The sequence below is a fragment of the Microbulbifer mixtoriginis (SeqCode) genome, from assembly GCF_052466695.1.
Genome location: NZ_CP174285.1, coordinates 1,384,559 through 1,442,229 on the forward strand (window position 1 = coordinate 1,384,559; position 57,671 = coordinate 1,442,229).

The 57,671-nt window shown below is 48.7% G+C and carries 45 protein-coding genes and 1 pseudogene (1 of these 46 cut by a window edge); 17 read left to right on the forward strand and 29 right to left on the reverse strand.

The genetic code is table 11. From position 1 onward, the window contains the following. Together cmoB and ACJJI0_RS06040 are read left to right on the forward strand one after the other, a co-directional pair. Window positions 1-60: the 3' end of a tRNA 5-methoxyuridine(34)/uridine 5-oxyacetic acid(34) synthase CmoB gene (gene cmoB, locus ACJJI0_RS06035; RefSeq protein WP_444885115.1), read on the forward strand. The gene continues 918 nt to the left of window position 1, outside the view; only the last 60 of its 978 coding nucleotides appear in the window; its start codon lies off the left edge, out of view; its stop codon occupies window positions 58-60. Between the two features lie 187 nt (window positions 61-247). Next, window positions 248-1,633: an L-serine ammonia-lyase gene (locus ACJJI0_RS06040; RefSeq protein ID WP_444885116.1), complete on the forward strand. Its 1,386-nt coding sequence runs from the start codon at window positions 248-250 to the stop codon at window positions 1,631-1,633. Between the two features lie 265 nt (window positions 1,634-1,898). On the opposite strand, the gene ACJJI0_RS06045 is transcribed toward ACJJI0_RS06040, so the two are convergent. Then, on the reverse strand, window positions 1,899-2,366 hold the full coding sequence (locus ACJJI0_RS06045) for a hypothetical protein (RefSeq protein ID WP_444885117.1): 468 nt from the start codon (window positions 2,364-2,366) through the stop codon (window positions 1,899-1,901). A gap of 128 nt (window positions 2,367-2,494) precedes the next feature. Between ACJJI0_RS06045 and ACJJI0_RS06050 the strand changes: the two genes are divergently transcribed. Next, window positions 2,495-3,679: a serine hydrolase domain-containing protein gene (locus ACJJI0_RS06050; protein ID WP_444885118.1), complete on the forward strand. Its 1,185-nt coding sequence runs from the start codon at window positions 2,495-2,497 to the stop codon at window positions 3,677-3,679. 125 nt (window positions 3,680-3,804) lie between these two features. On the opposite strand, the gene ACJJI0_RS06055 is transcribed toward ACJJI0_RS06050, so the two are convergent. The 3 genes from ACJJI0_RS06055 to ACJJI0_RS06065 form a co-directional block, all read right to left on the reverse strand. Beyond that, on the reverse strand, window positions 3,805-5,763 hold the full coding sequence (locus tag ACJJI0_RS06055; RefSeq protein WP_444885119.1) for a hypothetical protein: 1,959 nt from the start codon (window positions 5,761-5,763) through the stop codon (window positions 3,805-3,807). A 403-nt stretch (window positions 5,764-6,166) separates the two neighbouring features. Continuing rightward, a complete protein-coding gene (locus tag ACJJI0_RS06060; protein ID WP_444885120.1) occupies window positions 6,167-9,286 on the reverse strand; it encodes an efflux RND transporter permease subunit in 3,120 nt (1,039 codons plus the stop codon). Window positions 9,287-9,295: 9 nt separating this feature from the next. Next, window positions 9,296-10,408, reverse strand: coding sequence for an efflux RND transporter periplasmic adaptor subunit (locus ACJJI0_RS06065; RefSeq protein ID WP_444885121.1), 1,113 nt, complete (start codon window positions 10,406-10,408; stop codon window positions 9,296-9,298). Window positions 10,409-10,512: 104 nt separating this feature from the next. Here ACJJI0_RS06065 and ACJJI0_RS06070 point away from each other — a divergent pair, with 104 nt between their 5' ends. Continuing rightward, on the forward strand, window positions 10,513-11,079 hold the full coding sequence (locus ACJJI0_RS06070) for a TetR/AcrR family transcriptional regulator (protein WP_444885122.1): 567 nt from the start codon (window positions 10,513-10,515) through the stop codon (window positions 11,077-11,079). Between the two features lie 19 nt (window positions 11,080-11,098). After that, complete coding sequence (locus ACJJI0_RS06075; protein WP_444885123.1) at window positions 11,099-11,998, forward strand: ABC transporter six-transmembrane domain-containing protein; 900 nt, start codon at window positions 11,099-11,101, stop codon at window positions 11,996-11,998. Between the two features lie 1,064 nt (window positions 11,999-13,062). Here ACJJI0_RS06075 and ACJJI0_RS06080 read toward each other — a convergent pair. Continuing rightward, on the reverse strand, window positions 13,063-13,548 hold the full coding sequence (locus ACJJI0_RS06080) for a hypothetical protein (protein WP_444885124.1): 486 nt from the start codon (window positions 13,546-13,548) through the stop codon (window positions 13,063-13,065). 459 nt (window positions 13,549-14,007) lie between these two features. Between ACJJI0_RS06080 and ACJJI0_RS06085 the strand changes: the two are divergent. Further along, window positions 14,008-16,248 (forward strand): annotated as a pseudogene (locus ACJJI0_RS06085) (ribonucleoside triphosphate reductase). Between the two features lie 2 nt (window positions 16,249-16,250). Then, window positions 16,251-16,877 carry an anaerobic ribonucleoside-triphosphate reductase activating protein gene (locus ACJJI0_RS06090; RefSeq protein WP_444885125.1) on the forward strand — a complete coding sequence of 209 codons (627 nt, stop codon included), beginning with the start codon at window positions 16,251-16,253 and terminating at the stop codon, window positions 16,875-16,877. Window positions 16,878-17,030: 153 nt separating this feature from the next. On the opposite strand, the gene ACJJI0_RS06095 is transcribed toward ACJJI0_RS06090, so the two are convergent. Beyond that, window positions 17,031-17,792 (reverse strand): FMN-dependent NADH-azoreductase, encoded by a 762-nt coding sequence (locus ACJJI0_RS06095; RefSeq protein WP_444885126.1) that lies wholly within the window; start codon window positions 17,790-17,792, stop codon window positions 17,031-17,033. Between the two features lie 121 nt (window positions 17,793-17,913). Between ACJJI0_RS06095 and ACJJI0_RS06100 the strand changes: the two genes are divergently transcribed. After that, window positions 17,914-18,789, forward strand: a complete 876-nt coding sequence (locus ACJJI0_RS06100) for a LysR family transcriptional regulator (RefSeq protein ID WP_444885127.1) — start codon at window positions 17,914-17,916, stop codon at window positions 18,787-18,789. 93 nt (window positions 18,790-18,882) lie between these two features. Here the strand turns inward: ACJJI0_RS06100 and ACJJI0_RS06105 are convergent, their stop codons facing one another. From ACJJI0_RS06105 to ACJJI0_RS06120, 4 genes are all read right to left on the reverse strand, one after another. Next, a complete protein-coding gene (locus tag ACJJI0_RS06105) occupies window positions 18,883-19,092 on the reverse strand; it encodes a cold-shock protein (protein ID WP_020412807.1) in 210 nt (69 codons plus the stop codon). A gap of 315 nt (window positions 19,093-19,407) precedes the next feature. After that, a complete protein-coding gene (locus ACJJI0_RS06110) occupies window positions 19,408-20,235 on the reverse strand; it encodes an SDR family NAD(P)-dependent oxidoreductase (RefSeq protein WP_444885128.1) in 828 nt (275 codons plus the stop codon). Between the two features lies 1 nt (window position 20,236). Beyond that, on the reverse strand, window positions 20,237-21,205 hold the full coding sequence (locus ACJJI0_RS06115) for an SDR family oxidoreductase (RefSeq protein WP_444885129.1): 969 nt from the start codon (window positions 21,203-21,205) through the stop codon (window positions 20,237-20,239). A gap of 13 nt (window positions 21,206-21,218) precedes the next feature. Further along, window positions 21,219-22,562: a flavin-containing monooxygenase gene (locus ACJJI0_RS06120; protein WP_444885130.1), complete on the reverse strand. Its 1,344-nt coding sequence runs from the start codon at window positions 22,560-22,562 to the stop codon at window positions 21,219-21,221. Window positions 22,563-22,679: 117 nt separating this feature from the next. Here ACJJI0_RS06120 and ACJJI0_RS06125 point away from each other — a divergent pair, with 117 nt between their 5' ends. Then, window positions 22,680-23,681 (forward strand): AraC family transcriptional regulator, encoded by a 1,002-nt coding sequence (locus ACJJI0_RS06125; protein ID WP_444885131.1) that lies wholly within the window; start codon window positions 22,680-22,682, stop codon window positions 23,679-23,681. Window positions 23,682-23,787: 106 nt separating this feature from the next. Here the strand turns inward: ACJJI0_RS06125 and ACJJI0_RS06130 are convergent, their stop codons facing one another. The 16 genes from ACJJI0_RS06130 to ACJJI0_RS06205 form a co-directional block, all read right to left on the reverse strand. Further along, window positions 23,788-24,111 carry a hypothetical protein gene (locus ACJJI0_RS06130; protein WP_444885132.1) on the reverse strand — a complete coding sequence of 108 codons (324 nt, stop codon included), beginning with the start codon at window positions 24,109-24,111 and terminating at the stop codon, window positions 23,788-23,790. A 94-nt stretch (window positions 24,112-24,205) separates the two neighbouring features. Further along, window positions 24,206-24,523, reverse strand: coding sequence for a hypothetical protein (locus ACJJI0_RS06135; RefSeq protein ID WP_444885133.1), 318 nt, complete (start codon window positions 24,521-24,523; stop codon window positions 24,206-24,208). Window positions 24,524-24,685: 162 nt separating this feature from the next. After that, the gene (locus tag ACJJI0_RS06140; protein WP_444885134.1) at window positions 24,686-25,024 is read right to left on the reverse strand and encodes a hypothetical protein; all 339 of its coding nucleotides are present in this window, start codon (window positions 25,022-25,024) and stop codon (window positions 24,686-24,688) included. Window positions 25,025-25,596: 572 nt separating this feature from the next. After that, window positions 25,597-26,109, reverse strand: coding sequence for a hypothetical protein (locus tag ACJJI0_RS06145; RefSeq protein WP_444885135.1), 513 nt, complete (start codon window positions 26,107-26,109; stop codon window positions 25,597-25,599). Window positions 26,110-26,365: 256 nt separating this feature from the next. Further along, a complete protein-coding gene (locus tag ACJJI0_RS06150) occupies window positions 26,366-26,725 on the reverse strand; it encodes a hypothetical protein (RefSeq protein WP_444885136.1) in 360 nt (119 codons plus the stop codon). A 47-nt stretch (window positions 26,726-26,772) separates the two neighbouring features. Continuing rightward, a complete protein-coding gene (locus tag ACJJI0_RS06155) occupies window positions 26,773-33,885 on the reverse strand; it encodes an FG-GAP-like repeat-containing protein (RefSeq protein ID WP_444885137.1) in 7,113 nt (2,370 codons plus the stop codon). 693 nt (window positions 33,886-34,578) lie between these two features. Next, complete coding sequence (locus ACJJI0_RS06160) at window positions 34,579-35,475, reverse strand: SMP-30/gluconolactonase/LRE family protein (protein WP_444885138.1); 897 nt, start codon at window positions 35,473-35,475, stop codon at window positions 34,579-34,581. A gap of 116 nt (window positions 35,476-35,591) precedes the next feature. After that, window positions 35,592-36,965, reverse strand: coding sequence for a glutamate decarboxylase (gene gad, locus ACJJI0_RS06165; protein ID WP_444885139.1), 1,374 nt, complete (start codon window positions 36,963-36,965; stop codon window positions 35,592-35,594). A 14-nt stretch (window positions 36,966-36,979) separates the two neighbouring features. Further along, window positions 36,980-38,497 (reverse strand): amino acid permease, encoded by a 1,518-nt coding sequence (locus ACJJI0_RS06170; RefSeq protein ID WP_444885140.1) that lies wholly within the window; start codon window positions 38,495-38,497, stop codon window positions 36,980-36,982. Between the two features lie 135 nt (window positions 38,498-38,632). After that, the gene (locus ACJJI0_RS06175) at window positions 38,633-39,436 is read right to left on the reverse strand and encodes a class I SAM-dependent methyltransferase (RefSeq protein WP_444885141.1); all 804 of its coding nucleotides are present in this window, start codon (window positions 39,434-39,436) and stop codon (window positions 38,633-38,635) included. Window positions 39,437-39,471: 35 nt separating this feature from the next. Then, the gene (locus tag ACJJI0_RS06180) at window positions 39,472-39,840 is read right to left on the reverse strand and encodes a SpoIIAA family protein (protein ID WP_252085700.1); all 369 of its coding nucleotides are present in this window, start codon (window positions 39,838-39,840) and stop codon (window positions 39,472-39,474) included. A 77-nt stretch (window positions 39,841-39,917) separates the two neighbouring features. Continuing rightward, window positions 39,918-40,478: a hypothetical protein gene (locus ACJJI0_RS06185; protein ID WP_252085699.1), complete on the reverse strand. Its 561-nt coding sequence runs from the start codon at window positions 40,476-40,478 to the stop codon at window positions 39,918-39,920. A 291-nt stretch (window positions 40,479-40,769) separates the two neighbouring features. Next, on the reverse strand, window positions 40,770-41,225 hold the full coding sequence (locus tag ACJJI0_RS06190) for a hypothetical protein (protein ID WP_444885142.1): 456 nt from the start codon (window positions 41,223-41,225) through the stop codon (window positions 40,770-40,772). A gap of 340 nt (window positions 41,226-41,565) precedes the next feature. Continuing rightward, window positions 41,566-42,213, reverse strand: a complete 648-nt coding sequence (locus tag ACJJI0_RS06195) for a YiaD family glycine zipper/OmpA-like lipoprotein (protein ID WP_252085697.1) — start codon at window positions 42,211-42,213, stop codon at window positions 41,566-41,568. Between the two features lie 675 nt (window positions 42,214-42,888). Beyond that, window positions 42,889-43,116 carry a SlyX family protein gene (locus ACJJI0_RS06200; protein ID WP_444885143.1) on the reverse strand — a complete coding sequence of 76 codons (228 nt, stop codon included), beginning with the start codon at window positions 43,114-43,116 and terminating at the stop codon, window positions 42,889-42,891. Continuing rightward, window positions 43,113-44,258 carry a serine hydrolase domain-containing protein gene (locus ACJJI0_RS06205; RefSeq protein WP_444885144.1) on the reverse strand — a complete coding sequence of 382 codons (1,146 nt, stop codon included), beginning with the start codon at window positions 44,256-44,258 and terminating at the stop codon, window positions 43,113-43,115. The genes ACJJI0_RS06200 and ACJJI0_RS06205 overlap by 4 nt, the downstream gene beginning before the upstream one ends. A gap of 109 nt (window positions 44,259-44,367) precedes the next feature. Between ACJJI0_RS06205 and ACJJI0_RS06210 the strand changes: the two genes are divergently transcribed. Next, window positions 44,368-44,832, forward strand: a complete 465-nt coding sequence (locus tag ACJJI0_RS06210; RefSeq protein WP_252085694.1) for a PaaI family thioesterase — start codon at window positions 44,368-44,370, stop codon at window positions 44,830-44,832. Window positions 44,833-44,883: 51 nt separating this feature from the next. Here ACJJI0_RS06210 and ACJJI0_RS06215 read toward each other — a convergent pair whose 3' ends face one another. Next, complete coding sequence (locus ACJJI0_RS06215; protein WP_252085693.1) at window positions 44,884-45,717, reverse strand: ion transporter; 834 nt, start codon at window positions 45,715-45,717, stop codon at window positions 44,884-44,886. A gap of 186 nt (window positions 45,718-45,903) precedes the next feature. Here ACJJI0_RS06215 and yciH point away from each other — a divergent pair, with 186 nt between their 5' ends. Beyond that, a complete protein-coding gene (yciH, locus tag ACJJI0_RS06220; protein ID WP_252085692.1) occupies window positions 45,904-46,227 on the forward strand; it encodes a stress response translation initiation inhibitor YciH in 324 nt (107 codons plus the stop codon). Between the two features lie 34 nt (window positions 46,228-46,261). Here yciH and ACJJI0_RS06225 read toward each other — a convergent pair whose 3' ends face one another. Then, window positions 46,262-48,802, reverse strand: a complete 2,541-nt coding sequence (locus tag ACJJI0_RS06225) for a hypothetical protein (protein WP_444885145.1) — start codon at window positions 48,800-48,802, stop codon at window positions 46,262-46,264. Window positions 48,803-48,991: 189 nt separating this feature from the next. Next, the gene (locus ACJJI0_RS06230) at window positions 48,992-49,642 is read right to left on the reverse strand and encodes a TetR/AcrR family transcriptional regulator (RefSeq protein WP_444885146.1); all 651 of its coding nucleotides are present in this window, start codon (window positions 49,640-49,642) and stop codon (window positions 48,992-48,994) included. 215 nt (window positions 49,643-49,857) lie between these two features. Here ACJJI0_RS06230 and ACJJI0_RS06235 point away from each other — a divergent pair, with 215 nt between their 5' ends. The 6 genes from ACJJI0_RS06235 (at window position 49,858) to ACJJI0_RS06260 (ending at window position 57,620) form a co-directional block, all read left to right on the forward strand. Continuing rightward, the gene (locus ACJJI0_RS06235; protein ID WP_444885147.1) at window positions 49,858-50,751 is read left to right on the forward strand and encodes an SDR family oxidoreductase; all 894 of its coding nucleotides are present in this window, start codon (window positions 49,858-49,860) and stop codon (window positions 50,749-50,751) included. Then, on the forward strand, window positions 50,751-52,358 hold the full coding sequence (locus ACJJI0_RS06240; RefSeq protein WP_444885148.1) for an acyl-CoA carboxylase subunit beta: 1,608 nt from the start codon (window positions 50,751-50,753) through the stop codon (window positions 52,356-52,358). Before ACJJI0_RS06235 ends, ACJJI0_RS06240 begins: the two co-directional genes overlap by 1 nt. An 83-nt stretch (window positions 52,359-52,441) precedes the next feature. Next, window positions 52,442-53,608 (forward strand): acyl-CoA dehydrogenase family protein, encoded by a 1,167-nt coding sequence (locus ACJJI0_RS06245; protein ID WP_444885149.1) that lies wholly within the window; start codon window positions 52,442-52,444, stop codon window positions 53,606-53,608. Between the two features lie 9 nt (window positions 53,609-53,617). Beyond that, window positions 53,618-54,421, forward strand: a complete 804-nt coding sequence (locus ACJJI0_RS06250) for an enoyl-CoA hydratase/isomerase family protein (protein WP_444885150.1) — start codon at window positions 53,618-53,620, stop codon at window positions 54,419-54,421. Further along, window positions 54,421-56,445: an acetyl/propionyl/methylcrotonyl-CoA carboxylase subunit alpha gene (locus tag ACJJI0_RS06255; RefSeq protein WP_444885151.1), complete on the forward strand. Its 2,025-nt coding sequence runs from the start codon at window positions 54,421-54,423 to the stop codon at window positions 56,443-56,445. Before ACJJI0_RS06250 ends, ACJJI0_RS06255 begins: the two co-directional genes overlap by 1 nt. An 11-nt stretch (window positions 56,446-56,456) precedes the next feature. Further along, complete coding sequence (locus tag ACJJI0_RS06260; protein WP_444885152.1) at window positions 56,457-57,620, forward strand: acyl-CoA dehydrogenase family protein; 1,164 nt, start codon at window positions 56,457-56,459, stop codon at window positions 57,618-57,620. The last annotated feature ends 51 nt before the right edge of the window (window positions 57,621-57,671 follow it).

A 57,671-nucleotide genomic window follows, 5' to 3' on the forward strand; every position in this document is an offset into this window, starting at 1 on the left:
AAAACAGTAGAAGGTCACCCCGCGCCCAAACGGGCTGTTTTGGTCGCGGAAGCGCCATAGCTTGTTTCACAGCCACAATCTGGAAACTCATAAATTCCGCAAAAGCCGTAACAAATAGAATTTTGTACGGAATAGCGACTGCCATCTTGATTGTTGCGCCTTGTAGGGCAAAGTGCGCCCCCAAATGGTGCAACTATATCCTTAAGGGAAGGCCGCGACTATCTGCGGCCCAGCGCAGAGAATTTATATGAGTATTAGCGTATTTGAACTGTTTAAAATTGGCGTAGGCCCCTCCAGCTCCCATACGGTGGGCCCAATGGTCGCCGCCCGCCAATTTGTTCAGGACCTGCGCGACCGCGACCAACTCGCAAAAACCGACCGCATTCAAGTACACCTTTACGGTTCCCTGGCCCTGACCGGTATCGGCCACGGCACCGATATGGCGGTACTGATGGGACTGCTTGGCCAAACCCCCGATACCATCAATGTCGATAGTATCGATGAGAAGATGGCCGCCATTCACAGCGAAAAAGCGCTGACACTTAATGGTGACCACAAAATAGAATTTGTTCGCGATCGCGACCTGCTCTTCCATATGGAAGAGTTCCTACCGCAACACTCCAACGGCATGACCTGCCAAGCCTATTGCGGCGAAGAACTACTATTCGAGCGCAGTTATTTTTCCATCGGCGGCGGCTTTGTTCTCTCAGAGGAAGACTTCGCTCACAAAGAAGAAATTGCCACGCTGCTGCCCTACGATTTCAGTAGTGCCGAACAGCTGATGAAGATCTGCGATCAGCACGACTGGACCATTGCCCAGTTGGCCATGGAAAACGAAAAAGCATTTCGCAGCGAGCAGGAAGTCAAGGACCGCCTGTGGAATATCTGGAAAGTGATGAAAGCCTCCATAGAGCGGGGCTGCCAACAAAAAGGGATTCTGCCCGGCGGCCTGAAGGTACGCCGCCGAGCCGCCGAGCTCTATCAGGAGTTGAGCAAACAAACAGCGGAAGAGCGCAATCGCGGCCTCGCCATCCTCGACTGGGTGAGTTTGTTCGCGCTTGCCGTCAATGAAGAAAATGCTGCTCGGGGACGTATCGTTACCGCCCCAACCAATGGGGCCGCCGGTGTTATTCCCGCAGTGATCGCCTATTACGTGGAATTTGTGCACGACCCGAAAGTGCACGGAGAACTCAAAGAGCAGGTGGTGAAATTCATGCTCACTGCCGGCGCCATCGGCATGCTTTTTAAGAAAAATGCTTCTATCTCCGCCGCCGAAGTGGGCTGCCAGGGTGAGATCGGCGTAGCCTGCTCAATGGCCTCCGCAGGCCTAGCCGCCGTGGAAGGCGGCAGTAATCAGCAAATCGAAAACGCTGCAGAGATTGGCATGGAGCACAACCTGGGCCTCACCTGCGATCCCATCGGCGGCCTGGTGCAAGTGCCCTGTATCGAACGCAACACCATGGGCGCGGTAAAAGCCATCAACGGCGCACGCCTGGCCCTACGCGGTGACGGCTCCCATATCGTACCGCTAGATAGCGTGATCGAAACCATGCGCCAGACCGGTATCGATATGCAGAGCAAATACAAAGAGACTTCTCTGGGCGGGTTGGCCGTTAACGCCGTTAACTGCTGATGGGTTTCTTTATGCCGGGGCTGGGTTTGGCCTCGGCAAGCTTGCCCTTTCAAAAATGCACACCCTAAACATGCTCATCTCTTGTCATTAAGGCAGGATCACTATCGAGAACTATTCAATTGGAACCTTAGAACCACGGTATTGTTGGAATGTCTCATGTCCTCTATCAATTGTTTACTCCGCACTCTCTTAGTAGCTTCATAAACCATGAACATTATTGAGAAAAGGTGTTATTACTCCATAATTCACCTTCCTCAAAGGCAAATTATTGTTTAATAGAATGCTCGCCATCTGAATGAAGTGGAACTTCAGTAAGTGCCCGTTTTATTTCCTCGAGCTTTTCGGGAAGGCTGAACCCCAGATGTTTATTGAGCCTATCCAGTGAACGCTCTAACTCCTGAAATGTTTCAAGTATTTTCTCTACCTGCAGCTTTCCTTTATCTGTCAGAAAGAAAAGCCTCCTTCGCTTATCACTTGAGTCATCTTCATGCTTAATGAGTGAGAGCTTAAGTAACTTCGGAAGTTTCTGCTTAATAAGCTGAGGGGAGGAGTCTGTCTCACGAGCAATTTCATTCAATGACAATCCATCCAATCGATGCAAAGTCACGATGATTGAGCAAGATTTAACCGGAACTTGCACACCATTTCTCGTGAGAATTATCTCGCACTGCTTGGTGATAAGAGTAGAGATAGTCTCCGCAGTCTTGCCAATAAAGTAATTCTCAGGGCTCATAAAAGACAACTCTCATCCATCTTTCAAATTAATTTGGGGCTCATCAGCAGAGTATTGATGCTTGATTCTACCATAACCTTCAAATATATTTATAAATATGTTTATAAATATATTTATGGAGGATAGCAATGCGGACAAAATGGATCATCTTCACTCTTTTCTTACAGTCTTGGGGAGCGCTAGCTCAAACAAACTGCTCTGTTCAGTTACAAGACCTTTCAAAGGATATTGAAGCTCTTAGAGTTGAGGCCGATATACCGGGGATAGCGATAGGAGCAGCGTTAGACGGAGAATTGGTGTATGAAGAAGGTTTTGGCTTTGCTGACAAGTTACACAAAACACCGGTTACTCCCTCCACTATTTTCCAGATTGCCTCAGTAACCAAGCCAATCACAGCTTTGGCGGTAATGGAGATTGCTGATAAGCACTTGGTCGAACTAGAAAGTTCTGTGACTCTTGAACCAGGCTCTCTCCTAGTGAACCCCCATCACCCCTCAAAGGAAATCACCCTACTCCAACTGCTTACACATACATCCAGCATACAGGATGGTATGTATTATGAGGTGGATTTCAGAACACCCGGGCAAGATTCAGCAATGAAGCTTTCCGAGCTGCTGGAAGATATCCTTCTAGAGAATGGCAAATATTATTCAGCTGATAAGTCTTTCCTGAAATCCCCGCCCGGGGAGCAATGGAGCTACAGCAATATGGGCTATAACTTGTTGGGCAACTGGGCCGAGCAACAATCTGGATTGAATTTAAAAGATTGGACTCAGAAAAACTTCTTTGAGCCATTGGGAATGGATCATACCTTCTGGACTATAGCAGATACGTCTGGGTTAGAAGTCGCAACGCCTTATCAAACCCTTTCTGATGGCCAGCTAGTCGCAGTTGCACAAAGTAGTACTCCCGGATATCCGGCAGGAATGTTGCGCTCAACAGTATCAGATTTGACAAAATTCTTTGGTGCGGTTGCTAATTCAGGTGTATTTATGAGGGAGACTATTTCCTCCCAAAAGGTGCTTCATGAGATGTTTTCTGAGCGCTCCATGAGTGGCATTCCAGACCATCTGGAAAGTCAACTTGTTGCATGGAATAGCTATAACTACAAAAAGCGCTCCTATTTAAGCCATTGGGGTGGCAATATTGGGGTATACACGGCCGCTTATGTTGCTCCTGAAACAGGGCTTGCACTTGTCATTCTCACCAACAGGAATGCAGAAAGACCTCAGATTAATATGCTTAAAGAGCTATCTAAAAAAATCTATGATGTAGTTGAAAGATGTAATACTAAGACTGCAGTGGAAAGTTAAAATCACATTGAATAGATAAGGCTTGAGCCTTTAATTATTTTAAACTCACTAAAGCGGTGCAAATATGAGCATCAGAAATTGCGAGGGTAGGCAAGCCTACCCCCGTATAAAGATGAATAGCTGGATTAGTTCACACTTTTAGAGTGGTAAACAATCGCTTGCCACACGTTTTGCTGACCGCCGATATAATTCTCAAAGGTAGGATTCTTGATATAGTTCCAGGCCACTTTGCCGTTACCTAGATACATCGGCTCATCCAATCCACCCCATCCATAATCGGTGAGCTTTACTGGCCCTTCAAGTACATTGAGGTCTGCGTCAATCTCCATCACATAGTAGGCTTTAGGCACCAACATACGCAAAGCCTCACCCTTCTTGTTGGAGCTGCGGTTGTATGGAAGGTTATCGGAAATACACTGGAACTGTGCATAACCAAACAAGTAGCGGCCATTCTTCAAGTCGACGAGCTGGGGGTCACTAATTTGGCAGTCGGAATCTTCCGCCAACCAATTGATCCCATTTCCCTCTATATCGCCTCGGCCATCAACTTTTGCAATGCCTACGCGAGTTAAGGATGATTTATCCAAGGCGCCGCCAGAATAGAGCCCTTGCCTAGCAATCAGCGGGTAATCGCCACCATAGTAGTTATCTTCAAGATATGCAAAGAAGCAATTTTTATAATCTTCAGCCGCACATTGGTCATCAAAGGGGCCATCGCCACTAGTATCTATACCAAGTACATCCTGTAAGAACATATTCATATTCTCATCTTCGATGTACTTCGGCGAAACAACCACTGAGAGATTCGTGTTCGCATCCACTGGAACAACTGTGTGCCCTCCCCCATTGGAGATCATCGCACTTGTAGTAGGGACTACGTGATTATAAGTACCCTCAAAAGAGTCGCTATCTTCCATTTTAATAGCGATCGCTTTCAAACCAGGTGAGGGATGGTATTTATTTCCGTCACTGGTACAAAGCGCTCCAAACATTTCATTCCCAGGATTATAGAAAGCCCGGATATTAAGCACATGCCCATGTCCACATGCCCAGTCCCAACCCCTATTATCACTTCCGGACATGTTCAAAGACCAATCATCTCGCTCAATAACAGTCAGTCCAGCTGAATAGTGAGAGCCACTGACAAGTACTCGTGCAGTGACTGAGAATGCATAATTTGTACGCCCTTTACTATCATTTTCAACATACAGTAGCTCTTGAGCACCTAAGTGAGTGCCACCGTGCATTTTATTAACTACGTAAGCATCAGGCTTCTCAGATAAGGGCTTATTATCCCACTCCATTAACCAAATCTGATCATTGTACTTTTTCTCATTATCAGTACCAGCAACAGCGTCGAGATTGTCCTCAATCTTCATCCAAGTAGTACCATACTCCTCTACAAGGTCTTTCTGAACATCGTAACGCTCACTTGCTTTATATTCGGTGTTGCATAAAACAGCGACTCTAGAGCAGTCTGCACTTGCAGTAATACCATGGGTTTCATAGCACTGCTTAAGGATCGTGGTATTACCCGTTTGATCGAAACTTGAGGTTTCAGGGTTATACTGCAGCTCGTAAACAGAACCGTATGTTGGATCAGAAGCTTTTAACCCTTCTGATAATGTAGTGGACACGAACATCCGCGGCTTATCAGTATCCGTAGCGCAAGTTGCCGTATAGCTACGAATAGGGATGTCGATATTTTCTTCATCTTGCTCACTATCTGTTCGGCCAATATAGTGTGCAAGCTGGTAAACTTCTTGGGCGTTTACCATTGCATCAGGCAGGGTGATATCTGTAGCAGTTATAGTGGCAAACCCCAGATCGGAAGTAGAAACATCTCCAACCGTTACCGTTGAGGGATCATTATCGGGAAGGGGCGTATCGCTCCCAGTATCGCCGGAACCACTATCACCTCCTTGGTTATCGCCACCCTGATCACCACCATTATTACTGCCACCATCACCCACAGCTGGTGTCTCAGGTTCAGAGTCTGAAGAACCGCCCCCTCCGCCGCTACACGCAGCCAAAGCTGCAGTTAATGCCAGCACCAGTAAATTTTTGCTAAATAACTTGTCCATAATCGCCTGAAATCTTATTTTTTGATTTGTGTGTTAGGTAAGGATTAAGAGTTAAGTTCCAATGAGTCACGAAATGAAAATACGAAAATAATTTTATTTTTTCGTGAATAATTTTCTGTGTCGCATTTAAAAAAATGAAGAAACTAAAGCCTGCCTATATCGGTGCCTTTCTGACGTAATTTGTCACCTATATACAAATTACGTTAGAAGCGTTCTCTACACTCATAAAGCTCTATTAAAAATGGGGGATATTATTCAGTATGAGCACTCACGAATTGCTTCTTGATGACAGCCGAGCGCCTGTTTCCGCAAAAGTACTGCAGGCTTTAGCAGCAAATAAATGAACGTCTAGCCGGTGCTCGCTCCTAAACGTTCACTCATCAGCTTAACTTTACAGCTTAAGTCACCTAAGCGAGACTTGCCCAGGATAAGAAGCACTATCGCTTTTCAAAGCAATTTTGCTCTGCTTAAAAGAAAGTAACAAAGGGATCAGGATTAGAGTAATCGGTGTAGCAAATAGCTCCCCGAACACTAAGGATATAGCCGCTGGCTTTAAATATTGGGCTTGCTCGCTGGTTTCGGCTAATAAGGGTAGCAACCCACAGATAGTAGTCACCGTAGTTAAGAAAATTGCCCTTACGCGACTTTTCCCAGCTTGAAGTAGCGCTGTTTTTACTGGCACACCCTGCGCGTAGAGCTGATTAAATCGGCTCATTAATACTAGGGAATCGTTAATCACTACCCCAGTCATTGCCATCATTCCAAATAAGGATAATAAGCTTACTGGGAAGCCCAGTAGGCCGTGTCCAATAATTGCCCCCGCAAAGCCCATTGGAATCACCGACATAATAATCACTGGTTGCCAATAGGATTTTAATGGTATCGCCAACAAAACATAGATAAGTAAAAGCGTCAGCAACATGGACTTTTTAAATCCAGCCTGTACTTCTACTATTTCGGCAAATTCACCAACGGCTTTAATTTGGACACCCGGGTAAAGGCGCTCCAGTTCTGGCACCAGCTCTTCCTTTAGCAGCTCCCAGTTTTTTTCCGGTGAACTGACAGAACGATTCTGACGCCAGTAGATGCTGACCACTTCATCGCGATCTCGCCGATAAATTACCTCCGGTTCCCGCTCATACTTCAGCTGCGCTATTTCACCTAAGCTTACGTAGCTGTTGTTGCCCAGGTTAATAGGAGTGGCTTTTAACTGCTCGATTGTTTTAGTCTGCATTTGAGGTAAGCGAGCCAATACCAATGTCTCTTCCCCTTTATCCAACAGCCTGTGTATCTCAATCTGGCCGAATGCACCTCCAATCACAGAAGCCAGATGACTTTGATCAATTCCCAGACTGGCTCCCCGCTCATTGACCATAATTTTCAGCTGTCTTTTGGCTAGTTGGCTATCATCGTAGACATCGTTCACGCCAGGTAACTCTGCCAGTGAAGCCTTGAGGCGGTCGGCCACTTGTTTCGCCTGATCCCGATTGCTGGCAGAAACCGCAATGACAGTATCGCCCGCCGGCTCTTCGGTAAGGCTAAACTTCACTGCATAGCTCCCCTCCAAAATACCTGTTTGCAGCTGTAGCTCCTGCAAAAAGCGGTTGCTCTCTACTCTAGCCAAGGCGTCATGTGTTAATTCCGCTGTCAACTCTATGGTCTTAGCATCTTCCTTTGACACGATATACTTGCTAACAGGTGACTCCGGAAGTTCATACTCCTGTTGCAATCTATTTGCGGTGCGCTTGATGGCCTGTTCAAGTTGATCGGTATTACGTTCCGCTAAAGTATTTGCAACTCCATGCTGCATAGTGACTTTAACCGTGGCATAGCGTCCTGGAATTTCGGGAAAGAATACTGAAGCGATATGTCCCTTGAACATAGCGCCATAGGCCAGCAGCAAAAAGGTGACAAATAGACTGATACTTGTTTTCCGGTTTGCCAGGCTCAATGACAAAAGCGGAGTATATATCTTATCCGAAAATTGATTTAATAAACGGTTACATTTCTCTCTGGCAATCTCAATCCATCGTTTTATTGTGCCACTAGTTTGAGTATGCGTTTTTGGATAGCTTAAATGCACGGGTAATATAAATTTGCTCTCAATTAATGAAAATATCAATGCAAATATCACTACAGCAGAGAATCCTGATAAGACTTTTGCCAATTCATTTTCAATCCATAACATCGGTGAGAAGGCCGCAATTGTAGTCAATACGCCAAAAACTGTGGGCACGGCTACGGCTTCAACCCCTTTCCAGGCAGCCTCTTTCGTGTCAGTTGTATTTTGTCTCGCCTGGTGAATACTTTCACCGACCACAACGGCATCATCTACCAATATCCCCAGTACCAAAATCATACCGAATATAGTGATATCGTTGATGCTGTAATCCAGGGAAGGAAAACCCATCAATGTAATCGCACCAGCCAGGGATATGGGAATACCTAAGGCAACCCAAAAGGCCAGCCGCGTATCTAAAAAAAGCACCAATAGCAATAAGACGATTAATAATCCCTGCAAGGCGTTGGAACTTAGCAAGTCTAATTGCTCGGAAATATAGGGAGACATATCAGCCATTACATCCAACTGCAGGTTCTTGGGTAATGTCGATTCCAATGATTCTAATACTGATTGTGTGGCTTCATGGATATGAAACAGGTTGTCTTTTTGGCTGGTGGATACCATCAGTGCGATTGCTGGTTGCCCCTGATATCGAACAATACTGTCGGTTTGCTCATAATCTCGCTTAACCGTAGCGATATCACTGAGTCTCACTCGTGCCGTCGATTTAGTGATAATGGGAATATTCCTAAGCTCCGCCAAGTTGTCAGCCAGGGAACTGCCCTGCAGCACAATATTGCCATTGGCCGTTCTTAATTCACCACTGCGATATTCCACTGACCACTGGCGAATACGTTCCGTTAGGTTTTCAAGAGATAAACCGTAGCGTTGAAGTTTCCTGGGGTCTGGCTCTATAGCCAATAGCTGCTTTCTTTTACCCAGGTTTGTCACTTTGGAAATAGCAGGATATTTCTTAAGCGCTCGCTCCACTCGTGAGGATACCTGCTGAAGCGAATCATTATTGTCACCACCGTAGACCATGACAAACGCCGCAAGATTCGTATATTCACTGCGATAAATACGCGGCCGCTCCGCCAATGCGGGAAAGCCTTCGATACTTTCAACTTGATTGCGAATATCTTCAATCAAATGGTCCAGGTTCACATTAGTATTTTTTTTCACTACCAATAAAGCGTAACCTTGGCTTGATTGGCTGGTTATGCGCTTTATTCCTGCAACACCACTAATAGCCTCCTCAATATGCTGTGTAATGCTCTCATCGACCTGGCGGGCAGTGCCGCCGGGGTAGACAACGGAGATTTCGACTTCCGTAGGTGGAATTTGTGGAAAGCTTTCCACCCGCAGATTTTGAAAGGTCAGCGTGCCTGCAACCAGAATGAACGCCATGAGAAGGTTAGCGGCAACTGGGTTATCCAGCAACCAGCGTGAGAGTGTTTTCATATGCAGGCCTTAGTGGATAGTCATTGCAACCGCTTGACCTTCTAAAAAGTTGGTCAAAGGAAAGCGAACAAGCTGACGATTCTGGTGGGGCCGATTCTTGTAACGAAATAGAACCGAATCCGGCCGCATATCCAGTAGCTCTATCTCTTCCAAAAGTAGGGATTGTTCAGAAACGCTCCATACTTTCCCATCTTCTGTAAGAACCGATGCTGGTGCACTGACAACATAGCTCTGAGTGTTGCCTGCAAACACTACATCTACCTGTTGATCACCAAGCAAAGGGGTCTCGCGCTGAAAGGGGCTAGCCACCTGCAACATAAGGCTGCGCTGGCGGGTGGCCGCATCCATGATTGGGCTTAGGTAACGGACCGAGGCCTTCCATTGTTGTCCATCAGGCGCCTCTATTGTGATTTTGTAGGGGCCTTGCTGAAGGCCGTTTAAGCGCTGCCAAGTCTGCTCGGAAAGCTCAACTTTGACATCCAGGTAGTCACTGGCTGCTACTCGAAAGAGTACATCCCCCTCATTTATCCATTGGCCAGGATGGATTAATTCGGCAATAACCACCGAGTCAAAAGGTGCTTTAATTTGTGTATCAGCCAGCCTCTGCTGGGAGGAGGCGAGAGCTCCCCTCGCCGCTTCTCGATTTGCCTCTGCGGCTTTGACATGCGGCTCTAGTCGGCCAAATGATGACTTCGCTTTATCCCCGCGTTTTGCCACGTATTGACGCATGAGTATTTCGGCCAAGTTGAGTTCAGCCTCTGACACTCTGGCTTGAGCAGCACGGATTTCAGCCTGGTAAAAAGTATCCTGTAGAGACGCCAGTATTTCTCCCTTCCTAATGAGACTGCCCGGTATTGCGTGGTTAGCAATATGGGTGACACGCCCGCTCACTGATGCGATAACCTCAGTAGCCCAGCGGGGTTGTGTTATGCCTGTTGTTTTGACTTCAAGCTGAGCATCCGTCGGTACTGCCTCCACGACAGTAACAGTAAGGCCAGACTCTTTGGGCTTCTCCACCATGGCTGTAGGCTGCTGCTCATCCATAAGCCACAGCCCTACCAAGACCAGCAAGCTGGTGGCAACAATACCTGCAGCCCGCCGCTTTAACCAGATTCCCGCCATTTTCATCATGCCTAGGCAACTTACATTTTATGGAACACACTTGAACCATAACTAATAGCAGATTATGATACAAGTATGTTCCATAAAGTTCAGGTAATAATTCCATGGCTGATCACCTAGATGCGCGTATTCAGAAGTCACAAACTGCGATCATGAAGGCGGGTATGGAACTCCTTAGCAAAAATAGGGAGGCATCCTTTAGCGATATTGCCCGGGCGGCCGGAGTTGGGCGCACTACCCTTTACCGTCTTTATGACACGAGAGAAAAGCTGATTAAGGCGGTTGCGATTCACTGCCTGGAGGCATTTGATAAAGCCACCGAACACTTGGAAAGCGAGGCTGAATCGGCTCTGCAAGCCTTCCACCTGATGTTTAAAGCGATTTTTCCGCTGTCGGCCGAAATGGAGTTTTTAATGAAGTTGGGAGACTTTGATGAAGATGACCCAGAGCTCACCGCTATCTATGAGAAACAAGAGAGTGAAATCGCGACATTGGTGGAATACGCAAAATCTGAAGGCAGCCTGTCCAAGAAACTTCCTACTTCCTGGGTGGTAAACCTGGTAGAGGGCTTGCTGTATACATCCTGGCTAACAAAAAATGCAGAATCCATAGATCACGATACGCTGGCCGATTTAGCGTTTCACACATTTTGCAATGGCGTTGCTCGTTAAGCATTGAGAGAGTTGTTAAATGACTCAGCCAGTTACCACTGTTTCAAAATCAACAGATGATGATTATACGAAAGGCAAGCACAAACATTCTTTACTTTCGATTTTTACCCGATTTAAGTGGCGAGTATCCTTGACCCTATCGCTAGTCGTTATTGAAACACTCCTCGAACTACTTTTTCCACTTGCCATCGGCTGGGCTATCAATAGTCTATTAGAACAGTCCTACAATGGCATCTATCTTTTGGCAACCTTAGGTAGCATTTCTATTCTTATAGGAAGCGCCCGAAGATTTTACGATACCAGAGTCTACGCACATATTTATCAAGTAGTTACTTCGGAAATGGTAGCCCGTGAAAAAGCAAAGAAACAGTCTGTATCGACTATTACTGCGCGCTCCAGTTTGTTAACTGAAATTGTCGAGTTTTTTGAAAACAGCCTACCGGAAATTATTACCGTTACTATTGGCACGGTGGGGTTACTCATTATTATTAGCGCCATCAACTTCAATATCTTTCTCGCTTGCCTGGCTCTCCTAGCTTTGATTACCCTGATCTATTGCGTAATCGGAAATACCAATTACCAGCTGAATGAATCTTATAATAATGAGCTGGAATATCAGGTTGATGCCCTTAAACAACCTAATGTTGAGCATGCAAAAGCACACTTCCGGCGTCTTATGCGATGGAATATTGAATTGAGCGACCTGGAAACAGGCACCTACTTTATATTGTGGGCTGGCATAGTCGCTTTGTTTGTTTACGCTCCCATAGCAGCAATCGATGGGGGCCTGGTTAACTATGGATTGATCGTTGCCCTGTTAATGTACGTCTTCGACTTTATTGGGAAGGTATCTGCATTGCCACTCTATGTTCAGCAGGTTATTCGTTTGAAGGAAATTTCAAATCGGATTGGCTCATAAGGGAAAGGAGACAATTGGCCTCCTCTTTCTCCTCACGATCGGTTCCATGAAGGCATATGCAAAAATCTGATTGAATTTCTACTCTCCAATCACTGGGCATCCAAAAATGAACCTAATGTAAAGGGATTTACCTTTGGATATTAACTCTTTCTCAGCAGTGAAATCTGCCTTAGACAGCTACTGGGGTTAACGAAGGTGATGGCTTTGATCTGTTTGTGAGTTTACATACGTCAGGGGTGGTATTGGCTGTATCCTTATCGAGGCTTTCTTTTTTGCCTTTTGCTTTCTAGCTAGGGTTGGTCAGTTGATACTGGGTGTTTTTTGATCGTTTTTAAATACGGTTCAATTTTGGTTACTGGCCATCATTCCTGTTTACTTTTCTATTTACTATCAGTAACAGAAAAGAGATATCCAATAGAGCCGGAGTAAGATCTTTTTTGTTGGAATTCATCATTTTGGAGTTAGAGGGCCAGGGTGGCCGGTATTTGGGGCTCGGAAGGTGAGGTTTTATTGCCGAAGCCACCTCCCCTATTCTATAAGGCTGAGCGACTCACCCAAAGACTGGTTTTATCTCAGGCGAAAATTTAAAAGTCGCTTTAAAGGCTTGGAGGAGTAAGCGGCGGCTGTACGACATACCTGTTTCCAACTCGACAAACGCTGGGTGCACGGCATAAGCGACTGTCGACACTACCTTTCTGCCACACCCTGCTAGTTCCCACCCATTCTCTCGATACTACCTTCCACTTTTTCTCCAAAGTCACAGTTTTCTAAGCCCAAGCATAGATATTCATAATTTCACTTCCCCTTAACTATAAAGTAGAAAGAAATCGTACCGAAACTAGCGCCAGTAACGCTGGATATCGCCTCTTTCTCATCTATGGATGTCCCAGATTGAGGACCTTGAGCCTGTACCGCTCTCTGTCAACACTTAACGTTGGCCGTTTCCGAACAACGCCCATAACTCGGGTTCCCAGCGGCTTGCTAAACCTTACCGGACAGAGGGCTTTCACCTCCAATCTTTTATCGATTTAGCTCGGCGTACTGCGCGTCCAGATTTAATTTTATTAATACATGCCGGCAAGAAATGCACAAAAGAAAACATACCAAATAGCTAAAAGCCCCGAAAAAAATCTATCAATAGTTGTTACCAATCCAGGAGAAAACATCCATCTAAATACAGCTAATGAAACCAACCAATAGATCAATTTTTCTCCCAAATCCAAGTCATCATATAAAATCCTAAGCTTCTTATCTGCCTTCTGAATAAAGCTATCAAGCACCCTAACAATACCCATAAATACAACTAGCAGAAAAAGCCAGAGCCATCTCTCCACAGGATTAGATATATCCTGGGACATAAAATAAAGCACGGGCTGGAGAAGCAACCAAATTAATGGGGAAAGTACAATTGAGGCTGAAAGCAAAAGCGCCCCCCAAAACAATGAGGTAAATGTGAAATCGATACGATCTCCATACCAAACACTTTCGGGTAACTGTTTTTCTCGAATGAAGGCTAAAGCCACACGTCTAACCGCATCACCAAATTTCACTGACACTCCCCAAATCACAACCAGGCATATCTACTACCCCCTCCAAGAAAACTCGCATAATTATCATATTTGGTTTTTGAAAAAATGAAGCCAAATAAAATATTGACATAAAAATAACATCCTTAAAGCCCCTCAGAAAGAGCAAGGGCTCTGCATTCTAATCATTTTCTAATAGTGCCAATCACTTGATATGAAAATATCAATGACATATTGATATCTGGCGCAAAGTACTAAATAGATTATTTCTTATACGAAGTACCTGAAAATCCTATGCTCCTACCCCCATTACCCCTGTGCCGACATCTTGAAAGCTCAATATTTTTCAGCTAGACACTCCAGCCAATAGATACAATATAGTGTGCCAAAAGTTATCGACCAGCACTATATATAGTGATCCAGATCAAGTGCTTCTACCTTGCTCTTTTATAATCTTCCCGCACAATCTGTGAAGGAAGGCCCATGACAAATACCTCTACTCCAGAAATTGACAGTGCCACATCTCCTGCTCAAGACCTAGGCAGCTTACTGGTACGAAAGCGGGATGGTCGCGCTGTGGCTTTTGATCCTCAACGTATTACTTCGGCACTTGTGCGGGCCGGGCAGGCTACTGGTGAATTTGGTGAGGATGAAGTTGATTGGCTAACCCAGGGCATCCTGAAAGTGATTAATCATCGCTTTGATGCTGTGACACCAGTCGATATTGAGGAAATCCAAAATATCGCCGAGCAAATATTAATCAATTGCGATTACATAGATACAGCACGGGCCTACATCGCCTATCGGGAGCGACATGCGCGCATACGTAGTGATCGCCAAACACTGGTAGATGTTGGGGCTTCCATTGAAGAATATCTGGAGCAGGCGGACTGGCGTGTCGCTGCCAATGCCAACCAGGGCTACTCTCTTGGCGGCCTGATTTTAAATAGTGCCGGTAAAATGATTGCCAATTACTGGCTAAATCATGTCTATTCCCCGGAGATTGGTGCAGCCCACCGGGATGGTGATTTACACATCCATGACCTGGATATGTTGGCCGGCTATTGCGCCGGTTGGTCACTGCGTACCTTACTGCACGAAGGGCTGAATGGGGTTCCCGGCAAGGTTGAGTCGGCACCGCCCGCCCACTTGACCAGCGCAGTTGGGCAGATCGTTAACTTTCTTGGCACATTGCAAAACGAATGGGCTGGAGCCCAGGCATTTAGCTCCTTCGATACTTATCTCGCACCCTTTGTACGAAAGGATCAGCTGGATTACGCCAGTGTGCGCCAGTGCATGCAAGAGCTGATTTTTAACCTGAACGTGCCATCCCGCTGGGGCACCCAGACTCCCTTTACCAACCTCACTTTCGATTGGGTTTGCCCTCAAGACTTGCAAGACCAGGTGCCGGTGATTGCCGGCAAAGAAATGCCATTCACTTATGGTGACTTGCAGGTGGAAATGGACCTGATTAACCGCGCCTATATTGAGGTGATGAGTAAAGGGGACGCGCGCGGCAGAGTCTTTACTTTCCCAATTCCAACTTACAATATCAGTGAGGACTTTCCCTGGGAGAGCGAAAATGCCGAGCGGCTATTTGCCATGACTGCCCGCTATGGACTGCCCTACTTCCAAAACTTTATTAACTCAGACCTCAGTCCAAACATGGTGCGCTCCATGTGCTGCCGCCTACAACTGGACCTTCGAGAGCTGCTTAAACGTGGCAATGGATTATTTGGCTCCGCGGAACAGACCGGCTCTCTCGGTGTAGTAACGATCAACTGTGCACGTCTGGGCTATTTGTATAAGGGGGACTGGGACCTCCTGCTCGCCCAGTTAGATAAACTACTGCTACTTGCACGGGATTCCCTGGAAGTGAAACGCAAAGTGATTCAGCGGCATATGGACGCCGGCCTGTTTCCCTACACGCGTCGATATCTTGGCACTCTGCGTAACCACTTCTCTACCATTGGCGTTAACGGCATTAATGAAATGCTACGAAACTTTAGCGACGACCGTGAAAGTATCGTCACAGAGCCTGGTAAACAACTGGCCGAGCAGTTGCTCGACCATATTCGTTTGCGAATGACAGAGTTCCAGGAACAAACTGGCCACCTGTATAATCTCGAAGCCACACCGGCTGAGGGAACTACTTACCGTTTTGCCCGCGAAGACCAAAAGCGCTATGAAGATATTATTCAGGCTGGCAGCACGGAAGCACCTTACTATACCAACTCATCCCAGCTACCAGTCGGCTTTACCGATGACCCTTTCGAAGCGTTGGCCCGGCAGGAATCCCTACAATCCCGTTATACGGGCGGCACTGTGCTGCACCTATACCTGGGTGAACAACTACCAGATGCCGATAGCTGCCGCCGCTTATTACAGCGCGCCCTGAAAAATTATCGGCTGCCCTATATCACAGTAACTCCCAGCTTTTCTATATGCCCAGTACACGGCTACCTGAGCGGCGAACACGAATTCTGTCCCCGCTGCGATGAGGCTCTGCTCGCTCGTGAGCAATCTTGCTGCAGCGATTAAAACCAACCACCAAGGAGAGACATCATGAATAAACCAACCTCACCACTCAAAAATGAAGACCGTACCCGCTGTGAAGTCTGGAGCCGGGTGATGGGCTATCACCGCCCTGTCTCCTTCTGGAATCCAGGCAAACAATCGGAACACAGGGAGCGCCGCTTTTTTGTTGCAGGTAATGGCAAATAGCTATGGCTGAAAAGCTGCGCATTGGCGGTTTTACACCATTTACCGCTATCGACTTCCCTGGTGAATTGGCCGCGGTGGTCTTTTGCCAGGGATGCCCCTGGCGTTGCCGCTACTGCCATAATGGTGATCTGTTGCCGGCCCGCGCGCCCAGTGCCTACGACTGGGGCCAGATATTGGGGTTCCTCGCCAGCCGGCAAGGACTGCTGGATGCGGTGGTATTTTCTGGCGGAGAGCCAACTGCCCAGGGGGCACTGGAAGCAGCCATTGCCCAAGCCCGGAGCCTGGGGTTTAAGATAGGTTTACATACTGCCGGGATCTACCCTCGGAAACTGAGTCGCTTGATCCCCAGTTTGGACTGGGTTGGGCTGGATATAAAAGCGTTGCCGGAAAATTACCCTGCCATTACCGGGGTAGATGGTAGCGGTACAGCACCCTGGCAATGTGTAGAGCTACTCGTCGAGGCGGGAACATCTCTGCAAGTACGCCTTACCAGGCATCCTCGCCTCACCAGCGATGAGGAGCTAGTTCAAATTCAGGAGAAGCTTCGCAATTGCGGTGTTCATCATTTAGAGGTGCAGCGTTGTAATACTGAGCAAGCGATCGACCAAACTCTGAAGTTTATTTCATAGAGCTAAAAAGTTTGGGGGACGAAATAGAATCGATGGTCGGCCAAGGACATCTTCTTTTTATGACTCTTCTGATGGCGGGCTTAAAGGTCAGTAAAGAGGCCTAGCTTGGCCTCTTCCCGATAGGACACCAGCGCCAGCAGTTCAATCTTGCATTTAAGCAATACTTTGCTTTCTTAGGGCGAGCGCTTTGGGCTGAGTTGAATGAGAGTGAGTAAGTTGGCTTTTAAGTTTAGTAGCAAGCTCTTCGGCCAATGACTGACTTTGCAATAAAGCCTGGTTTACCGAATTTCGATGCCGTTCATCCGCAAATTCCTGGAATTCCGCATTGATTTCATATACTTGATCGACCCCCAGGTAATGGCTCAATGTCCTGATATGAGGACCCAAGTGATTCATGTTCTCGCGTATTCCCCCCTCTGCAAAGCCAAACTCTCCAGCAGAAGTAATTAGCACCAGAACCTTCCCTGACATAATGGGCTCAAGCGGATAGTCTCCACGGGCCAAGTCAAAGGTAAAGGTCTTGTTGATGCGTATCACCTGGTCGAACCAGGCTTTTAAAGCCGCCGGCATACCGTAGTTGTACATTGGGGAAGACATGACTATGACATCCGCCTGATCAAGCTCATTAATCAAAGTATCCGATAATGTAACCAACAATTTTTGCTCTTCACTACGCTGATCCTCTGGAGTGAATACAGAGGCAATCCAATCCTGGGTAATGAATCCTGGCGGGGTCTGGCCAACATCCCTATAGATGAGTTTATCTTTTTGTCTAAGCCCAAACCAACGCTTCACAAAACTTGCGGCAACGGCCTTGGAGATAGAGGAGTATTTTGGTATGTCCCTATACTCCTCCGGTACCTGAATAGTCCCGAAAATCTGGGCGCTGGCTTCAATATGAAGAAGGGTTTTCATTTACTAGACCTCGAAAAATTCATCATTTGGTCCAGCGATAGTGCAGTCTATAAGCATTCTTGACAAATGAGATATTTTTCCTTATAGATGAATTAATTTCATCTATAAGGAAGAGTAGCCCATGTATCCAAACCTACCCTCCCTCAATTCCTTAAAGGTTTTTGATGCAGCTGCGAGGCTCGGTAGCTTCAAGAAAGCTGCAGAGGAACTCTTTATCACTCCTACAGCAGTATCCCACCAGATAAAAAGCCTGGAAGAAACGCTAGGCAGCCAGCTGTTTGAGCGTAAAACCCGCGCAATACAATTAACAGAAGAAGGAAGGCTACTCGCAGAAACAACTTCACGAGTTTTTCAGCAACTTGCCGCAGCAATAGGTGAAATCGCTAACTCAAATCGTGTGATTGCTGTCAGTACAACTTCATCTTTTGCTGCACTGTGGCTGGTTCCCCACCTGGAATGCTTTTATCAGAAGCATCCTGGTATCGAGGTATCCATTTCGACCGGTGAACAGGTAGATGATATTGAGCGCGACCGACACATTGATATAGCTATTCGCTACGGTGAATTTGATCCAAAAGCCAAAAATACCACAAAACTTATTACTGAATCAGTGGGTATGTATGCTACGCGGAACTACTTATCAAACATAACCAATCTCGAGCAGGCGCAGCTATTAGAAACCAAGTGGATCAACCGATCTTTAACCCCTTTCAGCTGGAAATCCTTACTTGGCGACTTCAATAAAAACCTTACCATTCGTCAATATGATCAGGAGTATCATGTCATACAAGCCGCACTAGCGAGCCAGGGGATTGCATTAGTCAGCTCCCTACTGATTCAGAATGCCTTACAGAACGAATGGTTGGTGCCGTATAAAAGCGCAGCTATAAAGCAAAAGGCTGAAGGGCTTTCATACTACGCAGTAATCCCAGGCCGTAATATAAAAAACGAGCAGGTTAGTGTGTTTCTTGATTGGCTACTTGAAGAAATAGCATAAACTATATATACAATTTATACGATATCGCCCTTACGAGCAAAACTCGAAAGGGCGACAAACAAGCCATCACTAAAAAGCAATAAGACTTTAAAATTAAAGGCAAATAATATTTTCTGCCTGAGGGCCCTTGGCACCCTGGGTCACTGTAAATTCTACAGCTTGCCCTTCCTGCAATGTTTTAAAGCCACTGCTGGCAATATTGCTGAAGTGTGCAAAAACATCGGGGCCGGATTTTTGTGCAATAAAACCAAAACCTTTGGCTTCATCGAACCACTTAACAGTACCAGTCGTTGTGTTAGACATAATAAATATCCTGAGAAAATAAATTGATCATAGTTGACCTATTGGTCGAGCGGGCAAAAACTGAGAATTTAAAAGAGACAGAACGAAGGATTATGACTAAAACTACGAGTTGAACTAAAATAAAAACTGGGCGTTTATACCAGCTATCAGGATAGTAGCACCTAAAGCTAACTCGTGTCTATAAAAATAGAAATTAAGGGTAGGAATGAAGCAGATAACTCAATAGCTGTATTATAAATAGCCTATTTTAAAGATTTTCCTCTCAAACTAAAGTTCACTCAGCGTCCTAGAGGGCTCCCACTAGGGAGTTGTACCTTAGGGAGTGGTACCTAGCTCCATACGAAAGCGCCTTCTTAATTGTTTGAGAAAGGTCGTCGGGGCCAGCCTGTACAAGTAGGCTCCAATCAGGCTTATATCTTTTGGAAACCAACGCTCCCTGCCCTTTTCCAATGCCGTCATAATCTGATTGGCCATCCACTCAGGGCTACGCACCGCTCCCACGGTGCTCCTTTGGTGCCTGGCCTGCCCACCATCTCCAGCTAAAGCGTTTTGCTCAATCGTTGTAGCCAGGAAACTTGGGTAAACCATTAATACACTAACTCCATCGTTCCGCACTTCCTCACGGAATACCTCGAAATACTGGTGCAATGCACTCTTGGCTGCGCAATAGCCCGCGCGCCCCAATACCGGCATCCATCCAGCCATTGAACTGATATTTACCACACAGCCAGAGGCCGCTTTAAGCTCCGCAAACAAGCCTTGAGTAAGCTCTACCGGTGCATGGTAATTCACCACCATCACCTTGCGAATAACCGCGCTGGATGTTTGTGAAGAGAGGCTTCGGTGTGTAATGCCGGCATTGTTTACCAACAGGTCAACTCTCGAGTACTCATTCCGTAAGGATTCAACCAGCTCCTCTACGGCCAAATAATTTGATAGATCAACGGTATATATTCTGACTCGAACATCTAGATCCCTAAGCTGGGCCTCTCTTTGGCGAAGTTTTTCAGTTGAAATATCGACCAGAACAAATTCAGCTCTATATTTTTTTGCAAGGCACAGGGTAATCGCCCAGCCCAAACCTCCAGCGGCCCCAGTAATCACAAAAGTCTTCTGTAAATTTTCCGACTGACTTGTGACCATTTCAACTGTCCTCCACAAGCAAGGGCGATTTACTGGAGAGCGCTACAATGCCGAGAGATTTTTCTGCAAACAGGCGGAAGACTTCTCTGGAAGTCTTCTCCGGAATAAAGCCCAACTCTTCTTGCAAGCGGCGGTTATCCAGTACCGGCCTGTATTGCAAAAAGGCTACATGGTCTGGGTGGGTATCTGTTAAGTGGAGGCTGTAACCCAGCCAGAGAGCTGCTTTTATCAGCCAGACTGGCGGTCTTATCAGTGGCTTAGACAGAGTCTGAGCTATTTCCCTGGGGCTAAGACTGCCATCACCGGTTAGATTGAATATGCCACTCGCCCCAGTACTCACACCAAACGTAAGTGCGCGGATCACATCCTGGTCCCAAATAAAAACAAAGGGGGAATTACACCCACCGGGATCCAGAAGCACTTTTCGGCTAAAGAGTGCACTGATTTTGTTATTGGTCTTTGCACCCAATACAGAGGACACGCGAAAAACCAGCTGTTTGAGATACGGATACCGCTCACGATATTCAGCCAGCAACTCCTCTACTTTACGCTTGTTATTGGAGTAGCCAAATTCAGGATTCCCCCTCAAGGGATGATGCTCTTCGAGCCTGGGTGGATTATCTGGATAATAACCATAGGCGGCGCCGCTACTTGTCACAGTGATATGTTCAACCCCAGCGTAGAGACAGCCCTCTAATACATTCCTTGTGCCTTCCACATCTATACGGTATTCAGCGGCATGATCACGACCCGCAGCCATTACCGACGCTAGATGAATCACATGAGTTATAGATTCCGCCTGAATAAACTGGCCAAGGTCTTTATCACAAATATCCCGCGCCAGAATGGGAAAACTTGCGGCTCTAGTTCGAATATCCACCCCGATCACAGGGAAAGTCATACTCAATTGCTCCCCAAGCTGATGACCGATATATCCCGCCGCCCCGGTAATTAAAACCCGCTTGTTCATTCTGAGGCTCCTGTCAGGAAGTCGCTTCTGATCTATTTGTATGAAAAACCTCCTCTCGCGGTAGCAGGTCTCTTTGTAAATCTGCCTTATGCGTTCTGAGTGCCTTTAAATAGGCATCTTTGTGTACGTAATACGCCATGCGCTCAAGGTCCAGATAATGCATACCGCCGCTTACACGATTTGCCGATCTCTGCTGGATGATTTTCCTAAATCTACTAGCAGACGGTGCACCAGAAATTAACTGGCGAATATAAAGGGCAACAAGCTCTGCTTGCTTGTTACGCCCTTCCCATCCCAATCCAGCCGCTTCCACCATACCCATCATAAATAGGTTATCCGTCTCTGGATGGAATACATTCAGATACAGGCTCGGTGCATAACCACTCCAGTTCAGCTCACTGTTATCGATAAACGGATAGTGCAACTTATAGCCGGTGGCCTGTACAATCAGGTCATATTCTCCGCATCCACCCTCTGAGAATTTCACCTTATTCCCATGCACCGATTTAATATCAGACCTGGGGTTGATATCGCCATGGCCAATATGGTGCAGCAGTAAGGAATTGACTACTGGGTGGGATTCAAAGAGTCGGTAATTGGGCTCTGGCAAACCATATTGAGATGGGCTGCCTAAAGAGAATTTGACCAGCGCTTTTGTAAGGCGCCGCTTAACAAAGAGAGGCAACCGAAGCTTGCCGCCCAGCTGATCGATAGGCTTACCGGCTATGTACTTCGGCAGAAAGTAATAGCCTCGGCGCAGACTGATATCAACGCTTTTCGCTTTATGGACTGCGTCTACAGCAATATCCGCTCCACTGTTGCCACAACCAATCAACAGGACTCTTTTTCCAGCAAAAATTTCAGAGGATTGGTATTGCGCAGAATGTAACAACTCCCCGCTAAATTGGCCTGGAAGTGCAGGCTGATTGGGGTGGTGCAAAGTGCCGCTGGCAATGAGTAATCCGCTAAACTCCCGAGTTCTTTCCTGCCACTTTCTACGAGTGGTAATCAGCCAGTTTTCTCCACTGCGCTCGCATCTCAAAACTTCTGTGTCGAACTCGTAATGGCCGTAAAGGCCAAATTCTCTCGCATAGGAGCAAAAATAATCCCGCATCTCCCGATGGCTTGGGTAGTCAGCAACACTCTCCCCCATTGGAAACTCAGCGAATTCAGTCATTTTCTTGGAGGAAATAAGGTGGGCCGACTCATACATGGTACTAGTGGGGTTATCAATATCCCATAAGCCACCCACATCACTGTGCGACTCAAAGCCAATACAGGGAATACCGCATTTGAGTAAATTTCGAACGGTGCAAAGCCCCATAGGACCGGCACCAATTACGGCGTAAGGTTTCACGGTAGTTGCCCCTCCCTGTTGACTTATTTAAGAGCCGAGTCAGAAGGAATATATCGTGACAAACACCCTAAGGATCGTCATTATCGGGCAGGTACTGGTTATTTTGAGACATTCACAATGGATTTGACCGACACCAGAAGCGTTAACCTGAGCTATACCAAAGCTTTACTAGAGGCTTTAGCCAGCATGGATCTCCCTATACCGGGGGAAACCAATAAAATCCTGTCCCAAATACACCAGAAGGAACGTATCTCTATTCATCTGCAGGAGCAGCTGTGGGAGTCGGTAATCAATAGCTACCCCGACACTCTACTAGGCATTAAGCTCGGGCTTGCCATGCAGGCCAACCAAATCGGCCTAGTGGGTTACCTGCTGATGACGCAAAAAGATTTGGGAGAGGCGATAGAGCAATTGATTAGCTATCAACCATTGCTAGGCGAAGGTGGGCACTTTGAACTGCGACGCGATGCATTCTCGGTAAACCTCTGCTATCACCCCAACTTCCTGAATTTTGCGCAAATCCGGGTAGAAACAGTGCTCGCTGCCTGTATTGCGCAAACCCGAATTTTAACCGGTGGACGGTTTCAGCCCCTCAAACTACTGCTCGCCTACCCTGCGCCTAGCCTTGCCCTGCAGCAACGCTATCAGGCACTGTTACAAATACCCGTAGAGTTCAATGCAGAGGTGTCGGCAATCCAATTTCCCACTAAAGATCTGTCGCTGCCATTAATCGCCGCAGATAAAGAAGTGGAGGCCTGCTTAAAGCCAAAGGCAGAAGTCCTCCTACAGGCGCTTACAAAGAAATCCCTGCACCGGAAAGTAACCCTATTGCTGCAGCAAGCTCCAAACTTAACACGTGAGCAAGTCGCACAGCGCCTTTGCCTTAGCCCAAGGCACCTAGCGCGAAAATTACAAGAAGAACAACTTAACTTCCGTGTACTACAGGATGAGGTACGCAGCTATTATGCGAAGCAGTGGTTAAGAGAGGGCGAAAAAACCAACCTAGAAATTGCCGTAGCACTTGGGTACACGGATGAGAGTGCGTTTGGAAAAGCTTTTAAGCGTTGGGATGGAGTAACGCCTAGCGTTTATAGAGAAAACCACATTATAAATTCTTAATAAACTTGATCAGGTCATTAGAATTTATTGACTTACCTAGCTTATAGGCAGCCGGTAAAAGAGCTAGTCTTTACCACTGCCTTTGCATCTATTATTACCGCAAACCTTATACGTCTTCGGACACTCTAATAGAGACAGCATTCATATCGCTGCCATCACAGCCTTTCACCCTAAGGGTCACCTTCGAGTTAGTATGATAAGCGGAGAGTGCTATTGATAAGATATGATCAAACATTGGGTTAGTTACACCGACCTTTAATCTTGCAGAAGCACAGTCTTCCACTATGATATTTTCATTAGACTCGATATAGAGCTCGGCCAAGCCCCAACCTATCCCAACACTTTTAATGGTAATTGGAGGCGTAGTTGTATCCGCCATAGCAACTTGAGAAATCAAAAACAACAAAAAAACGCAAATAAACTTTTTCACAAAAACTTCCGATACTATCATTCGACTCAACAACAAATCCTAACCACGCAGGATTCTATTTGGCCCACACTCATAAGCCTAAGAGCTTAAAGGATTAATCTGTAATCTTGATCGCCACTGCATTCATATCGGTTCCATCACAGCCTTTCACCCTAAGGGTTACTTTCGATTTGGTGTGATAAGCGGAGAGTGCTATGGAGAGGATATGGTTAAACATGGGGTTAGTTGAACTTACCTTCAATCTTACATTTGAACAATCTTCTACAATGACATTTTCATGGGACTCAATAAAAAGGTCACTTGACCCCCAGCCGGTACCAATAGCTTTAATAGTAATTAACGGAGTGGAAGTATCCGCCAAAGAAGCCTGAGCAATAAAAGACAACAAAAAGACACAAATAATTTTTTTCATAAAAAAACTCCGCAAACCATATTTACAGCACCTAACAGGTAAGACCTGACATGCTGATTACTACCTTACCAAAAGCTACCAGAGTAGCCTCAAAACCTTATTACCAAGCATTAAAACTTTAGCCGATAAAAAATCACAAAATTCACTTGAAAATTCAAGAGGTTAGAAATTCTGATAAAGATAGTCTATTGGCTTCCTACTACCTTCACAAACCTCAACCCTCACTGCAACCTCTGCACCTGTAGCTGCCGCTGACAGCAATATAGAGAACCATGCTTTTTTGACTTCAGAATCGAGTGTAAATTCATAGTACTCATTAAGAGAGCCATTACACGAATCTTCTTTTAACCGGAACTTTACAGATTCACCACTGGGGTAAATTCTATCAACCAGGCCCACATTAGTCACAGCAAACGACTTTGCCGAGAGAATAAGAAGAAACAATAAAATGGATGATTTTTTCATACCAACCTCAGAAACACCAAACAATAAACCAATCAACTTTCACCTGCGCACCCCATCAATAGCCTGAGGCTCACATGCAAAAATCCATTTTATTTTTAGGTGAAAATTCAATTACGATAAACACCTACTTATATCGCTACAATATGCTGATATAAGTTCCCCACTCAAACGTTCTCCACCCTGCCAGAGCTTCATACAGCAAACACCAAAGGCATCACCATACCCTTCATCTCCGGGTCCTCTGTATTGACAACACTGACTTTATTGTAAAGACAGCTAGCGGCAGTAGGCATAGGGTAAATTGCAAAAGTACCGTTAGATGCCAGCCTAGACCAAGGAGAGCCATCAGAAATAAATGGACCCTCATAAGCGACCGCCGAAACGCTTAAAAAAATCACCCCTAAAATTCAATACTTCTTCAGTCCACTCACTATCAACACCTTACACCATTATTCAAACAATAAAATCAGCTGTAGCGACCGAGATAACAGACTAATTGCACTCAATCCGACTCTCACCCCGACAGCCGAGCCTGCACCCTAAGAGTCAATCTATCCACAGAGAGCCATATAACGCTAATACTTTATTCTTACCCCAGTAAAAGCTAGCTATTGCCGATCACAACCCAGCCACTTAATCTCAAGCCTTTCAGCTATATCTGTATGACCACGGTACTTTAGAAACTCTAAGGACTCAGGGTGCCGCTCACTCAACTTGCAAACACCGTTTAATCTCTCAAAATAATTGAGAAACCTCTCACTTCCTGACGCCAACGATACCCAGTAAAGAGCTTCATCTTCTAATGTAAAGTATCGCCTATAAGCATCTATACCTCGCTCACAAGGAAACTCCTCTCCTGTCATCAAGAGCAAAGAATTTTTTATAAACAAATACTTTTCCCTCTCACTTGTATCAGGATCTATAGAACATAAAAACTTATCAGTATAGACAGGCTCACCATTCGAATAATTACGCATCTCCGGAATCAATTGTATTAACGTTGATTCTGCCCCATCCATAAAACCAGATACCTTTCCATTCAAACCTGAATTCCCAGCATCTGATTGTGCCTGAGAACAGCCGCAGAGAAGCACTATTAAAACTATTAAAGACCTAGCCATCAAAACACCCTATAAAAAGACATTCTCGAAGGCCAAATCAGCACCGGCAATTTACTCCCAACCCTATTATTTTCACAAAGATCCATATAACGTCAATACTTTACCTTGGCCTCAATTATTTTCCATAGCCATTTTCATGCGCTACCACAAACTTCTTGCGTTAGAACTAGCAGAGCTTCGTGCAAACCGACATTGCCCATCAGCCTCCAAGCTATTAGCTTTTTTCAAGAATTGGATCCTTTTGTGCAAGTGAGCATCAAAAATGCACAAAAAAATAATCAGTCTTCCTTCCGTCATCAACCATGTCAACTCTAATCTCAAGTAAGTCCTGTATTGCATTATCGAACCGCTCTCTTTCCCAAGAAGTCAAGTGCCAGAGTTCGTCTATAGAGAGAATTAACTTATCTGAATCAAAGAAACCCTCTGAAGATGCCATTTCTAAAATCTCTAATGCATCATCGATATTCTCTAGCCTCTGTATATTCCAAACAATTTCTTGGATTTCTTCATTTGGATCATAATCTAGCTGCCCTTCACTAGGCCAGCCAACAATAGCTCGTATTTTATTTTCCGTTACTTCAAGGATTTGGAATCTATCGATTTCAAATTGAAGCATAAACCTAAACAATCTCACGACATTAATCATGATGTTCAACCCTGTTATTAGATATCAATGTCATTTTGAGTCCATATGTGGCGGTTCTTTATTGATCTTCCTAGACCCTCAACTTGAACATGTGGAATACCCGCGGAAGAACCTCTTATTCCTTGAGCGCCGTCATTACGCAAAGTACCACCAGCCTTATTAACAATTCTCTGAAGTTGTTCAACTTTTTCCTGTGACAAACCATTACCTTGCCGGCTATTATCCGACAAATTCGTAATTAATCGCTTAATTCTTTTTAAGGTTGCCTTTGTAACGGAAGGTTTGATTACCTTTCCAACACCAGGAATTGCACTTACAGCTAGTGCGCCTCCTTCTAAACCAATATCTTCAGCAGTAGCATTTGCAATATTTGAAGGTGCAGAGCAAGCACTTGAGCCAAGACAAAGAATAAGGTCACCATCTGCATTAGTTTTCAGACCAACCCATTTCTTTTGTGCATTATCTGAACTTAATGCATTAAATGCATACAGGAATGCCCCCGATGTCGCTCCATTGGCAAATTTTCCACCGGTTATTTCAGAAACCGTTCCACTAACAACACCAGAAGCAATACTTTCCGCAGCAATATTATCAAAGCTTAGAATCCCAGGGGTTGTCAGTTTTGTCAGTCCAGCACTGGCAAAGCCATGCCCAAATTTGCCCCCTTGAAGGATAGACATCACACCGCCCACTGAGCCTTGGGCGACAACCAGTTTGGCAAAGTTGCTCGGTGAGAGGTAAAGGTTTTTACCAGCTTTTATCGCATGTTGCGCCCCTTCAGCAACTTGCATCTGTTCAAAGCCTTTTGCTACCCCATAGAAGGCCATAGCACTGACCCCGCCCATTAGCGCTCCCTTAAAAACATTACCTCCATTGACTCCAGCACCTATACCGCCAGCAATAGCGCCATACACAAAGCTCTGCCACAAACCTGGACCTAACCATGGCTGCCAAATTGTTAGTGCAATACCAACAATCGCACCAATATACGGTTTGACTCCCTTCCACAGCTTATCTAAGAAATAACCACTAGGATCACTAGCATTCAGCGGATTATTGCGCACATAGCTATAGCGGTTATACATCTGCGTATCGGTAGCCGCCTGGATAAATGGGTCCGCCTGCATAAAGCGCCCCAAACGCGGATCATAGATACGACCATTCATATGAATCAGCCCCACCTCATCCAGCATTTCATGGCCGGTGTAACCACGGGTGGTACGGCTGTGATCGAAGTTTGAAAGTGCAGTCAGGGATAACGCATTCCAATTGGCGCTGTTGCGGCGCTGCCCCCAGGCATCGAAGGACATTTCCTGCACCACCTTACCGGCTTTATCGGTAATCAGGTCCATGGAACCCAGGTGGTCCTTGTAGAGGAATAGCTTATCGGTCGAGAGAACCTTGAATTCCTTGTCGGTTTTTACGGTATAGACTGCCGTGCCCACCAGGTGACGCTTCCACTCGATCTCATTGGGCTTACTGGACTTCTGGATACGCTCAATACCGCCGATATACCAGGTCTCTGTCACTTCCCCGTTACTACTATTGGTGTCCTTGCGGTAGTAACGGCTATGGCTGGGGCCATAGAGGAACTCGGTGGTGTTATTTCCCTTCTTGATTACGGAGGCTTTATCGAAGGTGGTGTAACTGATGGTACGTCCACCGTCGAAACCATCGGAGGTCATATTGCCATTGAGGTCATAGTTATAGCTAACACCTCCGGCGGTTGTTACCGCATGGGGGCCTACACCCTTCTCACCATAAACATAATCCCCTACGCCGGCTTTGTAAGTAATATTACCGATGGCGTTGTAGCGGATATCCTGCTCGGAGACGCTGAGGCCACTACAGCTGAAGTTGCTACTACCTATGTGGGTTTTAATCAGACGGTTGAGTTTGTCATAGCAGAAGCTCTCGCGCAGATCCTTGCTTCCGCTCTGGTTGTGACGGCTGGTGAGATTGCCGAGGGTATCCCACTGGTAGCTGATATCTTGGATACCAAAGGCTCCCAATACCGTAGAGGTCTGCTTTGTTAGGCGGCCGCTGGCAGCTTCGTAAGTAAAATTAGACGTTGCGCCGTTACCCAATAGCTGCTCTTTCAGTTGGCCGCGAGCGGTCTGGGCTTTAACCTCTTGAATCAGGTCCCCGGTGGCCAGATCTACTACCTTGTAGAGATATCCATAGGTATTGTAGAAATTCTGAGTACCAGACTTATTGTCATCGAGCATTTTGGCTAAAGCATCGTAGTTGTATTCAACACGGCCATGGCCATCAAATTTTGTAGTGGTGATATAAGAAGGTTGCGCACCAACCCCATCAAAATCCACCGCCTGGATATGATTTCGGCCTACCTGGTCATACTGATACAAGGCCTCATAACCGGAGACACTGTCCGTTATCATTTCCACTTGGCCTAAACCATTAGTGGCAGTGTCATACAACCAGATAACATCGCTAGTGGGGGCACTAGCGCCTTTAGACTTTTCGATACGCGTGGACTGTCTGCCCAATTGGTCGTAGGTTAACTCTACGGTGTGGCCATTTGCATTGGTTTGCTTTTTCAGCTCACCAAAGCCGGTATATTCGTAGTGCCACTCTCCCTTATCGGGATCGTCCATACGGACTTTGCGGCCAAGGTCGTCATATTCGATTGTGACCACAATGGGATAACTAAGACCATCGCCTTCGTCGATATGAGCACCGGAAGCATTGGTTTTACCCCAGGATTTGGCTTTATGCAGATTACCCTGACTGTCATATTCGTAGGTGAGGCGGCCATCGATCGCATCGATGACTTCTACCAACTCACCAGCCACATTTTTGATCTCAGTTTTTTGCTGGCCTTTATCATTGGTGGTGATCGTCTTTAGGCCGCTATAAGTCATACTGGACACAGAGTCATCAGGCGCAGTGACACGGCTTGGGCGGCCGAGCAGGTCATACTCCATTTTGGACCATAGGCGGGTATCACCAGAGAAATAAGGCTCACTGGCAAACTTCACGCGGCCCAGATTATCGTATTCTTTATCGGTATAGATTTTACTGTTGAAGCCCTTGGTTTCAGTTCTTATAGAGCGCCCCAGTGCGTCGAAGTATTCCCTACTCCAGCTACCGGTACTGCTATGAGTGGTCACCATATATTGTGCACCGGCCGGACAGGCGATAACACAGCGCTCATAGTCCGTCAGTTTATCCGCGCCGGTATTACTCTGACTGATGGTTTCACGGCCGAACTTATCGTAGGCAAACCCGGTTTCCAGCCCATTCATCCCCTTCACTTCCAGCGGTGCGCCAAAGTGATTTCGGGAAACCACCCTTTCGGTTAGGTGATCGAGGGCATTGTAGCTTTCAAACACATAGCGGCCGGAAAGGTCATACACCGTTCTTGCACTACGAGCGGCTTCGCCGGGAGCAGTTACCGTCTTCTTATTAACGTTGCCAAAATTGTCATATTCATAAGCGGTAGTCTGCTTGTATTCTGGCTTATTAGGCTCAATAACCTCGGTTTTTAAAAGGCCGTTGAGCACGCCCGATGCATAATAAGTAAAGGCTGACTCGCGGATATGGCTGGGCATACCCGGGCGAGTACTGGTCACTTTTGTTGCAGTTAGGCGGCCCTTTTCTTTTTCCCAGACACTGCTGCCATAGGTATTTTCCGTTTTCTTAACAAACTGATCGCCGGAGATGCCGTCTTTTGTGACAACGTCGATACTGAGCGCATTGCCATAGGCATCGTAGCTGTTTGTGGTGGTAACACTTTGCAGCAGTTCTCCCTGGGTGCTACCGGCATCCTTCAGGTCAAAAGTTTCTTCCACCGCTTGATAAATAAAAGGTTGATAAGGCGGCAGTGGTTTTCCGCTACCATTCCAGCCCTGTAGACGCCAATTGTTGCTCGCCCGGCTTAGCAGCTGCCCATCGGCAGTGCGGGTTTCGGTCTTTAGCGGCCTGCCCACAAATGGGAAGTCCTGGCGGTAGGTAGTTTCCGTCACTACGCCAGTTTGGTTATCGGTAGTGCTGATTTTCTGGAAACCCAGCATACCCCGCCCAGCGGCCTGGAGTTTCATCTGATGGTAGTGGTAGGAAACCGAACTGAGGGCAGACTGGTTAACAGAACCCGGTGCGGCAGCGGCGGCAGGGGCAGAACTTTCCACCTTAGCAACCAGGTACATGGGGCTCAGAATATCCAATACCGGCTTATCTTTACCTAAGGTGTGACTATCCGCAGGTAAATCCCAATCGCCATTCAGTGCAGTATAGAAAGCATCAATGCTGCCTTCCGTTGCTACATCCAAACGAGTGTAAAGCTCGTCGTAGCGCATGTTCTGATAAGTAATATTGGTAATATTACCAAGGCCATTATCTATCTTATTAATTACATTGCGCGGAATATTTTTATATTGAGAATCGCGGGTATTATCCAGGCGGGTGTAAACGATACCACTAGAAGCATCATAGCGGTGATAATCGGCTTCTCCATCGCCATTCGTGTCCGCAAACCATATCATGTCATTTGAAGCTATAGTGCCACAATAGGTAGCACTGCCCGAGCAATCAGAGAGATGATCAAAAAGTCTGCTATCGGAAGAGTCAATAAATTCGCCGGTATTTTGATCAAAGTAGCGAACTTTCACATCATTCCAAGGAGAAGAAACCGGCCAGACGAAATCCTGATAACCATCGTTATTCAGGTCTACAAAGGAGCCCCTGCTACTTCCAAGGTATCCCAAATCCTTAAAGCCTGTGCCAGTGCTGATTTTGCTATAAAAGCTGCCGGAATTTCCAGGGTAGGCAATATCCGTGAGGCCATCGCCATTTATATCTATAGCAATTGGGCTTTTTGAAGTATTCGTCGTCGAGAGCACGCCGATAGAGCGGAATTCCTTCGCTTCTTGATCAAATACGGCGGCTTCGAATCCAGCGGAAGTGGCCACCAGAATATCCATAGCGCCATCACCATTAAAATCGCCCAAGGTATCGGGCAGACGTCCGCTGGACTTCATACTGGCAGCGCCAGAAATATTCAATGGGTAACTGGTGTATTCATCACTAAATTTATAGTAATTTTTAATTGACACCTCTCTCCCTGCCGACTCTAAAAGGCGTACAACAACTTTCGCTCCAGAACTGCTGCTGTAGCTAATAGAAATATAATCGGCCAGGCCATCACCGTTAAAGTCGGCAAAAATGACATCTTTATTGGTTCTACGGGTAGTAATTGGCCTGGAATCCAATTTCCAGCGCTTGCTCGCGGTATCGTAACGACTTAGATAAACAAGCCAAGTGTTCGCAGGGAGACCACCATAATTGGAGCGTGGGTCATATATGGCCAGATCATGGCGACCGTCACCATTAAAATCCAATACCCGGATAGCGAAGTCTTCACCAACATTAGCGCCGGTAAAGTACTCAGAAGTGAACACGCCGCCGGTAAAGTCCTGCTTTACAAAAACTGAACCATATGAAATCGCATATTTAACGCGAATATCCGTATCGTTCCCATCATCATCGTACCCTTCGATCCAGACGATATCCTGCTTACCATCACCGTTAAAATCGGCGTACTTGTAATCAGATAGGAAACGGTGCTTAGTGGGCGAGAAATCGATAGCTTCCCACTTCTCTCCAAATTGGTGCCATGGCGCCTGTAGCCATTCGAAACTGATCGCAGGGAGGCAACTAGAACCTACGCACTCCTGTATGGATGTCAGCAAGGAAGTTCGATCATTATAATTTTCCTTGGGAATGAAGGGCAGAACTGGGTTATACCCCAGATTGTACTCACGAATTACTTTACCATTAGAGCTGGAGGTGATTTTTTCCAGGCGCTGAGTGGTTTTAAGTTCATAGCCTGCGGTATAGCCCCGAAGGTGCTCTGGGCGGTCTTCATAGAAAAATCTTACTTCCGCTTCATAGGAGCCCGAACCATAGGCATAGCGGATAGACCGAACTCGGTGCCCTGACTCCGAATCACCCTCATACAAAAACTCGATTGGATTACCAACACTATCCTCAAAACGATTCTGTGCCCAAGTGAGTACATTGCTCCCTGCAAGTTGCTTGGAATCACTACTATTCCCGTAGTAACTGATCGATCCATCTTTACGTTCCACTTTAAAATAAGACGGCTTACCAAGGCTGCCACCTATTGATGTGACTGTGGCAAAAGAATCCATCTCAGTTTTATATACCGCACCAACTGCGCCATATTGAGAGCCACTAACTTGTATTAGGCGCTGACCATCTAAGCAGAATCGATCTGATTCGGTCCAGCTAATAGGCCGAGCATTACCATCAATTGATAATGTCTGACGGCAGCGGGAAATTCCAGAAAGGCCACCAATAGCCCAACCTTTACCAACCAGGCCGTTGCCACCACTACTGCTATAGTTCAGAGAAATTTCTGGTACAACTCCTGCTGTACCTGCAGCTGTTGCGATTGGGAAGGAGTAGGTTGCCGCGCCGGATTCATTGACTCGGAATTGCCCACCAGAAGCCCCAGCCATATTGGGCGATTGGATAGTGGCTGGAGTGGAATATTCACCAAAAGCGCCGGATTCGTCTGCATGAAAAACAAAGTCCCCCGCAGTGATATCCTCTCTGCCATCTTCATTCTTATCCTGTATCACAATAGAGTCGACACCTACACTGGCGAGGATTGCTGCCGCATAAGCTATTGTGTCATCACTGTTATCGGTGGAGAGAGTTTGAATAAGCGCTGGCAAGCCATTTCCCTGTGCATGAATAACCAGAGGCATAGAGGCAAGAAGGAGCAAATCTGTTGCACCGTCACCATTAAAATCGCCAAATAAGGAAAGGTTTTTTTCTAATTTTTGAAGATTGGCAACTTCCAAATCGGTAAGAGTCGTCTCTAACGGATCGTCATAACTTTCCTTGTCCTTGTTTAAGTACAAGACAAAATTAGGTAACTGAGGCATTACCAGAGGGGTAACAATGTCTCCATGTAAAAGAACTAATGGACGATTATACTCAAAGTATAAGTCTTCACGGCCATCATCGTCGATATCACCCTGATAAATGGCATATCCATTTTTTTGAATCCCCGTAGCTGCAACTACTGTAGAAGAGAAAGCGGCACAAAAAGCCAACAGAAAAAACAACGAAATACGCATAAATATCTCTGCAAAGACATCAACGGGGATTCAATCTATCAAGGCAAAAAAATGGAGATTTATACCTTATACCTACGCTTTAGAAGTATTATTTTCTAACTAAAACTTCTTAAAAATAAGCATCCTCGGATCACAGCAAACCCCTTTAAATACACTGCTCCCGAGGGAGCGCGGAGTATAATAGGCGCATATTTTTTAAACAAACCAAAAACCTGACCTGAAATTTATTCTGACTTCCCGGCCAATAAAAATCGGGATGCAGTTTCATTAAAATGATGTTTAAGATAAAAAAAACCAAATCAACGCAATAAAAAAGAAAAAAGTTTTAAAAATCAGGTATCAAAATATGCAAGAAAAGTTCAAATTTTTATACAGCCTCACTCAAATAAATTACAACTCACAAATACTAGACAGTCATGTTTTTAATAACCTGCACATCCTGCATCCTCCAAACAAGCAACAAGAAACTAAATAATGGGGACAACAGAAAACAGCACACCAATTAAAAATAAGAAAATAAAATTTTGAAATAGTTATACAAAGCCCACTCAGGTAAATCGATAACCTTCGAGAAGAAATGAGAGAATCACAGGCTATTGACCCTGAGCAAGACTCAAATGTGAAGGGCAGTCAAATTGATCAAGGAAATTTAGCAGCTAAGACCAATCAACCCCACTGTTTCATTATTAAAATTTATTGTCCCCTAGATAAATCTAGTATCTTAGGGCGATAAAGGTCTCTACCTCTGCAGGACAGGCCGAACCACTCCAGGCAACCAGCATCTAAAACTGTCACCACTGCCCCACCCTTTTGATCTTCACAAAAAGCGATATTGGTAGGGCGCTTCCCGCAAGTCGAAATGCGCTCAGCCACCCTGCCATCGTGATCTAAAACACTCACATCACCCTGACCAAATACGGCACAGTAAAGCCGGCCATCATCACCAAAAGCCATTCCATCAGGCCCAATAAATTCTTCTGGTGATCCCAGGTTAACATTTCCAAATAGCTCAGATTCACCGGGGACTGAGGAGCTGAGATCGTAGCGGTAGATATTTCCTGTTAGGGTTTCTGCCACATGCAGTAAGTCATCGGCATCAAATGCAATGCCATTTGGGAATAACAAACCCGTATCTACTAAGCGTAATACGCGGCCATTACGAGGGTCAATTTCAAATACCCGCCCATCATAATCACACTTTCGGAAGTCAGGGCGGATTGCCTGCCCCTCAACAAAGCTATCCGGATCAATGCCGGAGTCTGTCATATACAGCAAACCATTTCGACCAAATACCAGGTCATTGGGCCAAAGATAGGGGCGTTCTGCAGGTCCCTCATAAGTATTGAGGACTGTCCCATCGGGCCTCATGTGTACCAGCTTTTTCCCCCCGCCTCCCGCTATCCAAAAATTGCCATCGCCATCGATCGCCATACCATTGGGGCGCCAGCCGGGATGGCCGACCTGATGATATCCTCCTCGTATATCAATGCGACTAACACAATTCCGTGCGCTCGACATTTCAGCAACAAATATCTGGCCGTCAGGTAGGCAGACCGGACCTTCCGGCTCCTGCAAGTCACTGTTCAGCACACACCTTTCCATAGGATTTACCGTTGAATTCGATCTTCTCTGCAGAACAATTTAAGTCGCTCTACTTTTTTACTCATCGATTATTTAAATAATCATTACAGAGGTATCTCAAATTCTTAACACTTACTCGCCGCTACCTTATGAGGATCATGCAATTTTGGTGGAGTGGCATTACCCCCATGCTGCTCTAGCCACTCACACGCATGGATAATATCGTCAGCAAGGCCTTCAATCGCATTCAGATTAAGGTGTGGGCGCACTACAATACGCAAGCAATTTACCGATTGAGCATTAGGCGGCATTGAATAGGCGGATAATACCCAGCCGCGTTCACGTACCTTGTCAGATATATCGTATTCATTGAAATTGGTATATTTAGAATTCAGGGTCATCGACACTACAGGAATACGCTGGGTTTTATTCATAATTTCGAAGTAGCCGCTTTCTACCAGACGATGGCGTAATTGCTGCGCATTCGCCAAAGTGTGCTGCATAATATCTCTATAACCTTCGAAACCGAGACGAATAAAGTTGTAGTATTGATAGGCAACCGGTGATGCATTCCGGCTGAAGTTCAAAGTTGCCGTGGGCATCTCTCCACCCAGGTAATTGACATAAAACATCAGATCTTCATCAAAAACGGAACGCTCTCGAAAAATCACCCAGCCTAGCCCCGGTGGCACCAAGCCAAACTTATGCCCCGACGCATTAATAGATTTCACCCGCGGCAGGCGAAAATCCCATTGATAGTTAGGGTATAAAAACGGGTTTACAAATCCTCCAGAGGCGCCATCAATATGCATTGGGATATCATGACCTGTTTTCTGCTGGTAGCGGTCTAACCAGTTATGGATAGCGCGAAAAGCGTCGTCTTCTCCTGTGAAAGTCTGCCCGGCAATCGCCACCACCGCGATGGTATTTTCGTCTACCAGATCATCCAGATGTTCGCTATTAAAGCGGTAATGCCCGGGCTTTAGGGCTGCTATGCGCGATTCCACATCGAAATAGCGCATAAATTTTTCCCAGACAATTTGAACATTGGCCCCGGTAACCAGGTTTGGCTTGGAAGCATCCCTGCCGGCCTTCTCTCTCTTTTTGCGCCAGTTCCATTTATGGGCCAATCCCGCCAACATACAGGCCTCAGAGGATCCTATAGTTGCAGCACCATAGGGCTCCACTCCTTTAGGCCCATTCCACAGTTGATGCAGCCAGCGCACCATACGCGCTTCCATAGCAAATAACTGCGGATACATATCGTGGTCGATATAATTTTTCAGGTAATGTTTTTTAGCGACATCGAAAGCTTCTGGCTCGGTAAATGTAGTGACAAAAGAAGAAAGATTCATGGCCGGCTTGGCATCAGACCAGGTCTCACTGGTAACAATCGCTTCCGCCGCATGCGCAGAGATACTCCCCTTGGGGAAATGATCCTCAGGGATATCCTCATTGTATTCATCGAAAAACATATCGAATGGCGACTTTTGCTTCACGACCGACCTCCTTGTCACTCGTTAATGTCTGAAAAAGATTGCTGCTTATGCCCACCCTCTTTACGCCAGGAAGGCTTACGCCAGTAGAAAATAAATAGCGGAATAGTCACCGTAATAACAATCCCGGAAAAGACCAAAGCTACATACAGTCTGGGGTCACTCACTGACAGCTGCTGAGGAGGAAAAAAGGACACCAACAGCGCAAAAGAAACTGCGGCCATGCCAGTGCCTGCAGTAATCCAAACGCCGGTGATTCCACCGGGAATTTTAAAACCCCTGGGAAGGTCTGGCTGGGTGTAGCGCAAACGAATAACCGCAGCAAACATCATTAAGTACATAATGATATACAGGCTTATCGCCATAACCGAGATCAAAACAAAGGCGGTCGACACATTATCCACCAGGATATAAATCGATGAGATGAGCAAGACAATCAAGCATTGGGCGTAAAGGATATTTTTCTGTACGCCGCGAGCATTTTCCCGCTGAAACCAGGGGGGCAGCATGCCATCCTGGGCGGTGGCCAATAGCCCTCTGCTGGGACCGGCCAACCAAGCCAGGGCTCCCCCGAGGGCACCGTAAGCAATCAATCCCGCCAGAATCTGAACCGGCCAACCAATACCCAGCAACTGGGAAAACCCCTGACCAAACGCTGTGAATAACCCCGTCTCTATAGATATCTGTTGATAGGGAAGGATGGCAGAAATGGCGAGCGCCCCAAGCGTAAAGATCAGAAAAGAAACGGCAGCGGCAATACCAATAACAACCGGATAACCACGGCGGGCGTTGGGCATTTCTGAGACATGGCTGGCCTGGGCCTCAATTCCAGCGAAAGAGAGCAGTATCCCTCCAAGAAAGGCTACTGCACCGAGGCCGGTAATATGGGGAAACCAGCGCGGATGTACTTGCCCATCTTCCCTTACGGCTACAGCCGGGTCGGTAGCGGTTTCCCAGCCCAAGGGGTTTCCCATCACCACCCAGCCCACTGCCAAAGCAATAAGAATCAAACAAGGCATTAGTGTGCCCACCAGGAATCCATACTTGGTGACTACCACCAGAAACTTGGTTCCGGAAAGGGCGACAGCAGTGGCGATAAGGTAGGCAACGATACAGAAGCCGCCGATATAGTAGGTATTACTGGCGAGATTCTGCTCTCCGAGCGCATAAGCAATAGCGGCTGCGGCAAACCCCAACTCGGTGGGATACCAGACCACACACTCCACCCATTGCAACCAAATAGCGACAAAACCCATCTTGGGCGTAAAAGCCTCCCCCACCCAGGTATAAACACCGCCGGTGCGGTCGGAGAAAGCACTGCCCAGTTCGGCTGCCACCAGTCCTGCCGGAATCAAAAATAAAAGAGCGGAAATGCCGATGTAGAAAAACATCGTCATCTCCTCCTGCGCCATCATGGGCAAATTGCGAAGGCTGGTTACGATCGTTGCCGCGGTGAGAAAGCCTAGAGCGCTGGCAGAGAATATTTTACGGTTGGATATATCTGGCCGCTGCGATTCGTCGATGTTACGCCTCACAGCTACCCCCCCCACTCTATCGGATTAGGTACTTAGCGAATGACTATCTGCCAGTGTAGATAAGTTAGGCAATGACTTAAGATGTAGAAAATCCAAAAATACTAGTAGATACCAACTCTATTTAAAATCCGCCTATTACCCCGGCACACCGTGCTTGGTGTAAATATCGAAACGCCCTGACTTCCCTTCAAAAGAAAGCATTGGCTTTTTATTTGCAAGATATGGTGCCAGCTTGGGACGTTTGACCACGGTGCGGTAATAACAGGCCCTGAGCGCTGGCTCTAGCAGATCATCCGCGTCCAGGTCCTCTCCAACCAGATGATGAAAAGCCACCATCTCTTTTTTTACCTTGGCACTTTTGCCCCGGGGCGGGAACATGGGGTCTAGATAAACAACCGGCCAAGATTCCTCAGCCTGCTGGGCCAACCAGTCTGCGGCCGGTGTAACATCATCGGCCAGTGATAAAAGCCCAGCAATGGCGGCCAATTCCGGGTCGGCAGTGGCAGCCTCCTGCAATCGCCGCAAACCATCCTGAAGGAGCAAGCGTACAACCGGATTGCGCTCAAGCATCTTCACTTCGCAGCCCAGGGTCGCCAACACAAAAGCATCACGGCCCAACCCGGCAGTGGCATCCAATACGCGAGGGTAAAAACCAGGGCGCAAACCCACGGCCTTGGCAACCGGCTGGGCTTTACCCCCACCATATTTGCGTCGGTGCGCCAAAGCCCCACCAACGAAATCAACAGAAACTGGCCCCGGTGCTTTGCGCCCGGTCGCACAGAGTTGCAACTGCTCTCCACAAGCTAATACTTGGGGAACCTCATTAATTTCGGTGGGGGAAGTAACACCCAAACAGGGAAGGTTGAGTTGACTGGATAATTCCTGGGCGTTGGGCAGGTCTGCGGAAGTCGTCGCAATAATGGCCAAGACTGGGCTCACCGGCACTCCATATAACAGTTAAACGGTGCGCGATGCTAACCCGGATTTTTTAACCATGCCAGGGCTTCAGGATAATCATTAAGGGGGAAAGGCCGAACCTCCGCACTGATAAAATGGCAAACCAGGTGCGGCATAAATTTCAGAACCGGATTGTCTGACACCACCGCAATCCTCTGGATATGCTTCTCGTGATTATGTACGAAGCGAAAATGCGAGACCATCGCGACAAAATTTTCCCAGCCGGCAAAATCTTCAGCGTCAATCAGTAAACCCTCTATCCTGCCCTGCTCGCGAATAATCGGATCTATTTTTTCTGCCAGCTGATGAAAATCCTCTGCGGTAAATTTTCCACGCGGCCGAACCTGTAAAACGGTATGTCCCTGTAGCCATTTATGTTCGATCATTTTGCACAGGTTGCGGGCCGCCTCAATAGGTGGCCCGCAATATCTCCTTATTAACTGAGTATCTAATAATCCTTTTACTAGGGCTGGTCTTCGTTGTTGTCCACGCCCTGATCCATCTCACTATCGCCATCCGGTGTAGTGCTATCCATATTGTCTGCACCTTCCACAGCTTTCTGGGCCTCATTGGCGGCATCTTCCGCTACGCTGCCCGCTGGGGTATCTGAATCTGCATTAGGCGTATCTGCAGAGTCCCCTTCTGCGCCAGGCTCACCAGGACGCCCACGAAGAGCACCCTCGGCGCCAACATCCCCAGCATCCCCTGTCGATCCAGCCCCCATAGTATCCGGGCCTTCCCCACTGCTGGAGCCACTCCCCCCAGGCGGTGTTGGATCTGTCTGCCCAGAGCCCTGTGGCATCTGTGCATCGGGGTTACCCATACCGTCTGGTGGCGTGGTAGTACTATTGGGAGTAGTTGAATCACTTCCGCTGCCAGGTGGCTTGGAACTGTCATTCATCTGCTCACTATTGGGAGTGTTCATCGAATCGTAGGCTTCCTTGGCCTTATGTTCGCCGCTACGCGACATAAAATATCCGATGATCAGCAGCAGGATGATCAGTGGAATCAATAGCTTCTTCATATATCGACCTCTCGACCCCAGGCAGTTACAAGAATTGCGCTCTTGCTTGGCCAGCCCCCAGGGTTCTGGGAACCTACTTCCGCGCGATAATCGCTGGCCTTGCAGCCTCTTGACGCCGAAGCAAAGGAAGTTCAACTTCAATCGGCCAAAGAAGGTGGCGCCAATAATGATAAGAATAACCCGGCATGAGGGTTCTTCAAGGCACGGGGGTTACACAGAAGAGTCTGGATTGCTGTAACTGGCCCGCGACTTACAACCGAATATTCTAATGAGTGTGGCCTTTTGGAGAAATCAGCCTTGGGAGCTGAATTCATTGAGCTCAGCCAACAGTGCCTCAGCCTCCGATTCAACAACCGCGGAATCACAGCTCTGCAACTGCAACCTGCCGTAGCTATCGAGCCTGGCAAAAATCAGATAGCGCTCGCCCTTTTCAAGCTTCTTGTCGCAATATTCCAATCCCAGGCGAAAGGTAATTTGGTCCGCCACAATACCTTTCCAGACCTGGCCTGGCACCGCGGAATAGACATAACCTGAAATCGCCGTGACACCCGGCTCCGACAGCGCGCTGTCTACATCCCGGTGAATACCTATGACCTCCACCTGTGCCACTACGGCAGCCGCGCCAAATCGGACCTCCAGGTTAGTGCTGGATTCCGCCATTTGCTCCTGCCAGGCAAAAACCTGGATGGCCACTAGCACCAAGGCAAAGACCCATATGGATTTCCATTTGAACAGGCGATGACTCACGGCTTTGCTCCACTATTTACTTATTAGTAGATGTAGAGATAGCACAGCCAACCAGCCAATCGCCGGGTTTTTTAACCTTCAGCTATGCACCGGAATCATTTGTCGGAGCAAAACTTATATGGGTGCAAAAAACGTCCGGGGTGTCCGCTAGAACCTTGTGCAACTCAGTGCCTAATAGAAATCGAAAGGAGAGAATTTATACAGAGAGAAAGGTTTCAACTGGAATTTTATTAGCGGAAAAAGAAAAGTAACTTCACTGCGTACAAGACTTCCACCTGGGCTTGGGGTTATCGAGACGCAGTGATTGACAGTGCAGCCGTTTATACGCTGCACAAAGTGTTTACAGAGGCAGTAACTCCAACTCAACACGACGGTTGGCTTGACGGCCAGACTCAGAACTATTGCTGGCCAGCGGATAGCGCTCACCATAACCAACAGCCTGTACGCGGCCGGAAGAAACGCCGTTATGGCTGAAGAAGCTCGCCACAGAGTTAGCCCGCTGTTCACTCAGGGACTGGTTATACACGTCGGAACCAGTACTGTCGGTATGGCCACTCACGCGGATGGCGGTCTTATTAAACTCCTGCAAAACTACCGTTACGGATTCGAGCGTGTCATAAAAATCCGTGCGAATATCTGAGCGATTGGAACCAAAAGTGATGTTGCCCGGCATGATCAGGCGAATGTTGTCCCCTTCACGTTGGACTCGTACACCACTGCCTTCCAGACGCTGGCGCAAAGCCATTTCCTGGCGATCCATGTAGTAACCGATACCGCCACCAATCGCGGCACCGCCCAGAGCACCAGTCAGAGCTCCCTTCTTGCGGTCTTTCTTACTCGCTGTTGCCACGCCGACAATAGCACCCGCTACGGCGCCTATTCCGGCCCCCTTGGCGGCATTACTGGTTTTGCTTTCACCGGTGTAGGGATCCAGGGTGGAACAGCCTACCAGTGAGCCCATAGCGAGAATTGCTACCCAATGTTTCATTATTGGTTCTCCTAACGCACTTTTAATAAATGGGTATCGGGACGCACTGAACCCAGTGCTCCATCACAGTGCCGGCATTATCCAGCTAAAAGCTGACCGGCGGCTGAATCAACCCAACCAAATTATGTGAAGATTACGGCGAAGCCATTACCAGTTCTATTGACCAGTCCCCATTGCAAGCATCGAATTTCCAGCTTGCGGCACTTTCGCACTAAGTTGCTGCACAAAAAGTAAACGCTGCAAACTTCTTCCACAGCTTCTGTGGATAACTTTGTGCATTAATAAACGAAGGTCCCCGCCAGGCGGCATTGACTCTCGCTTACAGCGATTTGTTTATTTTTTAAACTCTCTAGTTTTCTCTTTAAAAACAACAAGTTATAGGCGACGCAAGAAATTATGTACCAGCTGGGCCGATAAATACTAGAGCGCCAGTTAGCCCACTATTGAGTGTGGAAAAGTTTGTCAATAGCAAAGACGATACAATACAAACTTTTTTAGACGCTTTAATACTTAAGGCAGCGCCGAAGTGACATCGAGTTATTTTCAATAAATTTTGGCGATGCCTGTCGACATAAATTTCATCAAAGTCGGCAAATTTGTATTTCTGCGCCAGCATATTATTAAGGCAATCAAGTGGCGTGCCCGCCTACTTTATTGCCCTACTTTTAATGTTCCTCAGTAATGAGGGGGCTTTTCATCAACTTGTTTGCCGCCAGCCTGCATTTCAAAGGTCAGCGCGCTGTACTTCTCTCCAAGCTCACGCATTCTTGCTACTACAGAGCGAATATCCGCATCTTGGCGCGCAATGACATCATTCAATTGAGAAATCGTATCTTCCTGAAAAGCCAAGCGAGTCTCCAGCTCGTCAATTCGCTCCATCAGCTTTAAAACGTCTTCTGTCATTTCAATAATCCGTACAGAGTCTCAACCAAGCTAACTGCGCGCCGATCCATAAACAGGCTCTGTCCCAGTCGTGTAGTGATATAACCCACCCCCAGTCCCTGCTCCGGATCGGCAAAGCCGACGCTACCCCCAGCACCAGGGTGACCAAAACCTTGCTTTCCACCAAAACGCAGATCGGCCGCCTGAGTACTACGGATAAAGCCACAGCCAAAACTCACCTCGGCCTGCAATACTTTATCCCGCCCACGGCTCTGCTCTCGGGAAGCCTCATCGACCCATTTTTGCCCCAGGGTAATTGGATTTCCCCCCGCCAGGTCTCCGTAAACTGCGGCAAGATCCCGCGCACTGAAATGGCCATTGGCTGCAGGAATCAGGGCACCGCGCCACTCGGGGCTATTGGTGCCCATCATCAAGCTAACGGGGTTGCTAAACGCCATGGCCACGGGACCTTTGCGATCCTCTTTAATTGCCCGGCCAATAGCATTCTCACGCAACTCCGGCAATGACTGTTTCAATGGGCTCACATCGGCAATTCGGCTTGAACTATGCCCCAGCGCACCAAAGCCACCATCGAGATTGAGGGGTTTGGCTAGCATTTCCCGATAAAGTTCCAACAGAGGTTTTTCAGCAACCCGTTCGATCAGGCCGCCCAGGCTCCAGCCGTAGAGAAAAGGCGCATATCCCTGTTCACTACCCGGCTCCCACCAGGGGGCTGTTTCGGCAACCGCATCGCAGGCCGCTTGCCAATCGTAAATAAGGTTGTCTTTAACCCGCTCGCGAAAAGCGACCAAACCACTGCGATGGCTAAGTAATTGTCGCGCGGTGACAGATTCTTTGTGCTGTGCAAATTCCGGCCAATAGTCTGCAACCGGGCGATCCAGATCCAGTTTGCCAACCTGTACTTGCTGCATAGCTAGCAGTGCCAGTACACCTTTGCTGGATGAAAACACATTGACCAGAGTCTCTTCGGTAAAGGGTTGCTCCCCATCCCGATCGGCGCTGCCCGCCCACAGGGAGCAGATCAACTCGCCATGCTGGCGCACCGCGAAGGCGGCACCGGTATCTCCACACTCGCGAAAATTCTTTGCGAAAGCCTCTAAAAGGGCTTCAAAACCGGGGGCGCAAAAGCCGTATATTTCCATGTATCTAGGTCCAAATAATTTGGGTAACTCTATTGCAGGTCCGCAAGGTTAGTTTCTTCCCCTCCCTGGCGCAAATCGTTACTATGCGCGTCCACAGCGAGGGATAGTTATGACTGAGCAAATCGCCATTCAGGATCAGATTCAAGGCAACCACTGTTTTGGCTGCGGGCCGGACAATGATCAAGGCCTGCGTATTAAAAGCTATTGGGTAGAGCCGGATAAGTCCCGCTGTCTATTCACTCCCAGCCCTTACCACAATGCAGGGCCCGCTCAATATTTGAACGGTGGCATTATCGCCACAGTCATCGATTGCCACACTGTGTGTACCGCTATCGCCGATGGCTATCTGCAGGCTGGCCGCAAGGTGGGTAGCGGAGACAAGATCTGGTTCGCCACCGGCAAGCTGGACATAAAATACCTGGCTCCCGCCGCTATTGATCAACCAGTACTCTTAGAAGCCACCATTGTCGAGCGCGGCCCCAAGAAAACTATCCTGCACTGTGAACTCAGCAGTGACGGGCGCCTCTGCGCTAAGGCCGACGTAGTCGCGGTACGTGTACCCGACGAATGGTAATCCGCAAAAATTAGGGTTAGCGGGAGCCTCTGTGAGGCACCCGCAATCAAATCAAACCTCTTCCACTTGTAAAGACGGCTCGAGCCGGTAACCACAAAACTTGCAAAACTCAGCATCTGGATCATGGACACTGCGCCCACAGTTGTTGCAGCGGTGATGCTTGCGTTCGCGATGCATCTCACCGGCCAGCTCTGCAGTCAAAATTCCGGTGGGTACAGCGATAATTGAATAACCAATCAACATGGTCATGGCCGCTATCGCCTGACCCAGTGGCGTATGCGGAGAGATATCCCCGTAGCCAACCGTGGTAATCGTTACAATGGCCCAGTAAACACTGGTGGGGATGCTGGTAAATCCATTTTCCGGCCCCTCTACCACAAACATCAATGAGCCGAAGATGACGCACATCACTAGTACGCTGGAATAAAACACCAGGATCTTTCGCCGAGCCAAACCCAGGGCCCGCAGTAGCAGGTTGGCATCCTGTAAATAACGCACCAGCTTCAATATCCTGAAGATTCTCAACACCCGCAGCAAACGGATTACCAACAGGTAGGTTGCACCGGTATACAGAAGAGCCAGATAGCTGGGCAGAATTGCCAGCAGATCAACAACACCGTAGAAACTGAAAATATACTTGCGCCTGTTTACTGAACAATAGATACGGGCGGCATATTCCAGGGTAAACAGCCCGGTAAAAAGCCATTCCAATGTGATCAGGAGCGTGCCGTAGCGGTCAGCTATTGGTCCAATTGAAGCCAGCAGTACCAGTCCCACACTAATTAAAATTGCCCAGATCAAAAACACATCAAAGTTGCGCCCTGCGGGCGTCTCGGTGCCAAAGATCACTTCATTGAGCAGTTTGCGACGTCCAGTCAACGCCATGGATCAACCTCTTCTACCAGCTACCAAGGATTTGCGCTCAAATTTTACCTGCTGGGGGCTGGTGGGTCGCCCCCTATTCCATTCTCATCCAGATATTCAGCCGCGACCTCTTTGACTTCCCCCACGCCTCGGGCACAATCGCGCCCCAGTTACCCTGTGCAACAATTTTTTGGAGAGCGCCCAACCATGGCCAAGGAGAACCGTCTCGTTTATTCCACCGACCGCGGTCGTATCAAAGAAGAGCCCGCAGCAGAGAAGCGTCACCAGGGTGATGGGATTGTGCGCATCCAAAGAGAGACTAAAGGGCGCAAGGGCAAAGGGGTTACCTGTGTGCGTGGCGTGGACGGCACCGATGGTGAGCTAAAGTTACTACTGGCGGAATTGAAAAAACGCTGTGGCTGCGGTGGTGCCCTGAAAGACGGTGTGATCGAAATCCAGGGCGACAAGCGCGCGGAAATCAAAGCGTTATTGGAATCCAAAAACTATAAAGTGAAGCTTGCCGGCGGATAGAGCCTGGCGACAACTCATTGAATACCAACAGGCACTAAACCGCTTGCAGGAGACGTAAAGGATTCACTTCCAGCTGCCCTTCTCTATGCAGACAACGTTGCAGCAGGGCCGCCAGCTGGATTTGATAGCGCTCCAGAATTACCGTACTTACATAGTTACAGCGGGACTCCATAGTATGCACCACGGCCAACGCCTCCTGGTGGCGCTGCGGTAGCTGTTGCAATGGCTCGCGTTTTGCCTTGATACAAAGTGCGCTATCCAAACCCTGGGCTTTTAATAGCTCAGAAGACTCCACTGTGGCAAAGGTCGCATCCAGCTCCCGAGCAGAGAGGGCCAGGTATTTCTGTACCAATTCCCGCTCGGCAAGACCTGGGGATAAGCGGCGTGAGAATACAGAGAGACTGGTGCTGTACCCCGCAAGGCGCTCAAGGTGTGTAGCCAAAGCGTCGTAGGCAGCCAACTGGCTAAGCATTCCCCTTGCCTGCTGGCGCTCCCGTGCCGGCATAGCGACTAAAGCCAAACACAACCGTTGGTAAAACACCGAGTAGATCTTCTGCAGCTGACGCTCGATTTCCTCCAACTCAGATCGCTTTAACGCCGATGCTTCCTGCGCCGCTGCGAGGCTTGCGCTATTCAGAGAGTATTCCTGTGGCTCGATACGCACCTTGGCCCGAATCAGCGCCGCGCCAAGTTGCACCGACACCATAAGCTGACGTGTGCTCTCACGTTGTTCTCGGAGTTCACGCAGCTCAATGAGCTTGCTCCTTAGCCAATTGATACTGGCCTGTAAATCCATCGCCTGCATTTCCTGAGTCGCAGGCCTGCATAGTGGCAGCAGGTTGAGCGGCGGCAGACGGTTAAAATAAACATCCAGGATCTGTAACGCCTCCTCCGCTTCGCGACTGGCACAAAGTAATCGGCGATTCTCCACAACCTGACAGTCCGACGCGCCAGCCTCCCCGCTGACCTCACTGGCCAACTTGGGAAAATCGGCAAAAAGCTCCGTGCAGCCAAGCTCCCGTTGTAGACGCCCACTAATATTGCGCTTTTGAACCACCTCAATACGCTGTAGATCCGCCGCCTCAAAAACATCCCAGGGATCACTGGCCTGAGCCATTGCAAGCTCAATGGTATTACTGGTTTCCTCATCCAGATTGTTCAGTGTCCAGGCTACAGCGGCAGGGATGTTCTCAAAGCACTGTCCCACTGCCGAGGCCTCGCGGGCAGTCTCGGCAACCATTAGGTCGGCATGCACCAGGCGATGCCAGCTCCCGGCAAATTCGGCAAAAGCCCCACTGCCAATCAAGTCGGCAGCCCAGAGATCAGCCCGGCATTCCAGATAACGTGCGCTACCCCGAGTGACAATACGGTGCAGATTTTCTAGCCGCTCGATCAATGGCAACAGAAAGTGGCCACAAGTTGCCAGTAATTGATGCAAGGATTTCAGCGGACCCGGTTCCCCGCTTCGGTACAACACACTTCGATCATTTTCCAGTGCCCACTGCATCAGCTCCAAGCGCCTAACGCCATCTAACACCAGCCAGGCCAATAGCCCATTGAGTTTTCCCTGATAAAGGCCAAGGCTGCGTGCCACTAACGCCAGGGTATCGCGGCCACTAAGGGAAGCCACACTGGCCAGGCCCAGGTTTAACCGCAATTGCTGACGCATCACCTCAGAAAACCTGGGCTCGCAATAAATACGAGCGTCTGGGCTGACTATCAGCCCCTGCACCCTGGGCAGTTTTGTTGCACTAGACAATTGCTCAAGTAAGGGCAATAAATCTTTGTTGTCCGCTTGCTTCAGAGGGACTTCGCCAGGCCTTGGACGCATTTCTCGAGGGAAGCAAAAATAAGGCAAAGCGACCAGCAACAATAAAAAAATAAAGACTGCCGCCCCCCCTAGACTGATGAGTAAAGTGCCACCAGTTAACTCCCCCTGCCAAACTGCCAAGGGTGTTTGCCAGAGCAGTGCACCGGCAGCATAGAGACACAGAGCTGCCAAGCCGATAAAAATTGTAGGTACCGTTAAAGCAGGGAGTAATCCGAAAAGCACTCGCCAACCCATTGTAGCCAGCTGCGCTTTTCTATTGCCGAAGAGCGGCCTCTTTTCATTGGCTTCAGGCTCTGTTGCCTGGGGTTTGATCTTTTCGGAATCCAGAGGGGGGGCAACGCTTCCTTTGGTATTGCTCACCGAAAGCGGTTTCTCTACCTCTTGCTCTCGTGCAGTCCCAGCCTTGGATGCATCTCTCGAGGCCGTACTTGTCGGTATCTTTTCTGCTGCATTGGCCTTGCGCCGTTGGGCCACTTTGATTTTTGCAATCAGCTGTTGGTTATCGAACTTTCCCGCAGGACAAACCTCGGCACGAAGACCGATCTTGTGCAGCTTGGCCCTGTACTCCAGGGCCTGTGACGATGCCAGGCTGTCTTTAATCACCCAGCCTTTTAACAGTAATCTGCGAGCCTGGGCCTCTGGAACCGAAAATAGTTTGGCAATATCCCGAGTCACAGCCCCTGCTTCTTTGGCGTGGAGTGTCCTTCCCGTGGAAACCACCTGGTATAAATCCTGGCCCGCCATTCCCTTCTCCTGTCACCAAGTGACACTTATTGTCACATTCTTATCATCTTGCGCGCAGGGTAAAAGATTCGGAGAAAAACAGGTGCGCACCAGTTCTCAGGAAACTCTTCAAAAGAGAGAAATTGGCAGGAAAGGTGGCAAAGTGCACAGTTTTATCGGCACCTTGCCAGTACCTCGTATTGTTAACGCTTAGGATTTGGGCGCGAAGATTTGATAGGTCCGATCGGCGAGCTCGGGAATGGTCAATCCATTTTCCCTAGCTTTAAACCAGCTGTAGGTATGGCTCAATGCACCAACCATAAGTCGGCGCACCACTGTGGCATCCCCACCTGGGCAACGGGCGGAATTGATCGCATCCAGCCATATTTGCTCGTACTCATCGCGCAGCAACAACACCTCTTTCTGGCTTTTATCTGACAGACTACGCCACTCCATTACCAAGATGGAAAAGCCCGGCACCGCACGCTCGTGAATCGCCTCAAGCTCAGACTGAATACAGGCCCGCAGTCTTTCCTGAGGTGACGCGGCCTGCTCCACCGCACTACGCATACGAGCACTGGCGAAAATAGTTACCTCTTTCATCACCTCGCAGAGAATCTGCTCTTTGCTGGAGAAGTGATGAAAAATACTGCCAGACAGAATGCCCACTTCCGCCGCCAGGTCTCGCACAGTAGTACGTGAAAAGCCCTTTTGCTCAAACAGGCGCGCGGCAGCATTGAGCAAACGCCCCCGCGGGGAGGCCGGGTCTGTAAGCTCTCCTGCCTTTACCAGGGTTCCAATAAGTTGCTGTGGCGACATAGCACCTTGCACCTCTACCACCACTTGTGCGCCCTCTTGCACGAAACACTCCCAATTCTTTGCTTTCTTTTTTGCTTTGTTTTGCAGACTAATCGGCAACCTAACAATCACACAATCAAAAAGGCGCCAACCCTTGAATACCAAGCGCTTGCTTGGTAGCGTTAAGCTATTCTGCGTTTTCCCACACGCAGGCGCAAGCGCCAACAAGAACAATAAAAACTGAATAGGCCTTAAAGGCCCAAGAAAAGGAAACTTTCATGCGCTATCAAAGCCAGCTGCGCTCAGGCAGCTTTAGCGAGCAAACCTATATCGTCACCGGCGGCGGCAGTGGTATTGGCCGCTGTATCGCCCACGAACTGGCCAGCCTCGGCGCCCATGTTGTATTGATTGGGCGCAAACTGGACAAGCTGGAAAGGGTAGCCGGTGAAATCAATAACGATGGTGGCGAGTGCAGTTTGTTCAGCCTGGATATTCGCGATGAAGAGGGTGTTCAGGAAACGGTTGGGCAAATTGTCCAGGCCCAAGGCCAGATTCATGGGTTGGTGAACAATGCCGGTGGCCAGTTCCCCTCCCCCCTTGAGCAGATCAACACAAAAGGGTTCGATGCTGTTGTACGCAGTAACCTGCTCGGTGGCTTTTTAATGTCCCGAGAAGTTTTTGTTCAATCTATGAAACAGCACGGCGGCAGTATCGTAAATATCACCGCAGATAACGCCGGCGGTATGCCAATGATGGGCCATTCCGGTGCCGCTCGAGCAGGCATGGAAAATATTACCGAAACTTCCGCCTTAGAGTGGGCACCTTTTGGGGTTCGAGTTAATGCTGTGGCGCCAGGCTATATTCTTTCCAGCGGTTTTGATACTTACGACCCCAAATTCCTGCGCGAGCTACTACCGGGCTTCCGCGACAGCATTCCCCTCTACCGATTGGGAGAAGAAGCGGAAGTTAGCGGGGCCGTGTGCTTCCTACTTTCCGATGCGGCCAACTATATTACCGGGCAAACCCTGCGTATCGATGGTGGCTCCAGCCTCAAACACCACTCTCCTCTTTGGCAGCCACAAGCCGCGAACAACTCTAAACGCTTTAACGGATTCCATCGCAAACGCCGGCCGCAAGTTGTGGAAGAGTTGGAAGCGGAGGGCAAGCTCTAATGCAGCCGATTGATTCCCAGCTCGACAACCGCTCGGCAGAATTCAATGACAACCAGGCTGCCATGCTGGAGCAGATCAACCAGTTTCGTGAAGCTGAGCAACGCCCGGTTCAAGCTGAAAAAAGTAAGGCGGCCCGCTATCGTGAACGGGGCTGGCTGCTGCCACGGGAGCGCCTCAATTTGCTCCTCGACCCCGGCGCCCCTTTTGTTGAACTGTGCTCCCTCGCCGGCTATAAATTGTTTGACGACCAGGACGGTACCGGTGCGGGTGGCGGTGCCATTTGCGGCATCGGTCAAATCAGTGGTCGACGCTGTATGGTTCGGGTTGATAACTATGCCGTAAAAGGCGGCACCATCTCACCAGCCGGGATGGATAAAGCCCTGAGAATGCAGCGGATCGCTCTGGAAAATCATTTGCCGGTAGTCACTCTGGCGCAAAGTGGTGGCGCCAACCTGATGTACGCCAGCGACACTTTTGCTCCCGGTGGGCGGGGTTTTGCCAACCAGGCGCGAATGTCCGCCGCCGGTATTCCGCAAGTTACTGTGGTACACGGCGGCGCTACTGCCGGCGGCGCCTACCAGCCGGGCCTGTCAGATTATGTCGTTATGGTGCGCGGGCAAACCGGCATGTACCTGGCTGGGCCGCCGCTGCTGAAAGCTGCCACCGGTGAAATTGCCGATGCGGAAAGCCTCGGCGGAGCGGAAATGCACTGTACCGAGTCCGGCAGTGGCGATTACTTAGCAGAGAACGACGCCGATGGTATTCGCATAGCAAGAGAGATTGTTGCCGCCCTACCCTCACCCATTAAAAACTCAGTAGATAAAGATTACCGGGACCCACTGCACCCTATCGATGACCTGCTCGGCCTGATTCCAGCAGACAGTAAAAAGCCTTACGACGTGCGCGAAATACTGGCTCGTATCGCCGACGGCTCCGCCATGCTGGATTTCAAGCCGGAATTCGATCGACAAACCGTGTGCGGCCATATTCGTATCGAAGGCTTCCCTGTGGGAATTATTGGGAATAACGGCCCGATCACCCCCAAGGGCGCCAACAAGGCCGCGCAGTTTATTCAGTTGTGCGAACAGAGTGGCACGCCACTGCTGTTTTTGCATAACACCACCGGGTTTATGGTGGGTACCGAGGTGGAGAGCAACGGCATCATCAAGCACGGCGCCAAAATGATTCAGGCCGTGGCCAATGCCAGCGTACCAAAACTCAGCATTGTCGTAGGCGGCTCCTATGGGGCCGGCAACTACGCCATGTGCGGTCGCGGATTCGATCCCCGCTTTATTTTTGCCTGGCCCAATTCCCGCACCGCCGTTATGGGCGCAGCCCAAGCCGGCAAGGTAATGCGCATCGTCACCGAGCAAAAAATGCAACGCAGCGGCAATGTGAATGAGGCGGTATTAGACAAATTGGAAAACGACACCAGCGCATTTATGCAGGGCAATTCCGATGCTCTCGCCTGCAGTGCGCGCCTCTGGGATGACGGCATTATCGATCCCCGCGATACGCGCAAACTTTTAGGTATGTTGTTAGAAGTTTGCAATGAGGCCGAACAGAGCAAACTCAACAAAAATACCTTTGGCGTAGCTAGGTTTTAATTCGAAAAAACTGGGCAACAAGGAAGTGCAGTTGCTCATTTACACCATCACCGGGTTCACACTTCAAGGCAGGGAAAATAATAATGATATTTAGCGATCAACACCGGGAACTGCAGCGCACCGTACAAAACTTTGTACAGCAGGAAATCAATCCCAACGTGGCCGAATGGGAAAAGGCCGGCCGCTTTCCCATCCGCGAAATTTTCCAACAACTGGCCGGTCTGGGCCTGCTAGGTATCAGCAAGTCCACAGACTTCGGTGGCCTAGGTCTCGACTTCAGTTATGAAACCGTTTTCCTGGAGGAGCTGGGTGGTGCCCACTGTGGCGGCGTGCCTCTGTCGATTTCGGTACAGACTTCCATGTGTACCCCTGCCCTAGCCAACTTCGGCAGCCAGGATCTCAAAGAGCAGTTCCTGATTCCCGCCGTGAACGGAGAGATGATCGGCGCAATCGCCGTATCCGAACCCGGCGCCGGTTCCGATGTTGCCTCAATTAAAACCACTGCCAAAAGCGATGGCGACGACTATGTGATCAACGGCAGCAAGATGTGGATCACCAACGCCCCCTGCGCAGACTTTTTCTGCACCCTGGTGAATACCAGTGAGGGCAAAGCCCATAGCAACAAATCCCTGATCATTATTCCGGCAAAAACGCCAGGGGTACGCATCGGCGAAAAGCTCGACAAACTGGGCATGCGCTCATCAGAAACCGCCCCTATCTTTTTTGACAATGTGCGGGTACCCAAACATTTCCGTATTGGCGATGAAGGTGCCGGTTTCCTGTTGCAAATGCTGCAATTCCAGGAAGAGCGCCTCGCCGGCGCCGCGCTGAACTTAAAAGGACTGGAGAACTGCGTAAGTACCACCATCGACTATGTGCGCGAACGTCAGGCCTTTAAAGCACCATTGATCGACAATCAAACCATTCACTTTGCCCTCGCGGAAATGCAGACCGAAGTGGAGTGCCTGCGCTCATTAACCTGGCGTGCGGTGGAAGCTTATGTAGCTGGTGAAGATGTCACTACCCTTGCTTCAATGGCCAAGCTCAAGGCTGGCCGCCTGTCCCGCTCTATCCCCGATCAGTGCCTGCAGTTCTGGGGTGGCATGGGCTATATCGAGGAAACCGTTATCAACCGCGCTTATCGGGATAGCCGCCTCACCGCTATCGGCGGCGGCGCCGATGAAGTAATGCTCGGCATTATCTGTAAGCTGATGGGCATACTGCCCGGCAAGCGTAAACCCAACGCATAAGGTCAGGCCATGCAGACAATCATTGATGAAACCATCGGCATCGCCTGCCACCTCACGCTAAACCGGCCACAACAGCGCAACGCCATCAGTTTGCAAATGGTAGATGAGCTTCTGCAAAAGCTCGCAGAAGCGGAAGAAGATCCGCAGGTGCGAGCACTGGTGCTGCGGGGCGCAGAACACCATTTCTGCGCCGGTGGTGATATTGCCGATATGCTCAATGCTCAGCAGGGCGCGAGTAATGGTAATAGCGATGCGTTCTTCCACCTCAACCGCCGCTTCGGCGAATTGATGGAGCGATTTAATCGCACTCCCCTGGTAGTCATTGCGGTATTGGAAGGTGCCGTAATGGGCGGTGGTTTCGGGCTCGCTTGCAGTGCCGATATTGCCATCGCCGATCGCAGTTGCCGCTTTGCCCTGCCGGAAACCCGCCTGGGTTTACCGCCTGCACAAATTGCTCCCTTTGTCGTGGCACGGGTCGGCCTCTCCCAGGCCCGACGCCTGGCCCTCAGCGGAGCAAAAGTCAACGCACAGCAGGCCTTGGAAATTGGGTTAATCCATCAGCTACTCGATAATTCCGAAGCCCTCGAAGGCGCGCTGCAGGAACACCTGGGTGCGATCAATGCCTGCGCTCCCGGCGCCCTGGCAACGACCAAGCAGATCTTGCTGGATGCAGCACGGGTGAGTGATGAAACTGCACTCGGCCAACTACTCGACGGCGCCGCACAACAGTTTTCCCGCGCAATTCAAGGCCATGAAGGGCGCGAAGGCGCCCGTGCATTTCTGGAAAAACGATCACCGGAGTGGCAGCACTGATGTCGACAACAGAGACCCTGTTAATCGCCAACCGCGGCGAGATCGCACTGCGAATTATGCGTACTGCCCGGGCGGAGGGCTATCGCACGGTCGCCGTCTACAGCGATGCAGACTGCGATGCACTTCACGCACAGACTGCCGATATCGCCGTCGCCATTGGAGGGCAGACTTCGGCGGAGTCCTATCTGGATATCCAGAAAATTCTCGACGCGGCTAAAAAATCCGGAGCCACCGCCGTCCACCCCGGCTACGGCTTTCTCGCTGAGAATGCGGAATTTGCCAGCGCCTGCGAAGAAAATGGACTGCGTTTTGTTGGGCCGAGTGCCGAAGTCATAGAACTAATGGGCAACAAACGCAAAGCCAAGGAGTTTGTTGCCGCTGCCGGCGTACCCTGTATTCCCGGCTTCCAGGGTGCCCAGGACGACGACACCCTGATCGCCGAGGCGCGGCGCATTGGCTTCCCGTTAATGATCAAAGCCGCCGCAGGCGGTGGTGGGCGCGGCATGCGCCTGGCTCACGGAGACAGCGAACTGGCCTCCCAGTTGCGCGCCGCCCGCAGTGAATCCATGAGTGCATTCGGCAGCGACGAATTAATTCTGGAAAAGGCACTGGTCAACGCTCGCCATATCGAAATTCAGGTATTTGCGGATCGTCATGGCAACTGTATTCACCTGGGGGAGCGAGATTGCTCCGTACAACGACGCCATCAAAAAGTGGTCGAAGAGTGCCCTTCCCCTGCGGTCGACACCCAGCTGCGGGAAAGAATGGGGCAAGCCGCAGTCGACGCCGCGCGAGCCTGCGGTTATCTAGGCGCGGGCACCGTAGAGTTTCTACTCTGCCCCAACGGCGAATTCTATTTCCTGGAAATGAACACCCGGTTGCAAGTAGAGCACCCGGTAACAGAAATGGTAACCGGTTTTGACCTGGTAGCTTGGCAACTGGCAGTAGCACGCGGCGAAGCCCTATGCGTTTCCCAGCAGCAAGTCACCCAGCATGGCCACGCCATTGAAGTCCGCCTGTATGCCGAAGACCCGGAACAACAATTCCTACCCCAGGCCGGAAAAGTGCTCCACTGGAAGGCGCCAAAGGGACAAGGAATCCGTATCGACCACGCCTTGAAAAGTGGCTGCGAAATTACGCCATTTTACGACCCCATGCTCGGCAAATTAATTGCCTGGGGGCAGAATCGAGAAGAAGCTCGGCGCAAGCTAACCCAAGCCCTAAGCCAGCTGGAATTTATCGGCCCCAAAAACAATATCCATTTCCTGCAGAAGATCCTGGCCGAATCACAGTTTATCGCTGGCGATGCCGATACCAGTTTTCTCGACCAAAACAGTACACTGACATCCGCAGAACCAGTTCCAGCAGTAATTGCAGCCCAAGCCGCATTACTGAATCACTTGCACCAAGCCAACCCTCAAGATCGGCGTAGCGGCCGCAGCGACTGGCGCAGTGGCGACAACAGTGTGCCAATCAACTATCGATTGGAAATTTCAGGACAAACCCTAAACTGTGAGCTGCTGGTGTTAGTAGATCATTCTTACCAAATCTTGGTAGGCGAACAGCAGTTCCTGATTCAGTGGGTCCATTTTGAGAAATCACAAAAAGAAAGTGGACTTTACAGTGCTGAACTCCTGCTGGATGGCGTTAGCCAAAAGAGATTGTTCCTAGCCAACCCAAGCAATCTGCATCTCCTGTTAGACGGCAGGCAATTTCATTTTGTCGATATCACCCACGCCCCCGCCAAATCGAGCCTTAACGAAGGCAGTGGCCGCATCACGGCTCCTATGGACGGTTGCCTGGTGCAGGTATTGGTTGAGCCCAATCAAAGCGTTCAGCGGGGAGACACTATCGCCTTAATGGAAGCCATGAAAATGGAGCACGCTCTGCGCGCAGACCGCGACGGTACCGTAATTAAACTGGGCGCCTGTGAAGGAGACCAGGTACGCGGTGGCCAGCTGTTAGTTCAAATCGAAGCTGCTCCCACGGAAACCGCCAAAATTCCCAGTGACGCTACTTCCTAAAGGAGATCAAAATGTACGATATTGATGCCTCCCGTATGGCAAGCCCCTTTTATGACGAAGGCCATCAGGAATGGCGCACCCAGTTGCGCCGCTTTGTCGACCGTGAGATTACTCCCTACATCACTCAATGGGACGAAGACGGCCAACTGCCCGCCGAGCTTTGGAAAAAAGCGGCGGAAGTTGGCCTTCTGCAGATGAGTTATCCGGAAAACTACGGCGGCATCGAAACCGATGTCTTCCATATGATTGTTGCCGCAGAGGAGTTAGCCCGCCCCGGCGCTGGTGGCCTCTACGCCAGCCTGATGGTCCACGGCATTGCCCTGCCCCCATTACTGCACTATGGCAGTGAGGCCCTAAAAGATCAGGTTATTCCCTCGGTATTACGTGGTGATAAGCATATTTCCCTGGCAATTACCGAACCCGGCGCAGGCTCCGATGTAGCCAATCTCCAGTGCCGCGCAGAGCGTGATGGGGATGACTATATCGTTACCGGCGAAAAGACCTATATCACCGGCGGCATGCGCGCTAACTGGTTTACTGCTGCCGTGCGCACTGGTGAAGAAGGCTTCGGCGGTATCTCCCTGCTCTTAATCCCTGCGGATGCCGAAGGCGTTAGCCGGCAGCTACTCGATAAAAAGCAGGGCTGGTGGTGCTCTGATACGGCCAGTATCTTTTTTGATCAGGTGCGCGTGCCCGCGAGCAATCTAATTGGCGGTGAGAACCAAGGTTTCTTACCCATAGTGCACAACTTCAATCGCGAGCGCCTGGGCATTGCCGCCTCTTGTGTAGAATTCAGCCGGGTCTGTTTGCAAGATGCCATTGAGTGGGCCCAAGAGCGCCAAACTTTCGGAAAGCGCCTCGCCAATCACCAGGTGATTCGACACAAGTTTGCCCAGATGCTTCAACGCATCAATGCCACCCAAGCCTATCTGGACCTCTGCGCCTGGGCGGAGCAACAGCATCAGCTCAAGGTAGCCGATATCGCTCTACTCAAAGTCCAAGCCACAGAAACCCTTGAATTCTGCGCCCGGGAAGCGATGCAGGTGTTAGGTGGCGCAGGCTATATGCGTGGCAGTCGGATTGAGCGTATCTATCGTGAAGTGCGGGTGAATGCGATTGGTGGCGGATCTGAAGAAATAATGCGGGATCTGGCTTCCAGGCAGATGGGAATTTAGAGGAGCAGGATAAAAGCCTCTTGCTAAGCCTATTTATAACTCAGTCCCGCA

What these genes read in the sequence shown, in the direction of transcription:
- ACJJI0_RS06040 (WP_444885116.1), top strand. Translation starts at nt 248, where the DNA reads ATGAGTATTAGCGTATTTGAACTGTTTAAAATTGGCGTAGGCCCCTCC.
- ACJJI0_RS06045 (WP_444885117.1), bottom strand. Translation starts at nt 2,366, where the DNA reads ATGAGCCCTGAGAATTACTTTATTGGCAAGACTGCGGAGACTATCTCT.
- ACJJI0_RS06050 (WP_444885118.1), top strand. Translation starts at nt 2,495, where the DNA reads ATGCGGACAAAATGGATCATCTTCACTCTTTTCTTACAGTCTTGGGGA.
- ACJJI0_RS06055 (WP_444885119.1), bottom strand. Translation starts at nt 5,763, where the DNA reads ATGGACAAGTTATTTAGCAAAAATTTACTGGTGCTGGCATTAACTGCA.
- ACJJI0_RS06060 (WP_444885120.1), bottom strand. Translation starts at nt 9,286, where the DNA reads ATGAAAACACTCTCACGCTGGTTGCTGGATAACCCAGTTGCCGCTAAC.
- ACJJI0_RS06065 (WP_444885121.1), bottom strand. Translation starts at nt 10,408, where the DNA reads ATGGCGGGAATCTGGTTAAAGCGGCGGGCTGCAGGTATTGTTGCCACC.
- ACJJI0_RS06070 (WP_444885122.1), top strand. Translation starts at nt 10,513, where the DNA reads ATGGCTGATCACCTAGATGCGCGTATTCAGAAGTCACAAACTGCGATC.
- ACJJI0_RS06075 (WP_444885123.1), top strand. Translation starts at nt 11,099, where the DNA reads ATGACTCAGCCAGTTACCACTGTTTCAAAATCAACAGATGATGATTAT.
- ACJJI0_RS06090 (WP_444885125.1), top strand. Translation starts at nt 16,251, where the DNA reads ATGGCTGAAAAGCTGCGCATTGGCGGTTTTACACCATTTACCGCTATC.
- ACJJI0_RS06095 (WP_444885126.1), bottom strand. Translation starts at nt 17,792, where the DNA reads ATGAAAACCCTTCTTCATATTGAAGCCAGCGCCCAGATTTTCGGGACT.
- ACJJI0_RS06100 (WP_444885127.1), top strand. Translation starts at nt 17,914, where the DNA reads ATGTATCCAAACCTACCCTCCCTCAATTCCTTAAAGGTTTTTGATGCA.
- ACJJI0_RS06105 (WP_020412807.1), bottom strand. Translation starts at nt 19,092, where the DNA reads ATGTCTAACACAACGACTGGTACTGTTAAGTGGTTCGATGAAGCCAAA.
- ACJJI0_RS06110 (WP_444885128.1), bottom strand. Translation starts at nt 20,235, where the DNA reads ATGGTCACAAGTCAGTCGGAAAATTTACAGAAGACTTTTGTGATTACT.
- ACJJI0_RS06115 (WP_444885129.1), bottom strand. Translation starts at nt 21,205, where the DNA reads ATGAACAAGCGGGTTTTAATTACCGGGGCGGCGGGATATATCGGTCAT.
- ACJJI0_RS06125 (WP_444885131.1), top strand. Translation starts at nt 22,680, where the DNA reads ATGGATTTGACCGACACCAGAAGCGTTAACCTGAGCTATACCAAAGCT.
- ACJJI0_RS06135 (WP_444885133.1), bottom strand. Translation starts at nt 24,523, where the DNA reads ATGAAAAAAATTATTTGTGTCTTTTTGTTGTCTTTTATTGCTCAGGCT.
- ACJJI0_RS06145 (WP_444885135.1), bottom strand. Translation starts at nt 26,109, where the DNA reads ATGGCTAGGTCTTTAATAGTTTTAATAGTGCTTCTCTGCGGCTGTTCT.
- ACJJI0_RS06150 (WP_444885136.1), bottom strand. Translation starts at nt 26,725, where the DNA reads ATGCTTCAATTTGAAATCGATAGATTCCAAATCCTTGAAGTAACGGAA.
- ACJJI0_RS06155 (WP_444885137.1), bottom strand. Translation starts at nt 33,885, where the DNA reads ATGCGTATTTCGTTGTTTTTTCTGTTGGCTTTTTGTGCCGCTTTCTCT.
- ACJJI0_RS06180 (WP_252085700.1), bottom strand. Translation starts at nt 39,840, where the DNA reads ATGATCGAACATAAATGGCTACAGGGACATACCGTTTTACAGGTTCGG.
- ACJJI0_RS06185 (WP_252085699.1), bottom strand. Translation starts at nt 40,478, where the DNA reads ATGAAGAAGCTATTGATTCCACTGATCATCCTGCTGCTGATCATCGGA.
- ACJJI0_RS06195 (WP_252085697.1), bottom strand. Translation starts at nt 42,213, where the DNA reads ATGAAACATTGGGTAGCAATTCTCGCTATGGGCTCACTGGTAGGCTGT.
- ACJJI0_RS06200 (WP_444885143.1), bottom strand. Translation starts at nt 43,116, where the DNA reads ATGACAGAAGACGTTTTAAAGCTGATGGAGCGAATTGACGAGCTGGAG.
- ACJJI0_RS06205 (WP_444885144.1), bottom strand. Translation starts at nt 44,258, where the DNA reads ATGGAAATATACGGCTTTTGCGCCCCCGGTTTTGAAGCCCTTTTAGAG.
- ACJJI0_RS06210 (WP_252085694.1), top strand. Translation starts at nt 44,368, where the DNA reads ATGACTGAGCAAATCGCCATTCAGGATCAGATTCAAGGCAACCACTGT.
- ACJJI0_RS06215 (WP_252085693.1), bottom strand. Translation starts at nt 45,717, where the DNA reads ATGGCGTTGACTGGACGTCGCAAACTGCTCAATGAAGTGATCTTTGGC.
- yciH (WP_252085692.1), top strand. Translation starts at nt 45,904, where the DNA reads ATGGCCAAGGAGAACCGTCTCGTTTATTCCACCGACCGCGGTCGTATC.
- ACJJI0_RS06225 (WP_444885145.1), bottom strand. Translation starts at nt 48,802, where the DNA reads ATGGCGGGCCAGGATTTATACCAGGTGGTTTCCACGGGAAGGACACTC.
- ACJJI0_RS06235 (WP_444885147.1), top strand. Translation starts at nt 49,858, where the DNA reads ATGCGCTATCAAAGCCAGCTGCGCTCAGGCAGCTTTAGCGAGCAAACC.
- ACJJI0_RS06240 (WP_444885148.1), top strand. Translation starts at nt 50,751, where the DNA reads ATGCAGCCGATTGATTCCCAGCTCGACAACCGCTCGGCAGAATTCAAT.
- ACJJI0_RS06245 (WP_444885149.1), top strand. Translation starts at nt 52,442, where the DNA reads ATGATATTTAGCGATCAACACCGGGAACTGCAGCGCACCGTACAAAAC.
- ACJJI0_RS06250 (WP_444885150.1), top strand. Translation starts at nt 53,618, where the DNA reads ATGCAGACAATCATTGATGAAACCATCGGCATCGCCTGCCACCTCACG.
- ACJJI0_RS06255 (WP_444885151.1), top strand. Translation starts at nt 54,421, where the DNA reads ATGTCGACAACAGAGACCCTGTTAATCGCCAACCGCGGCGAGATCGCA.
- ACJJI0_RS06260 (WP_444885152.1), top strand. Translation starts at nt 56,457, where the DNA reads ATGTACGATATTGATGCCTCCCGTATGGCAAGCCCCTTTTATGACGAA.